Annotated in this window: 49 protein-coding genes and 1 pseudogene (1 of these 50 running past the window's edge); 34 read left to right on the forward strand and 16 right to left on the reverse strand. The window is 44.9% G+C overall.

Annotated features, from left to right (window positions below):
- Positions 1-71: 71 nt before the first annotated feature.
- From L4B77_RS06280 to L4B77_RS06315, 8 genes are all read left to right on the forward strand, one after another.
- Entirely contained in the window at positions 72-812 is a 741-nt protein-coding gene (locus L4B77_RS06280; RefSeq protein ID WP_261839184.1) for a heme ABC transporter permease, read from the forward strand.
- A gap of 19 nt (positions 813-831) precedes the next feature.
- Positions 832-1,038 (forward strand): heme exporter protein CcmD, encoded by a 207-nt coding sequence (gene ccmD / locus L4B77_RS06285; protein ID WP_261839185.1) that lies wholly within the window; start codon positions 832-834, stop codon positions 1,036-1,038.
- Positions 1,035-1,517 carry a cytochrome c maturation protein CcmE gene (ccmE, locus tag L4B77_RS06290; protein WP_261839186.1) on the forward strand — a complete coding sequence of 161 codons (483 nt, stop codon included), beginning with the start codon at positions 1,035-1,037 and terminating at the stop codon, positions 1,515-1,517. Before ccmD ends, ccmE begins: the two co-directional genes overlap by 4 nt.
- Positions 1,514-3,484, forward strand: a complete 1,971-nt coding sequence (locus tag L4B77_RS06295) for a heme lyase CcmF/NrfE family subunit (protein WP_429749218.1) — start codon at positions 1,514-1,516, stop codon at positions 3,482-3,484. Before ccmE ends, L4B77_RS06295 begins: the two co-directional genes overlap by 4 nt.
- 5 nt (positions 3,485-3,489) lie before the next feature.
- Positions 3,490-4,041 (forward strand): DsbE family thiol:disulfide interchange protein, encoded by a 552-nt coding sequence (locus L4B77_RS06300; RefSeq protein ID WP_261839188.1) that lies wholly within the window; start codon positions 3,490-3,492, stop codon positions 4,039-4,041.
- Positions 4,038-4,520: a cytochrome c-type biogenesis protein gene (locus L4B77_RS06305; RefSeq protein WP_372041244.1), complete on the forward strand. Its 483-nt coding sequence runs from the start codon at positions 4,038-4,040 to the stop codon at positions 4,518-4,520. The genes L4B77_RS06300 and L4B77_RS06305 overlap by 4 nt, the downstream gene beginning before the upstream one ends.
- Positions 4,520-5,740, forward strand: a complete 1,221-nt coding sequence (gene ccmI, locus L4B77_RS06310; RefSeq protein ID WP_429749221.1) for a c-type cytochrome biogenesis protein CcmI — start codon at positions 4,520-4,522, stop codon at positions 5,738-5,740. Before L4B77_RS06305 ends, ccmI begins: the two co-directional genes overlap by 1 nt.
- Positions 5,741-5,906: 166 nt before the next feature.
- Positions 5,907-6,692, forward strand: coding sequence for an MlaA family lipoprotein (locus L4B77_RS06315; RefSeq protein ID WP_429749223.1), 786 nt, complete (start codon positions 5,907-5,909; stop codon positions 6,690-6,692).
- 80 nt (positions 6,693-6,772) lie between these two features.
- On the opposite strand, the gene L4B77_RS06320 is transcribed toward L4B77_RS06315, so the two are convergent.
- From L4B77_RS06320 to L4B77_RS06335, 4 genes are all read right to left on the reverse strand, one after another.
- On the reverse strand, positions 6,773-8,047 hold the full coding sequence (locus L4B77_RS06320) for an outer membrane protein transport protein (RefSeq protein ID WP_429749225.1): 1,275 nt from the start codon (positions 8,045-8,047) through the stop codon (positions 6,773-6,775).
- A gap of 296 nt (positions 8,048-8,343) precedes the next feature.
- Positions 8,344-9,594 carry an outer membrane protein transport protein gene (locus L4B77_RS06325; protein WP_429749227.1) on the reverse strand — a complete coding sequence of 417 codons (1,251 nt, stop codon included), beginning with the start codon at positions 9,592-9,594 and terminating at the stop codon, positions 8,344-8,346.
- 296 nt (positions 9,595-9,890) lie between these two features.
- On the reverse strand, positions 9,891-10,619 hold the full coding sequence (locus L4B77_RS06330) for a DUF3379 domain-containing protein (RefSeq protein WP_429749229.1): 729 nt from the start codon (positions 10,617-10,619) through the stop codon (positions 9,891-9,893).
- Positions 10,612-11,160 carry a sigma-70 family RNA polymerase sigma factor gene (locus tag L4B77_RS06335; RefSeq protein ID WP_261839683.1) on the reverse strand — a complete coding sequence of 183 codons (549 nt, stop codon included), beginning with the start codon at positions 11,158-11,160 and terminating at the stop codon, positions 10,612-10,614. The genes L4B77_RS06330 and L4B77_RS06335 overlap by 8 nt, the downstream gene beginning before the upstream one ends.
- Positions 11,161-11,712: 552 nt before the next feature.
- On the opposite strand from L4B77_RS06335, the gene fadI reads away from it, so the two are divergent.
- The gene (fadI, locus tag L4B77_RS06340) at positions 11,713-13,020 is read left to right on the forward strand and encodes an acetyl-CoA C-acyltransferase FadI (protein WP_261839195.1); all 1,308 of its coding nucleotides are present in this window, start codon (positions 11,713-11,715) and stop codon (positions 13,018-13,020) included.
- Entirely contained in the window at positions 13,020-15,236 is a 2,217-nt protein-coding gene (gene fadJ, locus L4B77_RS06345) for a fatty acid oxidation complex subunit alpha FadJ (RefSeq protein WP_429749231.1), read from the forward strand. Before fadI ends, fadJ begins: the two co-directional genes overlap by 1 nt.
- A 74-nt stretch (positions 15,237-15,310) precedes the next feature.
- On the opposite strand, the gene L4B77_RS06350 is transcribed toward fadJ, so the two are convergent.
- Complete coding sequence (locus tag L4B77_RS06350; protein WP_429749233.1) at positions 15,311-18,091, reverse strand: insulinase family protein; 2,781 nt, start codon at positions 18,089-18,091, stop codon at positions 15,311-15,313.
- Positions 18,092-18,394: 303 nt separating this feature from the next.
- Between L4B77_RS06350 and sixA the strand changes: the two genes are divergently transcribed.
- Positions 18,395-18,859, forward strand: a complete 465-nt coding sequence (gene sixA / locus L4B77_RS06355) for a phosphohistidine phosphatase SixA (protein ID WP_372041238.1) — start codon at positions 18,395-18,397, stop codon at positions 18,857-18,859.
- 110 nt (positions 18,860-18,969) lie between these two features.
- Here the strand turns inward: sixA and smrB are convergent, their stop codons facing one another.
- Positions 18,970-19,500 carry an endonuclease SmrB gene (gene smrB / locus L4B77_RS06360; protein ID WP_261839199.1) on the reverse strand — a complete coding sequence of 177 codons (531 nt, stop codon included), beginning with the start codon at positions 19,498-19,500 and terminating at the stop codon, positions 18,970-18,972.
- A gap of 62 nt (positions 19,501-19,562) precedes the next feature.
- On the opposite strand from smrB, the gene prmB reads away from it, so the two are divergent.
- The 7 genes from prmB (at position 19,563) to L4B77_RS06395 (ending at position 28,408) form a co-directional block, all read left to right on the forward strand.
- The gene (gene prmB / locus L4B77_RS06365; RefSeq protein WP_372041237.1) at positions 19,563-20,495 is read left to right on the forward strand and encodes a 50S ribosomal protein L3 N(5)-glutamine methyltransferase; all 933 of its coding nucleotides are present in this window, start codon (positions 19,563-19,565) and stop codon (positions 20,493-20,495) included.
- Between the two features lie 248 nt (positions 20,496-20,743).
- Positions 20,744-21,385 (forward strand): LysE family translocator, encoded by a 642-nt coding sequence (locus tag L4B77_RS06370; RefSeq protein WP_261839201.1) that lies wholly within the window; start codon positions 20,744-20,746, stop codon positions 21,383-21,385.
- Between the two features lie 540 nt (positions 21,386-21,925).
- Positions 21,926-23,383, forward strand: a complete 1,458-nt coding sequence (locus tag L4B77_RS06375; RefSeq protein WP_372066949.1) for a protein adenylyltransferase SelO — start codon at positions 21,926-21,928, stop codon at positions 23,381-23,383.
- Positions 23,384-23,569: 186 nt separating this feature from the next.
- Positions 23,570-24,937: a GTPase HflX gene (hflX, locus tag L4B77_RS06380; RefSeq protein ID WP_261839203.1), complete on the forward strand. Its 1,368-nt coding sequence runs from the start codon at positions 23,570-23,572 to the stop codon at positions 24,935-24,937.
- Positions 24,938-25,228: 291 nt separating this feature from the next.
- Positions 25,229-26,224: a TRAP transporter substrate-binding protein gene (locus L4B77_RS06385; RefSeq protein ID WP_261839204.1), complete on the forward strand. Its 996-nt coding sequence runs from the start codon at positions 25,229-25,231 to the stop codon at positions 26,222-26,224.
- A gap of 64 nt (positions 26,225-26,288) precedes the next feature.
- Positions 26,289-27,044: a TRAP transporter small permease gene (locus tag L4B77_RS06390; RefSeq protein WP_429749237.1), complete on the forward strand. Its 756-nt coding sequence runs from the start codon at positions 26,289-26,291 to the stop codon at positions 27,042-27,044.
- A gap of 2 nt (positions 27,045-27,046) precedes the next feature.
- A complete protein-coding gene (locus L4B77_RS06395; RefSeq protein WP_429749239.1) occupies positions 27,047-28,408 on the forward strand; it encodes a TRAP transporter large permease in 1,362 nt (453 codons plus the stop codon).
- 32 nt (positions 28,409-28,440) lie between these two features.
- On the opposite strand, the gene L4B77_RS06400 is transcribed toward L4B77_RS06395, so the two are convergent.
- The 3 genes from L4B77_RS06400 to L4B77_RS06410 all read right to left on the reverse strand — a co-directional run bounded on the left by L4B77_RS06400 (position 28,441) and on the right by L4B77_RS06410 (position 32,025).
- Positions 28,441-28,614: a hypothetical protein gene (locus tag L4B77_RS06400; protein WP_261839207.1), complete on the reverse strand. Its 174-nt coding sequence runs from the start codon at positions 28,612-28,614 to the stop codon at positions 28,441-28,443.
- A 98-nt stretch (positions 28,615-28,712) separates the two neighbouring features.
- Complete coding sequence (locus L4B77_RS06405; RefSeq protein ID WP_429749241.1) at positions 28,713-30,062, reverse strand: sigma-54-dependent transcriptional regulator; 1,350 nt, start codon at positions 30,060-30,062, stop codon at positions 28,713-28,715.
- 160 nt (positions 30,063-30,222) lie between these two features.
- The gene (locus tag L4B77_RS06410; protein WP_429749243.1) at positions 30,223-32,025 is read right to left on the reverse strand and encodes a sensor histidine kinase; all 1,803 of its coding nucleotides are present in this window, start codon (positions 32,023-32,025) and stop codon (positions 30,223-30,225) included.
- A gap of 159 nt (positions 32,026-32,184) precedes the next feature.
- On the opposite strand from L4B77_RS06410, the pseudogene L4B77_RS06415 reads away from it, so the two are divergent.
- From L4B77_RS06415 to L4B77_RS06450, 8 genes and pseudogenes are all read left to right on the forward strand, one after another.
- Positions 32,185-32,367: pseudogene (locus L4B77_RS06415) on the forward strand (hypothetical protein); the annotation flags it as partial.
- Between the two features lie 319 nt (positions 32,368-32,686).
- Positions 32,687-33,985, forward strand: a complete 1,299-nt coding sequence (gene tig / locus L4B77_RS06420) for a trigger factor (RefSeq protein WP_429749245.1) — start codon at positions 32,687-32,689, stop codon at positions 33,983-33,985.
- A gap of 105 nt (positions 33,986-34,090) precedes the next feature.
- Complete coding sequence (gene clpP / locus L4B77_RS06425; protein ID WP_261839211.1) at positions 34,091-34,717, forward strand: ATP-dependent Clp endopeptidase proteolytic subunit ClpP; 627 nt, start codon at positions 34,091-34,093, stop codon at positions 34,715-34,717.
- Between the two features lie 81 nt (positions 34,718-34,798).
- The gene (gene clpX / locus L4B77_RS06430) at positions 34,799-36,079 is read left to right on the forward strand and encodes an ATP-dependent protease ATP-binding subunit ClpX (RefSeq protein ID WP_261839212.1); all 1,281 of its coding nucleotides are present in this window, start codon (positions 34,799-34,801) and stop codon (positions 36,077-36,079) included.
- A gap of 131 nt (positions 36,080-36,210) precedes the next feature.
- Positions 36,211-38,562 (forward strand): endopeptidase La, encoded by a 2,352-nt coding sequence (lon, locus tag L4B77_RS06435; RefSeq protein ID WP_261839213.1) that lies wholly within the window; start codon positions 36,211-36,213, stop codon positions 38,560-38,562.
- 171 nt (positions 38,563-38,733) lie between these two features.
- On the forward strand, positions 38,734-39,027 hold the full coding sequence (locus L4B77_RS06440; protein WP_261839684.1) for an HU family DNA-binding protein: 294 nt from the start codon (positions 38,734-38,736) through the stop codon (positions 39,025-39,027).
- A 220-nt stretch (positions 39,028-39,247) separates the two neighbouring features.
- Positions 39,248-41,113: a peptidylprolyl isomerase gene (ppiD, locus tag L4B77_RS06445; protein ID WP_429749248.1), complete on the forward strand. Its 1,866-nt coding sequence runs from the start codon at positions 39,248-39,250 to the stop codon at positions 41,111-41,113.
- 243 nt (positions 41,114-41,356) lie between these two features.
- Entirely contained in the window at positions 41,357-41,656 is a 300-nt protein-coding gene (locus L4B77_RS06450; protein ID WP_429749250.1) for a ComEA family DNA-binding protein, read from the forward strand.
- Between the two features lie 18 nt (positions 41,657-41,674).
- Here L4B77_RS06450 and rrtA read toward each other — a convergent pair whose 3' ends face one another.
- Positions 41,675-42,211, reverse strand: coding sequence for a rhombosortase (gene rrtA, locus L4B77_RS06455; RefSeq protein WP_429749252.1), 537 nt, complete (start codon positions 42,209-42,211; stop codon positions 41,675-41,677).
- Positions 42,212-42,220: 9 nt separating this feature from the next.
- Here rrtA and L4B77_RS06460 point away from each other — a divergent pair, with 9 nt between their 5' ends.
- Positions 42,221-42,820, forward strand: a complete 600-nt coding sequence (locus L4B77_RS06460) for a tRNA-uridine aminocarboxypropyltransferase (protein ID WP_429749254.1) — start codon at positions 42,221-42,223, stop codon at positions 42,818-42,820.
- A 78-nt stretch (positions 42,821-42,898) separates the two neighbouring features.
- Here L4B77_RS06460 and L4B77_RS06465 read toward each other — a convergent pair whose 3' ends face one another.
- The 3 genes from L4B77_RS06465 to L4B77_RS06475 all read right to left on the reverse strand — a co-directional run bounded on the left by L4B77_RS06465 (position 42,899) and on the right by L4B77_RS06475 (position 46,237).
- The gene (locus L4B77_RS06465; RefSeq protein WP_429749275.1) at positions 42,899-44,176 is read right to left on the reverse strand and encodes an anti-phage deoxyguanosine triphosphatase; all 1,278 of its coding nucleotides are present in this window, start codon (positions 44,174-44,176) and stop codon (positions 42,899-42,901) included.
- 75 nt (positions 44,177-44,251) lie between these two features.
- Positions 44,252-44,836, reverse strand: a complete 585-nt coding sequence (yfbR, locus tag L4B77_RS06470) for a 5'-deoxynucleotidase (RefSeq protein ID WP_429749256.1) — start codon at positions 44,834-44,836, stop codon at positions 44,252-44,254.
- Positions 44,837-45,004: 168 nt separating this feature from the next.
- Positions 45,005-46,237: a pyridoxal phosphate-dependent aminotransferase gene (locus L4B77_RS06475; protein WP_261839219.1), complete on the reverse strand. Its 1,233-nt coding sequence runs from the start codon at positions 46,235-46,237 to the stop codon at positions 45,005-45,007.
- A 276-nt stretch (positions 46,238-46,513) separates the two neighbouring features.
- Here L4B77_RS06475 and L4B77_RS06480 point away from each other — a divergent pair, with 276 nt between their 5' ends.
- From L4B77_RS06480 to L4B77_RS06510, 7 genes are all read left to right on the forward strand, one after another.
- Positions 46,514-47,821: an isochorismate synthase gene (locus L4B77_RS06480; RefSeq protein ID WP_372041230.1), complete on the forward strand. Its 1,308-nt coding sequence runs from the start codon at positions 46,514-46,516 to the stop codon at positions 47,819-47,821.
- A complete protein-coding gene (gene menD, locus L4B77_RS06485; protein WP_429749259.1) occupies positions 47,818-49,542 on the forward strand; it encodes a 2-succinyl-5-enolpyruvyl-6-hydroxy-3-cyclohexene-1-carboxylic-acid synthase in 1,725 nt (574 codons plus the stop codon). The genes L4B77_RS06480 and menD overlap by 4 nt, the downstream gene beginning before the upstream one ends.
- A 9-nt stretch (positions 49,543-49,551) precedes the next feature.
- On the forward strand, positions 49,552-50,352 hold the full coding sequence (gene menH / locus L4B77_RS06490; protein WP_429749261.1) for a 2-succinyl-6-hydroxy-2,4-cyclohexadiene-1-carboxylate synthase: 801 nt from the start codon (positions 49,552-49,554) through the stop codon (positions 50,350-50,352).
- Between the two features lie 102 nt (positions 50,353-50,454).
- Positions 50,455-51,321 (forward strand): 1,4-dihydroxy-2-naphthoyl-CoA synthase, encoded by an 867-nt coding sequence (gene menB, locus L4B77_RS06495; protein WP_010439547.1) that lies wholly within the window; start codon positions 50,455-50,457, stop codon positions 51,319-51,321.
- Between the two features lie 75 nt (positions 51,322-51,396).
- Positions 51,397-52,404: an o-succinylbenzoate synthase gene (menC, locus tag L4B77_RS06500; RefSeq protein WP_372066968.1), complete on the forward strand. Its 1,008-nt coding sequence runs from the start codon at positions 51,397-51,399 to the stop codon at positions 52,402-52,404.
- Positions 52,405-52,446: 42 nt separating this feature from the next.
- Complete coding sequence (gene menE, locus L4B77_RS06505) at positions 52,447-53,889, forward strand: o-succinylbenzoate--CoA ligase (protein ID WP_429749267.1); 1,443 nt, start codon at positions 52,447-52,449, stop codon at positions 53,887-53,889.
- Between the two features lie 150 nt (positions 53,890-54,039).
- Positions 54,040-54,204: a hypothetical protein gene (locus L4B77_RS06510; protein ID WP_261839225.1), complete on the forward strand. Its 165-nt coding sequence runs from the start codon at positions 54,040-54,042 to the stop codon at positions 54,202-54,204.
- Positions 54,205-54,372: 168 nt separating this feature from the next.
- Here the strand turns inward: L4B77_RS06510 and L4B77_RS06515 are convergent, their stop codons facing one another.
- The 3 genes from L4B77_RS06515 to L4B77_RS06525 form a co-directional block, all read right to left on the reverse strand.
- Complete coding sequence (locus L4B77_RS06515; protein WP_429749269.1) at positions 54,373-55,293, reverse strand: YeiH family protein; 921 nt, start codon at positions 55,291-55,293, stop codon at positions 54,373-54,375.
- 147 nt (positions 55,294-55,440) lie between these two features.
- Positions 55,441-57,315: an MFS transporter gene (locus tag L4B77_RS06520; RefSeq protein WP_261839227.1), complete on the reverse strand. Its 1,875-nt coding sequence runs from the start codon at positions 57,313-57,315 to the stop codon at positions 55,441-55,443.
- Positions 57,316-57,332: 17 nt separating this feature from the next.
- A protein-coding gene (locus L4B77_RS06525) for a TetR/AcrR family transcriptional regulator (protein ID WP_429749271.1) crosses the window boundary here: on the reverse strand, positions 57,333-57,671 show its 3' portion. 252 nt of this gene lie beyond the right edge of the window; 339 of the gene's 591 nt are visible here — the last part of the coding sequence; its start codon lies beyond the right edge, outside the window — the gene reads right to left on this strand; its stop codon occupies positions 57,333-57,335.

The raw sequence follows: 57,671 nt of genomic DNA on the forward strand, positions 1-57,671 counted from the left end.
ATTATAGCTTTGATAGCTGTATTATAGCTTTGATAGCTGTAAGCAATATGAAGTAAGAGTGAGATTACAACATGTGGAAATGGCTCCATCCCTATGCCAAAGCAGAAACTTCTTATCAGCTTGCTGGTAAACTTCTGCCATGGTTTTCGATCCTAGCGCTATTGTGCCTATCCGTTGGTACCGTGTGGGGGCTTGCATTTGCGCCTTCTGATTACCAACAAGGTGATAGTTTTCGAATCATTTACATCCATGTTCCGTCTGCAATCTGGTCGATGGGCGTTTACATGTCGATGGCGATTGCTGCCTTTATCGGCTTGGTATGGCAGGTAAGGCTATCAGATATGGCTGCGTTGGCGATGGCGCCTATTGGTGCTGTATTTACCTTCATTGCGTTACTAACCGGCGCTGTTTGGGGGAAGCCAATGTGGGGGGCTTGGTGGGTTTGGGATGCGCGTTTAACCTCAGAGCTGATTCTTCTATTCCTGTACTTGGGTGTGATTGCACTGCACCACGCTTTTGACGACCAAAAAACAGCAGCCAAAGCGGCAGGCATTTTGGCTATCGTTGGTGTCATCAACCTACCGATTATTCACTTTTCAGTAGAGTGGTGGAACACACTACACCAAGGTGCGACGATCACTAAGTTCGATAAGCCATCCATTTCAAGTGATATGTTATGGCCGCTTCTTCTTAATATCTTTGGCTTCGCCTTTTTCTTTGGTGCTGTGACTATGGTTCGTTTTAGAAACGAAATTATTAACAAAGAAAGTCACCGTCCATGGGTTCGCAAGCTTGCGGCTGAAAAAGCGTAGTAGGGTAGGTAATTATATTATGTATTTTGAATCTTTAAGTGATTTCTTTGCCATGGGAGGCTATGCCTCATATGTATGGAGTGCATTTGGAATCACATTCCTCACGATGATCATTTTAGTGGTCGTAAGCGTTCGTCGTGGTAAGCAATTACTGAATGAAGTACAAGCTAAGATTGATCGTCAAGCTCGTATTGATGCAGCAAAAAATATGGAGAACACGCTATGAACCCGAGGCGCAAAAAGAGGCTAGGTATTGTCTTAGCGATCTTTTTTGGTATCAGTGCGACGGTTGGATTAATGGTTTACGCACTTAATCAGAATATGGATCTGTTCTATACACCTACTGAGCTGGTGAATGGCAAAGACGGTAAAAAGCCTGAAGTCGGTCAACGCTTACGTATTGGTGGTATGGTCGTCGTCGGTTCTGTCAAACGTGACAACGAATCACTGCGTGTCAGCTTCGATTTAGCTGATGTTGGCCCTAAGGTGACCATCTTATACGATGGTATCCTTCCTGATCTTTTCCGTGAAGGCCAAGGTATTGTTGCTCAGGGCGTTCTTAAAGATGCCACAACAATAGAAGCGTTTGAGGTGTTGGCAAAGCACGATGAAGAGTACATGCCAGCTGAAATTGCGGAAGCAATGAAGAAAACCCATGAGCCTTTGCAATACACGACTGAACAAAAAGAAGGAAATGCTCAATGATAGCCGAGTTCGGCCATTTTGCGATGATCCTATCCTTGGGATTAGCATTGCTACTCAGTGTGCTCCCATTGTATGGGGCCGCTCGAAACAACACATTATTGATGAACAGCGCACGTCCATTGTCGTGGGGCATGTTCGGATTCTTAGCCATTTCGTTCTTTATTTTGTGTTACGCGTTTTACACGAATGATTTTACGATTCAATACGTAGCCAGTAATTCGAATAGCCAGCTTCCTTGGTACTATCGCATTACGGCGGTTTGGGGCGCTCATGAAGGTTCATTGCTGCTTTGGGTTCTTATCCAAGCCGGTTGGACGGTCGCGGTCGCGACCTTTAGCCGTGGCATGCCTCAAGAGTCTGTGGCTCGAGTATTGGCAATCATGGGTTTGATTACGGTCGGCTTTTTACTGTTCATTATCATCACGTCTAACCCGTTTCTACGTACATTGCCTTACTTTCCAGTCGATGGCCGTGACTTGAACCCGTTGTTGCAAGATCCGGGTTTGATTATTCACCCGCCTATGCTTTACATGGGTTACGTTGGTTTCTCTGTCGCGTTCTCTTTCGCCATTGCTTCTCTAATGACCGGCCGTTTAGATACGGCGTGGGCTCGTTGGTCTCGTCCTTGGACTATTGCGGCTTGGTTATTTCTAACAGTAGGTATTGCACTGGGTTCATGGTGGGCTTACTACGAACTTGGCTGGGGTGGCTGGTGGTTCTGGGATCCTGTAGAAAACGCTTCTTTCATGCCTTGGTTAGCGGGTACTGCACTGATGCACTCATTAGCAGTAACCGAAAAACGAGGCACGTTTAAAGCTTGGACAGTATTGCTGGCTATTTCGGCATTCTCACTGAGCTTACTCGGTACATTCTTAGTTCGTTCGGGCATCTTAGTATCGGTTCACGCATTTGCATCGGATCCTGCTCGCGGTATGTTTATTCTGGGTTTCTTGGTGTTTGTAATCGGTGGTTCACTGCTGTTGTTTGCAGTGAAAGGTGCATCAGTTCGTGTTCGTGGAAACTTTGATTTGGTTTCTCGTGAAAACGCACTGCTTGGTAACAACATCTTATTGATTGCAGCGCTTGTCGTTGTATTAGTCGGTACGCTACTGCCATTAGTTCACAAACAGTTAGGCTTGGGCTCGGTATCTATCGGTGCACCATTCTTTGATATGTTGTTCTTCTGGCTCATGATCCCGTTCTCTTTCCTACTGGGTATCGGTCCACTGATCCGTTGGAAACGCGACAACTTGTCTAAGTTGATTAAGCCAATGATCATTTCGGGCACTTTCTCGCTAGGTTTAAGCGCGCTAATGGTGACACTGCTGGCAGATCGCTTCAGTGGTACTGCTTTCGCTGGGTGGGTGATGTCATTCTGGATCATCTTCATGCATGGTTTTGAACTGCATGAGCGTGCGACTCACCGTCATACCTTCCTGAAGGGGCTCACTAAGCTGCCTCGTAGTCACTGGGCAATGATGTGTGGTCACATTGGTTTAGCGGTGACTGTGATTGGTATCGCGATGGTGCAAAACTACAGCATCGAACGCGATGTACGTCTGGCGCCAGGTGAAAGCTACCAACTTGAAGAGTACAGTTTCCTATTTACAGGTGTTCGTGACAAAGATGGTCCTAATTACGATGGTTACATTGCTGACTTTGACATTACCAAAGACGGCAAATACATCAACACGCTTCATGCTGAAAAACGTTTCTATACCACCGCTAAGTCTATGATGACTGAAGCGGCGATTGACCGTGGCGTAACTCGTGATCTATACATCGCAATGGGTGAGCGTTTAGACGACAACAAATCTTGGGCAGTACGTGTTTATTACAAACCATTTGTACGATGGATCTGGGCGGGCTCATTGATTATGTCGATTGGTGGTGTTATCGCGATGAGTGATCGTCGTTACCGTTTCCGTAAGCCAACGAAAAAGTCGGCTCAAGAGCAGGAGGCTTAATTCGAATGAACAAAAAGATTTTATTCATTCCTTTGATTGCGTTTATGGTTCTCGCTGGAATCTTTGCAACGCAATTGATGCGCAACCAGTCGGGCGACGACCCGACTAAGCTTGAATCCGTATTGATTGGTAAGCCTGTTCCCAAGTTCGGTCTGGAAGATTTGGAGCAACCTGGTAAGTTTCATGATCAAGCGATCTTTAAAGGTGAGCCATTGCTTCTTAATGTTTGGGCGACTTGGTGCCCGACTTGTTATGCAGAGCATTCCTATTTGAATAAGCTCGCAGATCAAGGCGTTAAAATTATTGGCCTTAACTACAAAGATGATCGCAATAAAGCAATCAATTGGTTAAACGAGTTGGGTAACCCTTATCTTATTAGTTTGTTTGACGGTAACGGCATGCTAGGGCTTGATCTCGGTGTGTATGGCGCACCTGAGACGTTCTTAATTGATGCGAACGGTGTGATTCGTTATCGCCATGTGGGTGACGTGAATCCAACGAATTGGGCAGCAACGCTTGAACCGATGTACCAAAAGTTGTTGGAGGAAGCGAAATGATCAAAAAGGTACTGATTGCTCTGTTCACGACGTTGGCCATTTCTGCATCGGTTTCGGCTACGCCTATCGAATTTCATGAATTTGATAACGTTGATCAAGAACAGCAGTTCAAAGAGTTGAGCCACACACTTCGTTGTCCTAAATGTCAGAACAACACAATCGCAGATTCGAATGCTGAGTTAGCGGTCGATTTGCGCCAAAAAGTGTATGAGATGACAAAAGACGGCAAATCAAAGCAAGACATTATTGATTACATGATTGCTCGTTACGGTAATTTTGTGACCTACAATCCGCCGTTGACATTAGCCACATCAATCCTTTGGCTTGGTCCGTTTGCGGTGGTTGTGTTTGGATTTGGTCTGATCATTTTACGAAGCAGAAAGTCAAAAGCAGTAGAGTCAGACAAAGACTGGGATGCAAACAAAGAAGCACGTTTAAAAGCGTTACTCGACGAAGAGAACGACGGAGATAAACAGTAATGACTCTATTTTGGATTTCTACCATTATCCTTTCGTTAGCGGCGATTTTACTGATTGTTTTGCCTTTCATTAATAAGAAAGCAAACGACGATCAAAGGCTTCGTGACGAGTTGAATAAAGCGTTCTATAAAGATCGTTTAGTTGAGCTGGAAGTTGAAGCTGAAGAAGGCCTTGTTGATAACCAACAAGAGCTGATCGCTGATCTCAAGCAATCTTTACTTGATGATGTCCCGGAGCAGAAAGAGGTCAAGCAAGCCCCCATTTCTACCGTTTCTGTCGTGGTACCTTCCGTTATTCTTGTTCTGGTCGTGACTTATGGAATGTACTTTAAGTTTGGCGCATTGGATAAAGTGCAACACTGGCAAGATGTGACTTCAAACCTTCCTGAGTTGTCTAAAAAGCTTATGTCATCAGAAGGTGGTGCGCTAACGGATGATGAATTGGAAGATTTGACGTTGGCACTGCGCACGCGTCTTCATTACCAACCGCAAGATTCAACCGGTTGGTTGCTGCTTGGACGAATTGCTCTTGCCAATCGCGATGCTGAAACCGCCAAAGATTCGATGGAGCGTGCGTACAAGCTTGAGCCTAATAATCAAGATGTTCAGCTAGGTTTTGCTCAAGCACTGATGCTTTCGCCTGATGAAGCGGATCAAAACCAAGCGCGTTTGATTTTGAGTCGTTTGATTCAAAACGACTACGTCGACTTACGTGTATTTTCACTGCTCGCGTTCGATGCATTCGAACGTCAAGATTACCCAAGTGCTGTTAAATATTGGAGCATCATGCAGCAGATGATTGGTCCACAAGACAGTCGCTATGAGATGTTGTCACGCAGTATAGAAAGTGCGCAGAAGAAAATGGGGGATACCATGGGGGTCGCTCAAGGTAAGAGTGTGGCAGTCACCCTTGAGCTGGCAAGCGACATTAATGTCGATCCTAAGTCGGTACTGGTTGTCTCCGTCCACAGAGCCGATGGTTCGCCAATGCCGGTAGCTGCAGCGCGTTATCCGCTGGGGACTTTCCCTCGGACTGTTGTACTGGATGATGGCAATAGCATGATGGAAGGACAGAAATTGTCTAGCCTTGAAACTTTGATGGTTAGAGCTAGGCTTGATAGTGACGGTAACGTTTCAACCCGAGAGGGTGATTGGTATGGTGAGAGTGACGTGGTTGAACTGGGGTCACCCGTTACCATTGACATCAATAAACAATATTGATCATGACTTTGCATAAGTGTTAACTATTCCGATTTAGCGACAAACGGTATAGACTTATGCAAACAATTGAGGTCAGCGATTGCTGGCCTCTCTTATTATTATACCAAGCGAGGGTGAGCCGTGGCTTACTGCGATTGGTATTGTTATTCCTTATGGAAAAGGTGCTATGTCTATCCGTGTTTTAAGACTTTCGGGGTTACTCGTTATCGCAAGCTTTATGGTGGGCTGTTCTAGCGCACCAGAAGAGAGCCAGAGTGAAGGGAACGTTGCAGCGTCTGAATACGTCAAAGAGTCCCATCCTAGCGATCCTTTTGAAAGTTTCAACCGAGCGATGTGGGACATCAACTATGAGTATTTAGATCCTTATTTGGTTCGCCCTGTGTCTCTTGCTTATGCTGACTATACACCGGTACCTGTTCGTTCTGGTATCTCCAACTTTTTAGCTAACCTAGATGAACCATCGAGCATCGTGAACAACCTAATGATGGGCAATGGCGAAAAAGCACTCGACCATTTTAACCGTTTTTGGTTGAACTCTACGTTTGGTCTTTTAGGGTTAATTGATATTGCTAGCGAAGCGGGTATCACCAAGTATGACGAAAAATCGTTTGCTGATGCGATTGGCCATTACGGAGTTGGGAATGGACCGTACTTCATGGTGCCGGGTTATGGGCCGATTACCACTCGTCAAGTGGCCGAGCAAGTGGATAGCTTGTATGTTCCTTTATCCTTTTTGAATTTTTGGGCGAGTGTAGGTAAGTGGGCGTTTGAAGGTATGGAGAAACGAGCTCGGTACGTACCTCAGGAGTCACTATTGGAAGACTCTCCGGACCCATATGCGTTAACACGAGATGTTTACCTTCAACGTCGTGACTTTAAAGCCGAGATCGCTCCTGAAGACGTTGATCTTGAAGAAGAAGACCTCATTGACGGATACCTAGAAGATTACTAGAAAATCGATAAAAGAAAGGCTCGATGTTGAAAACAACATCGAGCCTTTTTAATGTTTGTTAGTTTGAGTCAGTAAACAGTTTAGAAACGGTAGTTCGCTTGGATACCCACTAGCCAGATGCTCCCTGTTGCCTCGCCTTCGAAGCTGCCACCAAATAAATCAGCGGCTGGAACTTTTTCATGCATCTTAGCGTCTTTCGCTAGGATGTAAGTAAAGCCTGCATCTAGAGTCAGTTGCTCAGACCATTGGTAGCCGGCACCAATACTTAACCAAGTACGATCTGTTTCTGGAATCGTCGCTGTACGATGCTCTTCACTTACTGCTGAAGTATCATATGCGATACCAGAGCGTAGAGCCAGTTTAGGTGTCATTTGGTAAGTGGTACCAATGGCAAAACGGTAGTTGTCTTCCCAGTTTTCTTGTTTGATGTCTACGCTGTTTTCACCCGGGAAATCAGCAACAAGCTCTTTAAAACTGCTCCAGTTTGTCCAGTTGATGCTCGCGTGAACCGCAACTTTGTCAGTGAGTTGGTGGAAGCTAGCAAGTTCTGCGCTCGCAGGAAGTGCAAGATCCATGGAACCAGGTTTGTGCGCATTAGGATTTGCCATATTGAAAGCAAACCCTTTCGCATGACCTTCAAGAGTTAAATCGACTTCAGATTTATAGGTAAAGCCTAGGCGGTTATTCTCGTTGATCTGCCAAGCCGTACCAACTTGCCAACCCCATGCCGTATCATCGCCTTCCATGTATTTTAAAGCAGTGCCTACAGGTAAAGGAGCTAGAGAGTTCGCCGTTGATGCCGCACCGAAGTGACCATCAGCCATTACGTAGCGAAGGCCACCACCAATAGATACGCTGTCTAGAACTTGGTAAGCAGCATTTAGGTTAAGCTCCATTGTGGTCACTTTTGCTTCGTTACCGTGGTTTGCGCCACCGAAGTCTTTACCTAGGTCTGTTTCCATACCGTAGTTCGTACCCGCAGCAAAGCCCAATGCAAACTTGTCGTTGTACTTATGAGAAACATAAAAGTTTGGAATGACTGCACTGTGGGCAAAATCGCTAGAATTTGATGGAGTAGATCCCATCATAGACGTAGAAGTACCGTCGATGTCGATGTTTGGATCAACATAGATAGCACCAACCGAAACCTGAGTACCTTCTAGGTAAGTCAGCATTGCAGGGTTACGCCATTGTGCGTCTGCACCGTCAGCCATTGCCGCTTCACCTGCGTATGCACGTCCTAGGCCTGTTGCTGAGTATTCGGCTAGTTGAAAACCAGCGGCGTAAGTTCCGGAAGATACCGAAAATAGTCCTGCTGCCACTGCAGCACATAGAAGAGTTTTATTCATTTTCATTGTTATGTTCGCTGAATCATAAGTGTTTAGTGGCGTGATTCTACGTTTAGAGTCATTACTTTAAAAATGTAATTCGAGTAAAATGGTGTTTTAGGGATTAAATGAGTAAATTTGGTTAATTACTAGAGAAATCATCTGAATGTTTCGGTTGTGTTGTGAAGTTTGAGCGTACACTTGTAGTCATAATTTACCCTTCGAGGCTACAGCTGTAAGCCAAAATTGATGTTGGTCAGTGATTTAGGCAATAAAAAAGGGTCGCATCAAGCGACCCTTTGGGATTGATAACTTAGCTTATATTAGAAGCTACGGCTGTACTGTAGACCCACTAAAATTGCATCAGCGTGTGTCGTACCAGCAATAGATGAAACTGTTATTGGGCCTAACTCGGTTGATTCGTTCACATCAACATTATCACCCAGTAGGTACGTGAAACCAAAATCTACATTTGACGCTGTGTCGATATGGTACGTGAAACCTGCTGAGAACCACTGACGATCAGAATCTGGCACTGAAATTGAAGTGACTTTATCTTGAGCGCTTGTGTCGTACATGTAACCAGCACGAAGCGTCCAATCTTTATTCATGTAATAGGTTGTACCAAGAGCGTAATGCATACCGTTTTGCCATTCGTAGTCATTTAGTACACCGGCATTTTTAGCTTCTAGTTTATCAAATGAGCTCCAACCTATCCATTGAACTGAATAGTGCACTGCAAACTTGGTGTCTTCAATACGGTGGTAACCAGAAAACTCTAATAGGTCAGGCAGTGGCATTAACAGAGTGTCATTCTTGTATTCTTTGCCCGTGTAGCTAATATCGCCTTTAGCTTCTAGTTCAGGAGAGTAGTGATAAGCTAAACCGAAACGGTTGTTTTTATCTAACTCAAATACAGTACCTACGTTAAAGCCTAGAGCCCATCCATCTGCATCAACATTTAATGCATCTCCTGGCATTCCTAGTGGATTTGGTCGTTGAAGCTTACCTTGACCATAAATTAAATCCAGGCCAGCACCGAAGCTCCACTGCTCATTCAGACGGTATGAGCCAGCAAGACCAAAGTTAACACTTTTTACATCTGTTAGGCCACCAAACTCATTTCCTGCGTAATCAGAAGAAAATTCAGTTTTAGTACCAAAGTTTGAATATGCATTTACACCCAAAGCAAACTTATCGTTAATCGGTACAATTAAGTGAATATTTGGTGCGATAGAAGTATCACCTGCATCATCATAATTAGCTGAAGGTGCATTAGGGTTTGCAGTAACCCCACCTGGGTAATATTTTGCATCTTTAACTTCGATCATAGAAGTGATGCTTTCAAAACCAAGAGAAAGCTCCGTTTTGTCAAACAGTGCCATTGCCGCTGGGTTACGTGCCATTACTGACGCGTTATCTGCGATGACGGCATCACCAGCGAAAGCACGGCCGATGCCCGTTGCTGATTGTGCGTTAAGTTGGAAACCGGCTGCCATCGCTTGCGAAGATGCCAGTGTGATTGTTACTGCTAAAAGAGACTTTTTAAACAGACGCGTGTTGTTGGTAGTCATTCATTTATTCCTTTATATATCCGCCTCTACAGGGCGATTAATTTGAGCAATTGCTCAATGGTGGCTGATCCTATTCGCAAGTATACGATATACAAATCCGACCATTGGAGATTTTGAGTGGAAAATTATGGAAATGACGTCTATCTGGCACGAAAATGGTGATAAATGCTGTTTTTTAGAGTTTTAACTCTAAAGCTATTGGGTTGGTGAATGATTTTCGGTTTATTGATACACAAAGCCCAGCGATATCAAGAATATAATCGCTGGGCCTTTTATGACGGGGTTTTGAGAGCACATTAGCTCATTGGTTTAATCATTTTTGTCAGCTTTTCGGCGATCTTAGTCACGTCTTCGCCCTTTTCTCCGACAAGGATGAGACTGCTGCCATCGATGGGGGTTATTGAACCAGACATGCCTTTTTCATCAAAGTCGAGGGATTTTTCTGTTGGAATCCCGGTTAAAAACAGTGTTACTTTGCCTTTTTCACCTTGGAAAACCATGTGAATTGCGTTGGACTTTCCGAAACCACAATGGTTTAGGTAATAAACGTGATAGGGAAAATCTTCATCAAACTGAAATGAAAATGGGTTCATCTTGGCATTGATTTGCTGTGATGTGACTTGTTCATCCAGTACATTCACAAAGCTATTTTCATCAATAACATGTTTGATTGCTGTATCTGCCAAGCTTGCTTGGGCGGGTGACACGAGTGCACTCTTCCAGTTAATTTGGCCAACCAATAAACCGGCAACGAATGCTACAGACGCGGCCATCGCTATTGCTCGTCGAGCAAAAGTCGGTCTTACGACATTGCTTTCTTCACTGGAGGGTTGATTGAACAGAATACGATCAGCGAGATCGTCTGGTACATCCACATTCATCGCAGAGTGGATCTGTTTATCAAGTGATAGTACGTCGTCTAAGAAGTGACTATTGGTTTGACTGTTTGCTGCCGCATCAATGATATCTGGTGTGCGTTGTTTAGGTTCCGACAATACACGACGACGAAATTCCAAATCATCCATTATGTTGCCCCCTCTCTGCCTCTTCTCTATCCAACTTCTCTTTCAACTGGTTTCGAGCTCTGAATAAACGTGTCATTACCGTGTTTTTGTTGAGATCGAGAATATCGGCGATCTCATCACCACTAAATCCCCCAATCACTTGCAAGAAGAGAGGTTCACGATAATCGACTTCGAGTTTCATGATCTGTACTTGCAACCATTGGTGCTGATGGTGTGGGTCATCACTGACACTAGCATCGTTACTGTGATCGTCGATATCGACCAGATCAAATTGTTTGCGTTCAAAGCGTCGAGCATTCTCGCGTCTCAAGATGGTAATTAGCCAAGACTTAGCGGCTTTTTCATCTTGTAGGCTATCGAGTGACTTCCATGCGCGAAGGCAAGTCTCCTGTACTAAATCTTCGGCGATGCTTTTGTCTTTGCACAACCAATAGGCGTAGCGAAAGAGGTCACGATGATAAGCTCGTACGAGCGCTTCGTATTTTCTTTGTTTGTCCATATCAGAGTTGACCGGACGCCTGCTTGTTTTCTTTCCAAACATTTTTATTATTGACACACGAGCCTCCATAATTGCTCTGCGCATAGTTACCCTCTATACGTTGTGCTTCGTTTTTATATTTTTTAGAGTTAACGCCCGGCAGGAAATCGTAAAATCACATTAAAATTGATCTACTTCAAAATTTAAGGCCTCGAACAAGTTATAGTACATCTTGTCGTCTAGTTAGTCATTCGTGACTAGCATGTTGAGCAAGACGACACTTCCTTTTGAAGGCTGACTTTACTTTCTCCTAATCAGGAAACTGATTATTTCAATTGGCGTTAAGTTAATTGCTTTATATACATTCCGACCACACAACTTCGTGTGGTTTTTTTTTGCCTCAAGAAACCATTCCCTATATTGCGATAACAGTTTTGGCTTACAATAGTTTAGTCTCTTACGACAACCTTTCCCCAAAAAAGGTTCGCCTGAATGTGCAGTTATATTTTTAAACAGTGAGATACTCGTATCACGTTTATTTAAACGCTTGTTTGATTTAATTAACAACTTCTTTACAATACCTCAGGTCAGACCTCTTAACTCAAAGGAGAAACCATGGGCAAACAGGAAGTCAAAACACGTTCCGGAGAACGTGTCGCCGTTGTCGCTGGATTACGAACCCCATTCGCTCGTCAGAGCACAGAATTTAGTCAAGTGCCCGCTGTTGACCTCGGCAAAATGGTTGTGAGCGAGATGCTTGCCCGAACGGATGTTGATCCTGCACTCATTGAACAAGTTGTGTTCGGTCAAGTGGTGCAGATGCCGGAGGCACCGAATATTGCACGTGAAATTGTGCTTGGTACCGGCATGGATATTAATACCGATGCTTACAGTGTGACGCGTGCTTGTGCAACGAGTTTTCAAGCTGCTGTTAACGTGACCGAAAGTATAATGGCAGGCACGATTGATGTCGGTATTGCGGGTGGTGCGGATTCTTCTTCTGTATTGCCAATTGGTGTTTCGAAGAAGCTCGCGGCAAACCTATTGGCGTTAAGCAAAACGAAAACGCTAGGTCAAAAGCTGAAGATTCTTAAAACACTTTCAGTTAAAGATCTGATGCCAGTACCACCGGCGGTAGCCGAATACTCGACAGGCCTATCCATGGGACAAACGGCCGAGCAGATGGCTAAGACCCATGGTATTACTCGCGAAGCTCAAGATGCACTGGCTCACCGTTCTCACTCGTTGGCTTCTCAAGCATGGAAAGAAGGCAAGATTCAAGACGAAGTGATGACGGCATTCCCTGCGCCTTATAAAAACTACCTCGCGGAAGACAACAATATTCGCCATGACTCAACGGTTGAAGGCTACGCTAAGCTGCGTCCTGCTTTTGATAGAAAGTACGGCAGTGTAACCGCTGCCAATGCTACGCCGCTGACTGATGGTGGTGCGGCGGTGATGTTGATGCGCGAAGGTAAAGCGAAGGAGCTAGGCTTAGAAGTGCTTGGCTATATTCGTGGTTATGCGTTCTCAGCAATTGGTGTTGAAACGGATATGTTGATGGGGCCAACGTACGCGACCGCTCAAGTGCTAAAGAACACCGGTCTAGAGTTATCTGATCTAACCTTGATTGAGATGCACGAAGCATTTGCAGCACAAGTGTTGGCTAACGTTAAAATGTTCGCCAGCGATGAGTTTGCTCAGAAGAATCTTGGCCGCGACAAAGCGATTGGTGAGATTGATATGGAGAAGTTCAACGTGCTGGGTAGTTCCATTGCTTATGGACACCCGTTTGCAGCGACAGGGGCGCGAATGATGACTCAAACACTGCGTGAACTGAAACGTCGCGGTGGCGGCTTGGCACTGAACACGGCGTGTGCGGCTGGTGGTTTAGGTGCAGCAATGATCTTGGAGGTGGAATAATGTCTACGACTCTTGATGCAACAACAGAAAAAGAAATCGTCGCTCAACCCGATTCAACGTCTGCGACTGAATCAACCAAAAATAAAGCGACAGCGTTCTCTCTTAATATCGATGAACAAGACATTGCATGGCTTGCGATCGATGTGCCAAACGAGAAAATGAACACGCTGCAAGCGGCTTTTGCTGAAGAAATGAAAGCCATCTTCGAGCAACTCAAAGAAAAGCAGAGCCGAATTAAGGGTTTAATCGTTCATTCTCTCAAGCCAGATAACTTTATCGCGGGTGCGGATGTACGAATGCTGGATGCGTGTAAAACGGCTGATGAAGCACAGTCTTTAGCTCGCCAAGGGCAGGAGATGTTTCAAACACTTTCAGATCTTCCGTACCCTGTCGTCGCAGCAATACATGGTCCATGTTTAGGCGGCGGGTTAGAACTGGCTCTTGCGTGCGATTACCGGGTATGTACCGATTCAGACCAAACCCGTCTTGGCCTGCCAGAAGTTCAGTTAGGTTTATTGCCTGGCTCTGGTGGCACACAGCGCCTTCCTCGTCTAATTGGTTTGCTGCCATCACTCGATCTTATTTTAACGGGTAAACAACTGCGTGCTAAGAAAGCAAAATCACTTGGGGTTGTGGATGCTTGTGTACCTGAAACCATCTTGCTTGAAGTCGCTAAAAGCTATGTTGAAAAGAATTCAGGTGGCAAAAAAGGTAAGCGTCTTGCGTCTAAAAAACGGGCTTCAGCCAAAGAAAAACTGATTTCACGTACTGGGTTGGGGCGCAAAGTGATTTTTGAACAAGCTTCTAAGAAGACGAATCAGAAAACTCGCGGCAATTACCCAGCAGCAGATGCGATCCTTGATGTGATTCGTTATGGCCTGGAGAATGGCTTTGATAAAGGCCTTCACTATGAAGCGAAGCGTTTCTCGGAACTGGTGATGACTGCTGAATCCAAAGCCCTGCGTTCGATTTTCTTTGCAACCACGGAAATGAAAAAAGAACACGGTGCAGACGCAGAACCGAAAGCGGTGAAACGTATTGGTGTGCTAGGCGGCGGTCTAATGGGTGCAGGTATTAGTCATGTGAGTGTGGCAAAAGCGAAAGTGCCAGTGCGCATTAAAGATGTATCAAATGAAGGTGTGCTTAATGCGCTTAACTACAACTATCAGTTGTTCGATAAGCAGCGTAAACGTCGAATTTTGAGTAGAGCGGGTCTTGAAAGTAAGATGCTTCAGTTGGCTGGTGGTATCGACTTTACCAGCTTTAACCACACCGACGTGGTGATTGAAGCCGTGTTTGAAGATCTTGAGCTTAAGCAATCAATGGTTGCGGACATTGAAGCCAATGCCAAGCCAGAGACAATCTTTGCGACTAATACGTCTTCTTTGCCAATCCATAAGATTGCAGAGAAGGCGCTGCGACCAGAAAATGTGGTTGGCCTGCATTACTTCAGCCCTGCCGAAAAAATGCCGCTGGTTGAAGTTATTCCTCATGAAACAACGTCAGAAGAGACGATTTCGACAGTGGTTGCATTAGCGAAGAAGCAAGGTAAAACCCCAATTGTTGTTAAAGATACGGCTGGCTTCTATGTGAACCGTATTCTTGCGCCGTACATGAACGAAGCGGCGCATCTGTTATTGGCGAATGAGCCGATTGAAAAACTTGATAGCGCATTATTGGACTTCGGTTTTCCAGTCGGCCCGATCACCTTGCTCGATGAAGTGGGGGTTGATATTGGTGCGAAGATCATTCCGATTTTAGTCAATGAGCTTGGCAACCGTTTCCAAGGCCCAGATGTGTTCGACGTTCTTTTGAATGACAACCGTAAAGGCCGTAAGAGTGGTAAAGGTTTCTATACTTACAAGGGTAAAAAGAAGGAAGTCGATAAGTCAGTTTACAAGCTGCTTAAGCTGCAACCGGAACCTAAGTTGAGCGATAACGACATTGCTCTGCGTTGTGTGTTACCCATGCTGAATGAAGCGGTCCGTTGTCTTGATGACGGTATTATTCGCAGCCCTCGTGATGGTGATATCGGTGCGATTTTCGGTATTGGTTTCCCGCCATTTTTAGGTGGCCCGTTCCGCTATATGGATCAAATTGGTATTAAGTCTCTGGTTGAGATGATGAACGACTTCGCGAAGAAATACGGTGATCGTTTTGCGCCATGTGATGGTCTGTTAACGCGTGCTGGTTTGGATGACTCTTTCTACAAGTAACTTTCTAGTGCGCTGATGATGAAGCCCGCATCAAACGATTGATGCGGGCTTTTTATTGAGTGTCGATTTATCATTTATCCGTGAAGATCGTAGTCTTTAGGGCGTAATTGAAATTCATCAATAGAGCCAATTTCCACCCCGACGGATAATTTTTCTTCAGTGTCGTGAGCGTTACCTTGTGCGTGCATAATTAGACGATTCGCCGTACGTGGTTTGAGCTGGTTGACCACAAAACGGATCATATCAGAGCGAGTTAGCCCTTTTAGCTCTTCAAGCACATGTTCTCTTTGGTTGAATTCGACGTCTTTATTGCCAATCGCCACCCATAAGCGCTGAGCACGTCCTCGCAATGTGGTATCTGGGGTTGAAATCTGATTCCATAAGCCCCGTTTACTGCTGTGCCATTGATAATCATTAAGTTCCAACAACACCATGTAAAAGGCATTGAGGAATTCATCTATCGAAGCGAGTAGGTCGACCGGGGCCGCATTGGGTGACTGCACGTACAATACAATACCGGGATGGCGATTGAGTGGCATATTCCCAGTCCCAACCATATAACCTAGCTGTTGTTTGGTACGTATTTCATGGAAGAAAGTCGCCGACATGAGGTGATTGGCTAATGAATATAGTGCAATGCTGTTAGGTAAGGTATCGGGACATTGATAATAGACCACAATCGCAGAATCATCTTGATTGCAGGCGACTTCACGTTGAAAGCTGCCGTTTTCGCCAAGCATGATTAATGGGCGTAGTGACTCTTCGTAGGCTTGGCCTTGAACACGCAGCGCATCTTTTAGGTTTTCAGCCATCTTGTGGGCATCGGTTTTTTGCCAGTCACCATAGACAAACATTTCTATGTGCAGTTCGGCCAAAATCGCTTGCACAAAAGAAGACAGTTCATCCACCTCTATCGTTTCTAATGCTTCAATTAAAACGGAATAGGGCGGATTATTGGGCTGAAGTATTCCAGTCATCGTATTAAACAGCTGCGAAATAGGCCGATCTTGTGATGTGTTATTCCAGTTTCTGAGCAGCTGATTTTTAATTGTTTTGAAGCGTGCCGGACTAAAGTCGCGAGCTTGGAAATGTTCAATAATCATGTTGAGCAGTTGTGGCTGCTTCTCGCTGAACCCTGAAAGCGTGAGCGTAACACCGCCCTGATGGGTATACATGTTGTAACCCATGCCGGCAATCTCAGCTTGATACGTATCTTTTTCAAGCGAGTCTAAGAACATTTCGACGCAGAGGCGTGTCTTAACGATGTTTCTTGGGCTTGATACCGAATGTGGGCTGTCGATGGCAATATACACGACACCTTTGGGTACTCGAAACTGGTGGTCTTGCAGGTGCCACAATTTAAAGCCGTCGAGCTGTTCCAACAATTGTGGGTATTGAGTGTCATCTTCGAGCTCTTTTGGGTCTAAATCATAGCAAATAAACGGGTTTTTACTTGGCAGTTCAAACTTCCAGCCGGGGTTGATACTCGTAAAACATTGGGTTTGTTCTGGGCTAAAAGGCGTGACAGAGTAGGGGGTAAAGTACCATTTTGCTTTTATATCATATTCGAAGCCTTGGGCAATGATGGTTGCACGCATATTGTCGACGGATAAGTAGGGAAGTAAAGAGCGTTGTAACTCTTCGTCAAAGTGCGACATCTTATAATCGCCATACACCACATCTTGTTCTTGGTAGTGCTGCATGTTGATCACAAGATGACTGACGATATCAAGCGGCCTTGCTGGCTCTTGAAAGCGGAATGCGGATTCTAAAACAGCACGTTTTTCTAAGTAGCGCCACTCTTCAATCCCTTGCTGTTCAATGAGCTTGATGTATTGGAAGACGGCTTGGATGATGCTGTCGGTTTTTGTTAAACCCTTCATCGTCAATGAACAATTGACGGTGAAGTCACGGTAGTTACTGCTGCTTGCTCCGCCTCCCGCAGATAGGGAGGTAATCCAACCTTTCTCTTTGAGTTGCATCATTAAGCTGCCTTCACCTTCATAACCTAAAAGATGGGCAAAGAACGACAAGGGTTTAATGCCGTAGTGTGCATCCATATTCGGCATCGGGAAGGTTAAGATAAGTTTTCGTACTTCTTTTATTGGCTCAACACGGACTTGAATACCCGTGCTTAGCTCGCCAACAATCGGCACTTCAACCTTTTTGCCTTGTAAGTGGTGATTGGGAATTGAGCTAAAACGTTTTACCACCCAGCTTTGCATCTCATCTAATGACTGATTGCCAGACAGTGTTAGCGTCATCAAGTCAGCAGAGTACTGTTGCTGGTGGAAAGCTAAGATCTCTTGTCGAATCGTCTCACCGTTTCTGTCACCCAAGGTATCGATATTACCGACAGAAAATTTTGAGAATGGGTGATTGTGGTTCACTAACTCTTTGGTCACCTGATACAAGCGGCGAGAATCGTCATTGAGTTTCATTTTATATTCTGAATCAACGGCTTGACGCTCTTTATCTAACGCTTCCTCATTGAACAAGGGAGCAGTAAAAAACTGGCTAAAGCGATCGAGTGCGCTTTTAAATGCATTTAATTCAACATCAAAAAAGAAGCAAGTATGTTCTGTTCCCGTCCAAGCATTGTTACTGCCACCATGTTGGCTGATAAAGCTTTGGAATTCCCCGATCTTTGGATACTTTTCTGTTCCCAAAAAGAGCATATGCTCTAAATAATGAGCTAAGCCCTCTCTATCTGAAGGGTCATCAAAGTGCCCGACATTCACTGCGAGTGCGGCAGCCGCTTTTTGAGCGTTTTGATCGTGAACTAGCAGTACTCGTAATCCGTTATTTAGTGTTAGGTAACGGTATTGATGTTCATCGTTGGGGCTTAAATGCACAGGAGCATCTCCAGATAAGGTAGTTTTTAAATTATGTACTCGATGATTCGGCGTGCAAACCTAGAAATCATATTTTGGGATATGAAAGGCTTTTTGGCGACTTCAACAGACTTTTATCGATTTTTATCAGTGATTTATTTTCTTTTACCAAGATTGTTAAGAAAGTCGAACTCTTTAGCAAGTGACTTGATATAATTATTTATATAGACTTTGCTTTCTCTGGATGGAGAGACCAACGCTAAGTAGCGTATCGCTGATATGGGATATATCGACTTTCGACATGTTACGAAGACAGGACTGAACATGAAAATATTCATAATGCGCCACGGAGAAGCAGAACATTTTGCTAACTCTGACGCTGAACGAGCGTTAACAAAGCGCGGTAAAATCGCGTCTCTTGCTGTGGCTCAAGCAGCCGCTGAGCAAGGGTTTAATCAGTTCGATAAAGTGCTTGTCAGCCCATATTTAAGGGCACAAGAAACGTGGTTAGAGATCTCTCAGGTGTTTTCCGGAAAGAAAGTCGAAACCAGTGATGATATTACCCCTTATGGTATATCCAGTGATGTGTTCGATTTGACTCTAGCGCTGGCCGACGTAGAAAAGCTTGAGACCATTTTATTTGTTTCTCATTTACCTCTTGTGGGCTATTTAACGGCAGAGTTTGTGACTGGTATGGCTCCACCTATGTTCCCAACTTCAGGGCTAGCTTGTATTGAATTCGACCTTGAAAAACAAACCGGTGAGTTACTTTTTAACATCAATCGATAGTTCAGGTTGATACGATTTTTAAAAGTGAAAGATCAGCGTGAAAAGGGCATCTCAATGGTTTGAGATGCCCTTTTTGTTTTTTGATATGAGGATGAATTCGTAAACCTGAATTACTTATCAGGAACGGCAAGCAGTACCAACAGCGCACCATGACCACCGAACTCTAACGGTGCTTGGTGAAAAGCCATAACATCAGGGTGCTGTGCTAACCACAACGGTACTTTTTGTTTAAGAATATGCTTACCAATACCGTGTTGCACACAAGCACAGGCGACACTCTCCTTAACGCAGTGAGCGATCATGGCTCCCAGCTCGCGCTTTGCTTCTTGCTGTGTCATACCATGCATATCGAGATAGACGTCAGGCACGTAAACCCCACGGCGTAGTCGCTTGACTTCATATTTAGAGACATCATCACGCGAATAACGCGTTGGACCCTCTTCGCTAAGGTGCGGAATGAACTCGTCCGAGAAATAAAACTCGCTATCACTGGCTTGTCTTGTTGTTCGAGTCATTTCTTTTTGCTTTGCATCTCTTTTTGGCTGCTGGATTATGGTATCCTGTTGCAACTTTTTAACGCCCTTTACTGCCTCGCTGAACAGGGCGAAATCGTCATCAAAGTTGGTGTCTTTTTTGCTCATCAGGTTATGAATTCTAATTAGAAACGTAATTAGCAGTATTGTAGCGCTTTTCGGAGACAATTTTGGATAAGATTTTTGTAGAAGAAGCGGTATCAGAACTACACACGCTTCAAGATGTGATTCGTTGGACCGTTAGCCGCTTTAACGCAGCGGGCTTATTTTATGGTCACGGTACGGATAACGCGTGGGATGAGGCGGTACAACTTATTTTGCCTACTCTTTATCTACCGATTGATGTTCCAGCGCATGTGATGAACTCTCGTTTAACGAGTAGTGAACGTTTACGCATCGTTGAGCGCGTGATTAAGCGTATCAATGATCGCACTCCAACCGCTTATCTAACCAATAAAGCTTGGTTCTGTGGTCTTGAGTTTTTTGTTGATGAACGCGTGCTTGTGCCTCGTTCGCCAATTGGTGAGTTGATCGAAGCTCAGTTTCAACCATGGTTAACTGAAGAGCCAATCCGCATCATGGATATGTGTACGGGCAGTGGTTGTATTGCTATTGCTTGTGCTCACGCATTTCCTGACGCTGAAGTCGATGCGATTGATATTTCTACTGATGCATTGCAAGTGGCTGAGCAGAACATCCAAGATCACGGTATGGAGCAACAAGTGTTTCCAATCCGTTCCGATCTTTTCCGCGATTTGCCAAAAGAAAAATATAACCTGATCGTATCAAATCCACCTTACGTGGACGAAGAAGATATGAACAGCTTGCCTGATGAGTTTACTCATGAGCCGGAGCTTGGCCTAGCAGCAGGGACTGACGGACTTAAATTGGTTCGCCGTATCTTGGCTGACGCACCAGATTACCTAACAGAGAATGGTATTCTGATCTGTGAAGTGGGCAACTCAATGGTTCACATGATGGAGCAGTATCCAGAGCTTCCATTTACTTGGATCGAATTCTCAAACGGTGGTCACGGTGTCTTCATGATCACTCGCGAGCAGCTCGTCGCTCATGCAGACGAGTTTTCTATCTACAAAGGCTAGGTTGCTGCTCGTTTTTAGCTTAAAGATAAAGCTTGAAACTTCAGGTTAGAACTTTGTAAGGCGTTCTATTTTAGTCGTTTAAATTTAAACGCTGTGCAGCGGTGCATGGCGTTTTTTATTGCCGAAATTTAGCAGGGAAGGTATCTACAAAAGCAGAACTCGCTCAATATTCAGTTGCTTAATATAAATAGCTATTGCATATTAATGCTCAATGTTTAGCCTGTTTAGTGAGTTAAGGAGAATTCGCGATGAGCTTTGATACATGGATTTATTATTTGTTGGCAGTGTTGATTTTAACCGCCTCACCGGGGCCAAGCTCTTTGTTGTGTATGACTAAGGGGGTGCAATCGGGCTTCACGTTATCGATATTCACGGCCTTGGGGAGCTTAACAGCCATTACCGGGATCCTAACCTTATCATTTACCGGTTTAGGGGTAATCATTGCCTCGTCGGAAGTGGTATTTAACGTAATTAAATGGACCGGTGCAGCTTATCTTATTTATCTCGGTTGGAAGTCGCTACGCTCTAGCCAACAAGATTACGAGCAGCAACCTAATCAAACCAGCGTTTCTCAATCCGTTAAAGAAAGCGCTGCGCAGCATTATTTAAGTGGTTTTATTGTTGGTGCAAGTAATCCCAAAGCTATCCTGTTTTTTACCGCACTTTTCCCTCAGTTTATCGATCCATCGATCGCACTATTCCCTCAGTTTATCGTGTTTGCTTTGACCTTCGCTGTGATGGAATTGTCTTGGTTGTTGGTGTATGCCTATTTAGGGGCCAAATCGTCAAATTGGTTATTCGCTAAAGGTCGAGCTAAGGTTTTTAATCGCGTTACTGGAGGCGTGTTTATTGGGGCCGGAGCATTGCTTTCGACGACAAGTCGAGCATAGCGTATTGATTTATCAAATGACTAAATAGTGACCGAAGTTTCTTGGTACTGTCATAAAAGGTTAACATTAATATGCTTGCTGATATCGGCATAAAGTCGATATATTGGTGTTACACCATCACGTTCTCGAGGAGAGATATATGCAGCATCAAGAAATGATTCAACACAGTAACTTTGGCGTTATCAGTCGCATTTGGATTTTCTCTACCCTTTCTCTTGTGGGTATTCTTACTCTAATGTAGTCAGCTTCATGGCTCTATATTTTCAGTTTTTATTATGAACTCACTTGTTAAAAAGTCTTCAAAGTCAGAACTCTTTCTCTTATAAATGTGGCTTTTCTCATCAGGTTAGCCACTTAACTTTCCCTAAGTCATTTTCTTCTAGTCGTCACTCCCTTCAGTCAGGTTCTTCTCTTAAGTCACTACTTTCTTGCAGTGGATTAGTTTGTCACCTTCTCGCGATAAAGAGCGCCATCACACTTCTGAAGTTGTTATCAAATTGTGATAATCTTAAATTATCTTTCATCTACAGTGTGCCTCTCATGTCTGTTTGGGATTCTATTTCATTTAACAATCGATTTACGGCATTACCTCGACGGTTCTATACCCCAGTTCAACCGACACCGCTATGCAATGTCCAATGGCTTGCTTGGAATCACACTCTGGCGAGTGAACTCGGTTTTCCGTTGTTTGAGGCTGTCTCTGAGGAGCTATTGGAGACGTTGTCTGGCAATGTTGAATCTGAGCCATTTTCTCCGCTAGCCATGAAATACGCAGGCCATCAGTTTGGCTCTTATAATCCCGATTTAGGTGATGGAAGAGGGCTGCTATTAGCGCAAGTTGTTGCTAAAAGTGGTGAAACGTTCGATTTACACCTCAAAGGTGCAGGTAAAACACCCTATTCGCGTATGGGCGATGGCCGTGCGGTTATTCGTTCAACGGTGCGTGAGTATCTGTGTAGCGAAGCGATGGCGGGGCTACATATCCCAACCACTCGCGCATTAGCTATGATGACCAGTGACACGCCGGTTTACCGTGAGAAGCAAGAGAGAGGCGCATTACTGGTGCGTGTTGCCGAATCACACATCCGCTTTGGCCACTTTGAGCACCTGTTTTATACCAATCAGTTGGCTGAGCATAAGTTGCTTGCTGATAAAGTGATTGAATGGCATTTCCCGGAGTGTATTGATCAAGAAAAACCCTACGCTGCAATGTTTAATGAGATTGTTGATCGCACTGCGGAAATGATCGCGTTGTGGCAAGCAAATGGCTTCGCTCACGGGGTGATGAACACTGATAATATGTCGATCATCGGACAAACCTTCGATTATGGCCCGTTCGCCTTCCTTGATGAATATGTCCCTCGTTTGATCTGTAATCACTCAGATTACCAAGGCCGCTATGCCTTTAATCAGCAACCAAGAATCGGGCTTTGGAATCTGTCGGCATTGGCTCACTCACTTTCTCCACTGATCGATAAGGCCGATTTAGAGGCCGCTTTAGAGCAGTATGAGCCGCAAATGAATGGTTATTTCAGCCAGATGATGCGTCGTAAGTTGGGCTTGCTTTCGAAACAGCACGGTGACAGTCGCTTGTTTGCATCTATGTTCGAGCTGATGTCGCAAAACAAAGTCGATTACCCGAGGTTCTTTAGAACGTTGTCGAACCTAGATACTTTGCCGCCACAAGATGCGATTGATTTGGTTATTGATCGAGAGGCCGCAAAGCGATGGTTGGATCATTACTTGCAGCGTTGTGAGTTGGAAGAACGTTCAGTGACAGAACGCTGTGAAAAGATGAGGCAGGTAAATCCGAAATATATCCTCAGAAACTACTTAGCTCAACTTGCGATAGATAAAGCGGAGCGCGGTGATAGCAGTGACATTGAGGCATTAATGGTGGTGCTGGCAGACCCTTATGCCGAACACCCTGACTATGAACACCTCGCCGCGTTACCACCTGAGTGGGGCAAAGCGATGGAAATTAGCTGTTCATCTTAACTTTTTGCTTGTCACCATTTTTTATTACGGACGAAAAGGGATCAATAAACGAGATAAATGCGTTAACAGCAAGAATATCGCGATTTAGTCTCCGTTAGCTCTATAAAGCTGACGGAGAACAGCGTAGGATCGAACGACTTTAGATCAAAAACTAGCTTGCACTTCGGTGCATAAACAGAAGAATACATGAAACTAACAGCAAAACCCTCCGCGAGTAACGCTTTACTTATTTCTATTACGACACCGGATTTCAAAGGTGACGAAGCAAAAGAGTCTCTTGCCGAACTTGCTCGCTTAGTGTCAACCTTAGGGTTTAAAGTCGTCGGCACGCAAGCGCAACACCACAGTTCATCGCAAAGACAAAATGTGTTGGGGGCCGGTAAGCTTGCTGAAATCGCACACCTGACAGGATACAAAGGCTCAATTGAAGAGGCAGAAGATGAAGACTTCCTTGATGAGTCAGGTCTGTTTGATTCTGAACTCGATGAGTTAGATTTTGACGATCTTCCAACGGGTGATTTTCAATACGGTACTGCTGATGTTGTGGTCTTTGACTGTGATTTGAGCCCGTCTCAACTTCGTAATGTTGAGGCTCACTTAGGTGTCGAAGTGTTTGACCGCACAGGAATCATCATTGAGATTTTCAGCCGCCACGCTCGTACTCGTACCGCACGCCTGCAAGTGGAAATTGCTCGTCTAAATTACCTAGTCCCTCGACTGCGTGAAGTGGGTGAGGGCGACAAAGAGCGCCAAATGGGTCAGGGCGCGGGTGAAACTTCATTAGAGCTAGACCGTCGTAAAGTTCGTGACCAAATTGCTGCACTTAAACGTGAGTTAGTGAGCGTACAAGATGAAATGAAGAACCGACGCACTAAGCGTGCGGAGCTTTTCACTGTCGCTTTAGTGGGTTACACCAATGCCGGTAAATCTTCGATGATGCGCGCAATGACGGCAACCGAAGTGGTGGGTGAAGATAAACTGTTCGCAACGCTCGACACCACGGTTCGTGCGCTTCAGCCAATCACTCAACCGCGTATCTTGGTTTCAGACACGGTGGGGTTCATCAAGAAACTGCCTCATGATCTTGTTGCTTCATTCCACTCAACGTTAGCTGAAGCGCATGATGCTTCACTGCTTCTGTATGTGGTTGATGCTTCTGACGTTTCTTTTCGTGCTCAGCTTGATGTCGTACACGACGTGTTGGCACAAGTGGGCGTTGAAGGCAGTGAAAAGCTATTAGTACTGAATAAGTGCGATAGATTAAGTGAAGAGCAACAGCGAGCACTGATTGAAGAGTTCCCGGAGGCGATGTTAACGTCGACTCGTGATCCGTTAGATATCGCCAAACTGCACAAGTATATCGTTGGTATTGCAGAAGAAGGGATGATCGAAGAAGAGATCACGATTCCTTATTCGGGACAAAGTATCATCGGTGAGATTCGCTCCAACATGAGTGTGATTAAAGAAGAGTACGACTACGAACACATCAAACTTACCGTTCGTTCAAGTGCCATAGATTTAGCACGACTGAAAAAGCGTATGCAGAACACTTAATCCTCAATCAAGTTGACATACCAACGGCCCTTCATTTGGGCCGTTATTGTACCTAGCCCTCATTCACCATTGATGCAGTGTTGGTCAAATCCTACCCATTTACAAATCTTTCATGTGTCATTTCCCACCCATAAATTTTATTCGCGAGTTGACGACCAAAGCCGGTAGATCTTATGAAGCCTTGTGGTTAAAGGCTTGTTAATGTTTTGTGTTGATGTGGCGCGTTAATTGCCTTAGTGAAAGCACGCAGTTCCCATTGAAGGGCTGCTTTGTTTACTAAGGAGAATAATAATGTTTAAGCCGCTTACCCTGCTGTCTGTCTCTGCTCTGGCGCTCACAAGTTTTCATGCTGCTGCAAACTGTGATCCTGGTGAAATCGTAATTAAATTCAGTCATGTAACTAATACCGATAAGCACCCGAAAGGCATCGCCGCTTCTTTACTGGAAGAGCGAGTAAACACAGAAATGAATGGCAAAGCTTGTATGCAAGTTTTCCCTAACTCAACGCTTTACGATGATAACAAGGTACTGGAAGCCCTGTTAAATGGTGATGTTCAAATGGCGGCACCATCGCTGTCTAAATTTGAAAAGTTCACTAAGAAATACCGCATTTTTGACCTTCCGTTCTTGTTTGAAGATGTCGCCGCCGTTGACCGCTTTCAAAACTCAGAATCTGGTGAAAAACTGAAGAACGCGATGAAGCGCCGTGGCTTGCAAGGTCTCGCGTTTTGGCACAATGGTATGAAACAGATGTCGGCGAACAAACCTCTTATCAGCCCTGAAGATGCCAAAGGGTTGAAATTCCGTGTGCAAGCATCAGACGTATTGGTGGCTCAGTTTGAACAACTAGGCGCTAACCCACAGAAGATGTCTTTCAAAGAAGTGTACGGTGGCCTACAAACGAAAGTTATCGATGGCCAGGAGAACACATGGTCAAACATCTACGGTAAGAAGTTCTTTGAAGTACAAGACGGTGTGACGGAAACCAATCACGGCATATTGGATTACCTAGTGGTAACGTCCAACGACTTCTGGAAAGGCCTACCTGAAGATGTACGCACACAGCTTGGTACTATCGTGAAAGAAGTGTCTGAGGCTCGTAACGCTGAATCTTCAAAAGTTAACCTAGCGAACAAAAACAACATCATCGAAGCGGGTGGTGAGGTTCGTACACTGACGCCTGAACAGCGTGAAGCATGGGTAGTTGCACTTCAACCAGTATGGAAGAAGTTTGAAAAAGACATCGGTTCAGACCTTATCGATGCCGCGTTAGCCTCAAACCAATAACACCGCTAAGGGAGTGGCGCGTATTCGTCACTCCTTATTAAAACAATGATAAGCGGAGTCAATTATGGAAAAGCCTCAAATGGAACAACCCAATTCTAGCGAATCAGCACGGGAAACCTCTCTTTTTTCTAAAGTCGGAACAGTTACGGATGTGATTGAAGAGTCATTAATCGCATTTTTTCTTGGTGCCATGACGTTACTCACTTTTGCCAATGTGGTATTTCGATACGCATTCAATGACAACATCTTATGGGCACTGGAACTGACCGTGTTCATGTTTGCTTGGATGGTGTTAGTGGGGGCATCTTATGGCGTTAAAAAACACTTCCACATTGGTGTTGATGTGATCATCAACCTCGCCCCAGAAAAGCTACGCAAAGTGTATGCGCTCATCGCCGTGACCAGCTGCCTAGCGTTTTCGATCTTACTTCTTATCGGTTCTTGGAATTATTGGTACCCATTCGCGACCGATCGCGCATGGTATGAGACCGACGATATTCCAATGCCAGAAATGCTGCAGTTTCTCGCTGACTGGCTGAATGAAGGCGAGCAATACGAGAAATTGCCCCGTTTTATTCCTTATATGGCGCTGCCGATTGGTATGGCAATGTTGACGTTCCGTTTTGCTCAAGTTGCTTACCAAGTCGTCACTGGCAAGCTTGATCGGATGATTGCTGGCCACGAAGCCGAAGAAGAGTTGGATGCGTTGAAAGCGGACGTGCTAGCGGGCTCTGACGAAGATGCGACAGCGGTATTGAATTCGACTTCGCAGAACAAAGTGAATGAGTCGTGTACAAAATCTAACGGTAAGGAAGACTAATCATGGCAATGTTATTTCTATTTTTAATGGTCATTGCGTTCATGTTGGTCGGCGTACCAATTGCAATTTCCCTCGGTTTATCGAGCATACTATTTTTGTTGATGCATTCAGATGCGTCATTGGCTTCTGTCGCACAAACGCTGTTTAATGCCTTTGCTGGCCACTACACACTGTTAGCGATTCCTTTCTTTATTTTGGCCTCTAGCTTCATGTCTACGGGTGGCGTGGCGAAACGTATTATCCGTTTTGCTATCGCGATGGTCGGTTGGTTCCGCGGCGGCTTGGCGATGGCGTCGGTGGTGGCATGTATGATGTTCGCAGCCCTTTCTGGTTCATCTCCGGCAACGGTAGTGGCGATCGGTAGTATCGTTATCGCGGGTATGATCAAAAACGGTTACTCAAAAGAGTTTGCGGCAGGGGTTATCTGTAACGCGGGTACGTTAGGTATCTTGATTCCGCCGTCCATCGTGATGGTGGTTTACGCAGCGGCGACCGATGTATCGGTCGGGCGTATGTTCCTCGGTGGTGTGATTCCTGGTCTGTTGGCGGGTGTGATGTTGATGATCGCTATCTACATCGCAGCACGTATTAAGAAAATTCCGGCCCAGCCATTTGTGGGTTGGGGTGAGATGTTCGCAGCTGCGAAAGATGCGAGTTGGGGCTTGCTACTGATTGTTATTATTTTAGGTGGTATCTACGGCGGTATCTTTACTCCGACAGAAGCGGCGGCAGTGGCCGCGGTGTATGCCTTCTTTATTGCCAACTTTATCTACAAAGATATGGGGCCTTTCGCGGACAAGAAAAACACAAAACCAGCGTTGGTGAAAGTGTTGCAAACCTTCTTCCATAAAGATACCAAAGACACGCTCTATGATGCGGGTAAGCTAACGATCATGCTGCTGTTTATCATTGCCAATGCTCTGATCCTTAAGCATGTTCTGACAGAGGAACGCATCCCTCAAATGATCACAGAATCTATGCTCTCTGCAGGCTTAGGGCCGATCACCTTCTTGATTGTAGTGAACGTTTTACTCTTGATTGGTGGTCAGTTCATGGAGCCATCAGGCTTGTTGATCATCGTAGCACCATTGGTCTTCCCAATTGCAATTGCGCTCGGTATCGACCCAATTCACTTAGGTATTATGATGGTAGTGAACATGGAGATAGGGATGATAACGCCGCCTGTCGGGCTCAATTTGTTTGTGACCGCAGGGGTCGCCAAGATGTCGATGATGAACGTGGTAAAAGCGGCACTGCCTTGGGTCGGCGTGATGTTCTTATTCCTGATTATCGTCACTTACGTGCCGTGGGTATCAACATGGTTACCGACCACATTGATGGGGCCTGAGATCATCACTAAGTAGAGAGTTAAGTCATAACAAAAAGTGAGGAGGTATCATACCTCCTCATCGACATTCTTACCGAAGTATGAATGAGGGTCCTTCTGTTGATAGAGGGCTCTTTTGGCTTCTAATTCGGGTGTATTTAAATCAACATGTTGATCGACGTAATACACCCCATCGATCTCAAACGTATCGGCTATTGAGGGAACTCTTGTTTTCTCACCCATAACCACTCCTTAATAATATTGAAAATGCCTTTAGGTATTTGTAACCAAATGCATCAGTACTCATATTAATTGTAGGAGATCTTACTTATATATCGAATTTAATTTTCATTTTGTCGGTATGATTCTTTCGTTAGTTGGTGTTTTTGCATTTTGTCATAAAGGGTTTTACGTGGGAGTTTTAGCCGCTTCATGGTGTTCTTTATGCTGCCGTTACATTCAATAAGCGCTTGCTTTAACGTGTTTTTCTCAAAATCAGAGACCAGCTTTGCGAGCGACAAGTCTTGGGTTGATTCCGTTGTACTGTCTGATAAATGAGAGAGCTTGCCCAAAAGAACAAAACGCTCGGCTGTATTTCTTAGTTCGCGGACGTTTCCCGGCCAGTCATGAGCTAAAAGCGCGTGCAGTTCCTTTTGTGGAAGGGCTGGGGCTGTTTTGCCGTAACGCGCGGCAGCGACCAATAAAAAGTGGTGGAAGAGTGCAGGAATATCTTCTTGACGAGCTCTTAATGGTGGCAGATCGAGAGTAACGACATTGAGTCGATAATAGAGATCTTGGCGGAAAGTGCCTTCTTCAGCGGCTTTCTTTAGGTCGACTTTAGTGGCCGCAATTACTCGAATGTCTAGAGGGACTAAACCGTTTGAGCCAACCCTTTCGATAACGCGTTCTTGCAATACACGTAATAGTCGAATTTGTGCTTGCATCGGCATGGACTCAATTTCATCTAAGAAGAGAGTTCCGCCTTGAGCAAACTCGAATTTACCCACTCGCTTGCTTTCTGCGCCAGTGAATGCCCCTTTCTCATGACCATAAAGTTCACTCTCAATCAGATTTTCAGGAACTGCGCCACAATTGACCGCGACAAAGTTTTGTTCTCGTCGGCTGCTTTGCTCGTGCAGAGAGCGTGCGACCAACTCTTTGCCGGTGCCTGTTTCACCAAATAACAAAATATCGGCGTTGGTGTCGGCAACGTGAGTGATGATAGACCGTAACTCAGTCATTGATTGCGTGTCACCAATGATCCTTGGCCCCAGTGCTTGGCTAGCTTTGAGTGAACGCTTTAATTCAAGGTTCTCAAGGGTAAGTTGGCGTTTTTCTATCGCTCGTTTGGTGGTTTCTATTAGGCGTTCATTGGCGAAGGGTTTTTCAATGAAGTCGTAGGCGCCGTATTGGATTGCTTGAACCGCCATCGAAATATCGCCGTGACCCGTAATCATAATCACCGGGATCTCTTTGTCTTTGTGCATCACTGTATTGAGCAGATCATGACCGGAAAGCCCGGGTAAACAGATATCAGTGATGATGACGTGAGGTAAGCCGTTTTCTTGAATCGCGAGCAGAGCAGACTCCGCATCGGTAAAGAATGCCGCATCAATGCCAGCGAGCTCAAAGCTCTGTTCAATGGCCATTCTTAGGTCGGATTCATCATCAATGAAATAGACGTAACACATAGTGATTCCTTTACTTCTTTGTTTTCTGATTATCGCTGAGTTTTTTGTTTGTTGGTTTACTTGCTTGTTAAATCGCTAGCTTAATCTCAGTCTGTTGTTTGTTGTTTGTTGTTTGTTGTTTGTTGTTTGTTGTTTGTTGTTTGTGTGGTGGCGCTTTTTCTTACTGTTCTTGTTCAACAAGGGGCAACTCTATGCTGAATCGAGCACCACCTTGAGGGCTGATACCTGTCACGAGTTTGCCGTTGATCCCGCTGATTATTTGTTGAGAAATCGAGAGGCCCAGTCCAAGGCCGTTTTTCTTGGTGGTATGGAAAGGTTCAAAAAAGTGTCCGCTTGAAGGGGAAGTAAAGCCAGGCCCGTTATCATCGATATGAATCAGTAAGGTATTGGCTTGTTGTTGATCAGATTCCCGAATCTCTAACAGAATCGCTAATTGTTTGTCGTCTTGTTGTTCCATTGCCTGAATTGCGTTGGTTAGCAGATTAATGACCACTTGCTCCAGCTGAATGGCATTGGCAAGTACGCAAGCATTAAAGGTTTCAGGGAGTGCGTTGATCTTAACTCGTTCACTCTTAAGTTGTGGTTTCATCAGCTCTTTCGAGGAGAGTAAAATAGGGAGTATTTGCAACGTATGGAGCTCTTCTGCGGTGGATTTTTTGGCAAAGGAGCGAAGCTGATGGCTTATCTTAGCCATGCGATCAGTGAGCGATGATATCCGTGATAGGTTGTCATCCACACGGTCGATTTTGTTTTTCGCAAGAAACACTCGACCATTGTCTGCGTAGCTGCGAATCGCGGCGAGTGGGTTATTCAGCTCGTGGCTGATACCCGCAGACATTTGACCTAAGACCGCCAATTTAGCCGCTTGAATCAGTTCATCTTGCGTTTGTCTGAGTACACGCTCGGTTTCGATACGTTGTTTGATCTCTATATGAAGTTCAGAGGTTCGTTCGAGTACTTGAAACTCAAGTTTTTGCTTGGCTTCAGATTGCAGCCTATCGATTTGAGCGCGTCTTTGTTGTCGATGGTGATTGAGTAGTATCGTCAGATAAATGATTGCAAAGATAAGGCTTAAAATCACAAGGTAAGCAACCAAGTCCCACCAAACTAAGTGGGTTGGAGAAAATACCCGTATGGTGAGTTTCGGTGCGGCTAGCAAGCGTGAAGAGCTAAAAAACTGCTCTTGGACAAGTTGGTGTGGTGACTCAATACGACTGGTGGCACTGTCTAAGTCGCCGGAAAAATGCAGGCTGTCTATTTTTGTATCGAGATACTGCTTGCTTTCTTGAATTCGAGAGTGTTGTTGTTCGCTTAGTGGTTGAAGGCTTTTGAACAGCCACTCAGGCTTGCTCGACATAAAGACAATTTGGTCTTTATCGTCAGCAACAAAAATACTCTGTTTACCTTGCCAACTGGCCTCTATCTGCGATAAATCCATCTTGACAACAATGACGCCAATAATCTCAGCAGCATAGGAGACGGGGTAAGAATAATAGTAGCCTCGCTTTCCTGAGGTTGAGCCCAGTGCAAAGTATTGGTTTTCATTGCCAATAATCGCTTCTTGAAAGTAGGGGCGGAACGCAAAATTACGACCAACAAAAGAACGTGATCGCTTCCAGTTACTGGCAGCAATGGTGGTGCCGAGGCTGTCTAATAGATAGGTGTCGGAGGCTTGAATCACCGAGTTTACGTGTTCTAGGTAACGATTTGTGAGTTCGATTTGCGCAGAGTTACTGGGAGCGTGCAGGGCATCAACCAGCTCTTTGTCTTTTGAAAGCAGCTCTGGAATGTGCGCGAACTTGTCCAATTGATTGGAAATATGGACTGAAAATCGGTCCAGTTGAGATTGGTGATCATGTAATAAACGTTGATGGCTTGTGCTCCAGACCCAGTGACCTCCCACAACCACCAGCAAGCAGTAGGCAATGAGTAGCATTAAAGGGGGGCTCAATACTCGAAACATGAAAGCTCTCCGCTAATTCTCAGTAAAGAATACATCTGTATTTTCTCATTTATGAAAGCAATCTGCGGCCGTTTTTGCTTCATATCGAGAGGCTCAGATTTTGCTAGGTTAAGGCTTTGTAACGGAGATTGTTGAAAAAGTTATCGACTCTGAGGGGTAAAACAAGAGCAAGATCTCTTTTTAAGGTTTTTAGTAAAAAAAGGGCTCGATTCCCTTGAAAAAGTCGCTATTGTCCCCATTTCTGTTGTGCTAAGTGATGTTTTTATCGTTTTTTTATCATTTAGTTGTACGAATTTAGAGTATTCATCATCAAGCAGAGGTGAACGGCTCGACAGAGATTAAACAGATCGCTAGAATGTCGCGTCTAAAATTTCTGTCCTGAGGCTAATCGGAGATACCTTTCTTGTTTTTGAAAACAAGCTTTACAGCTTTTTATCCGTGCGTGAGAACGCCACTTTTAATAAACATGTGAAGAGCGAAGATATCGCTGATTAGTCTGGTGTTTAGTTGAATAATCAATTCAAACATCAATGCTCGATTTTAAATTAGGTGTTCGGATAGAGCACTACACAAGGATGCAGCCAACAACATCGGCTTTTTAATTAAAGCTAAGTTACGGCTCATATGCTCAGATTACTGAGCCAGTTTTGAGGTTTATATAATGCAAGTTACTGTTGAAACGCTAGAAGGCCTAGAGCGCCGTCTTAATATTACTGTTCCTGCTGCTAACATCGAAGATGCTGTTACAGCTGAACTACGCAACATCGCGAAAAACCGTCGTTTCGATGGTTTCCGTAAAGGCAAAGTGCCAATGAAGATGGTTGCTAAAATGTACGGCAAAGCAGTACGTCAAGACGTGATGGGCGAAGTAATGCAACGTCACTTCATCGAAGCGATCGTTAAAGAGAAAATTAACCCAGCTGGCGCACCAACTTTCGCACCAGTTGAAAACAACGAAGGCGCTGACCTAGTATTCAACGCAACTTTTGAAGTTTACCCAGAAGTTGAGCTGAAAGGTCTAGAAAACATCACTGTTGAGAAGCCAGCAGTAGAAGTTAAAGACGCTGACGTTGAAGAGATGATCGAAACGCTACGTAAGCAACAAGCAACTTGGACTGAAGTGGACGCTGCTGCTGAAGCTGGTTCTCGTGCAACTATCGACTTCGTTGGTTCTATCGACGGTGAAGAGTTCGAAGGCGGCAAAGCTGAGAACTTCCCACTAGAGATGGGCGCTGGTCGCATGATCCCTGGCTTCGAAGACGGTATCGTTGGTAAAACAGCAGGTATGGAATTCGAAATCGACGTAAACTTCCCAGAAGATTACCACGCTGAAAACCTAAAAGGTAAAGCGGCTAAGTTCTCTATCAAGCTGAACAAAGTTGAAGCTCGTGAACTTCCTGAACTGAACGAAGAATTCGTTGCTAAGTTCGGTGCAGCTAACGGTGTTGAAGGTCTTAAAGCTGAAGTTCGTAAGAACATGGAGCGTGAGCTTAAGCAAGCTGTTAAGAACCGCATCAAAGAGCAAGCTATCGACGGTCTAGTTAACGAAAACAACATCGACGTACCTTCTGCTCTTATCGATCAAGAAATCGGTGTTCTACGTCAACAAGCGGCTCAACGTTTCGGTGGCAACACTGAAGCTGCTGACCAACTTCCACGTGAGTTGTTCGAAGAGCAAGCTAAACGTCGCGTCGTTGTCGGTCTTCTTCTTGGTGAAGTGATCAAGACTGAAGAGCTAAAAGCTGACGACGAGAAAGTGAAAGCTATCATCGAAGAGATGGCGACAGCATACGAAGATCCAACAGAAGTTATTGCTTACTACGAGCAAAACGAGCAAATGATGAACAACATGCGCAATGTTGCTCTAGAAGAGCAAGCTATTGATGCAATCATCGCTAAAGCTCAAGTTTCTGATAAAGAAGTTAGCTTCAACGAGCTAATGAATCAGCAACCTGCTTAATATAGTAATATCTGACGTAGAAGGTTGACGTACGGTCAACAATTCTGCTAACAATGGTCCGTATGATTTAATCATTCGGGCCATTTATTTTAGGGACATAAGAATATGAGCTACCAAGAAAAAAATACAATGCCATCGATTATGGACGCACTCGTTCCTATGGTGGTTGAACAGAGTTCCCGTGGTGAACGTTCTTACGATATTTATTCTCGTCTATTAAAAGAACGTATCATTTTCTTAACCGGTCAAGTGGAAGACCACATGGCAAATCTTGTCGTGGCTCAACTGCTTTTCTTGGAATCAGAAAACCCAGACAAAGATATCTATCTTTACATCAACTCACCTGGCGGTAGCGTAACAGCAGGCATGTCTATCTATGACACCATGCAGTTCATCAAGCCAAACGTGAGCACAGTATGTATGGGCCAAGCTTGCTCTATGGGTGCATTCTTACTTGCGGGTGGTACTCCAGGTAAGCGTCACGTGCTTCCAAACTCACGCGTCATGATTCACCAGCCACTTGGCGGTTTCCAAGGGCAAGCGTCTGATATTCAAATTCATGCGCAAGAGATCCTAACGATCAAACAAAAGCTAAACAAACTATTGGCAGAGCATACCGGTCAGCCTCTAGAAGTTGTTGAGCGTGATACGGATCGTGATAATTTTATGTCTGCTGATCAAGCAGTAGAATACGGTTTGGTGGATTCAGTTCTTAATCACCGCGGTCAATAATTGCCGGGCAATTGTTTGACGCAAAGTGATTCAAATTGATATACACTCAAACATAAAGAGTAAAGGCTAAGAGGTTAGCGAATGACAGATAAAAGCAAAGAGGGTAGTAGCGGTAAACTGCTTTACTGCTCTTTCTGTGGCAAAAGCCAACACGAAGTTCGCAAGTTAATCGCAGGTCCTTCTGTTTACATTTGTGATGAATGTGTCGATCTTTGTAACGACATTATTCGTGAAGAAATTAAAGATGTTCTTCCTAAGAAAGAATCAGAATCGTTGCCAACGCCGCGTGAGATTCGAGAGCATCTTGACGACTATGTAATCGGTCAAGAATACGCGAAGAAAGTGCTAGCAGTTGCAGTATATAATCACTACAAGCGTTTGCGTAACGGTGATACGACAGCTGAAGGCGTAGAGCTAGGTAAGAGTAACATTCTTCTTATTGGTCCTACGGGTAGTGGTAAAACACTGCTGGCTGAAACATTGGCTCGTTTCCTAGACGTCCCTTTCACAATGGCAGATGCAACGACACTAACCGAAGCGGGTTATGTGGGTGAAGATGTTGAAAACATCATCCAGAAGTTGCTTCAAAAATGTGATTATGACGTAGCAAAAGCGGAACGCGGCATTGTTTACATCGATGAAATTGATAAAATTTCTCGTAAAGCTGAAAACCCATCAATCACACGTGACGTGTCTGGTGAAGGTGTACAGCAAGCGCTGTTAAAACTTGTTGAAGGTACTGTGGCTTCAGTTCCACCTCAAGGTGGTCGTAAGCATCCACAGCAAGAGTTCTTGCAAGTGGACACATCTAAGATCCTATTCATCTGTGGCGGTGCGTTTGCCGGCCTAGATAAAGTGATTGAGCAACGTGTAGAAACAGGTTCAGGTATCGGATTTGGCGCTGAAGTGCGTTCTAAAGATGAAACGAAGACTATCGGTGAATTGTTCACTCAAGTAGAACCTGAAGATCTCGTGAAGTATGGTCTTATCCCTGAGTTCATCGGTCGTCTACCTGTTACAACAACACTGACGGAGCTTGATGAAGAAGCGCTAATCCAAATCCTGTGTGAGCCAAAGAATGCACTGACAAAACAGTATGCAGCACTATTTGAGCTTGAGGATACAGAGTTAGAATTCCGCGAAGATGCACTACGTGCCATTGCTAAGAAAGCGATGAACCGTAAAACAGGTGCTCGTGGTCTACGCTCTATTTTGGAGGGTGTTCTACTAGAAACCATGTACGAACTGCCATCTTCAACAGATGTGAGCAAGGTTGTGATTGATGAGGCAGTAATTAATGGTGAGTCAGAACCACTATTGATTTACAGCAACTCAGACAATCAAATGGCTGTTGCTGAGTAGGTCTTTTTTAGACGACACACTCAAATCGAAAAAGGAGGTAAGCAATTACCTCCTTTTTTTATTCTTCCATTGAATCCAGTCGTTTAAGCCCCATATACTGCTTTATAAGTTAAAGCGGAAGAGAGAAATATATGAACTTGGAACGTTCCGAGCGTATCGAAATCCCCGTGCTACCTCTACGTGATGTAGTGGTTTACCCACACATGGTTATTCCATTATTTGTCGGTCGTGAAAAATCGATTACTTGCCTTGAATCGGCAATGGAAGCGAACAAACAAGTACTACTTGTCGCGCAGAAAGAAGCGGACACTGATGAGCCTTCAATCGACGACCTATTTAATGTAGGTACAGTTGCTACTATTCTTCAGCTACTCAAGCTCCCGGATGGTACGGTAAAAGTACTTGTCGAAGGTCAGCAGCGTGCAAAAATTCACCAATTCAAAGAGAGTGAGTTTTTCTTAGCCGATGCCGAATACGTTGTTACTTCAGAACTTGACGAAAAAGAACAAGAAGTGGTGGTTCGCAGTGCGATCAATCAATTCGAAGGCTTTATTAAGCTAAACAAAAAGATTCCGCCAGAGGTTCTAACGTCTCTGAACGGTATTGATGAGGCGGCTCGCCTTGCTGATACCATTGCCGCGCACATGCCACTTAAATTGGTCGACAAGCAGCACGTTCTAGAAATTTTAGATGTCACTGAACGTTTGGAATTTTTAATGGGCCAAATGGAGTCAGAAATTGACATCCTGCAAGTTGAAAAACGCATCCGTGGCCGCGTTAAGAAGCAAATGGAAAAGTCTCAGCGCGAGTACTACCTGAATGAGCAAATGAAAGCGATTCAGAAAGAACTGGGCGAGATGGATGACGCACCCGATGAGTTCGAGACTCTCAAGAAGAAGATCGAAGATTCGAAGATGCCTCAAGAAGCTCGTGAGAAAACTGAGCAAGAACTGCAAAAACTGAAAATGATGTCGCCAATGTCTGCTGAAGCAACAGTAGTACGTAGCTACATTGATTGGATGGTTGGCGTTCCTTGGGCTAAGCGTTCAAAGGTTAAAAAGAATTTAGCGAAAGCGGAAGAGATCTTAAACGAAGATCACTACGGCTTGGAGCGTGTTAAAGAACGTATTCTTGAGTACTTGGCAGTACAAAACCGTATCAACAAGCTAAAAGGTCCAATCCTTTGTCTTGTCGGTCCTCCTGGTGTCGGTAAAACCTCGCTAGGTCGTTCGATTGCAGCGGCAACGGGCCGTAAATACACTCGTATGGCACTGGGTGGTGTACGTGACGAAGCGGAAATCCGCGGTCACCGTCGTACGTATATCGGTTCACTTCCGGGTAAATTAATCCAGAAAATGTCGAAAGTTGGCGTTAAGAACCCACTGTTCCTATTAGATGAAATCGATAAGATGTCTTCTGATATGCGTGGCGACCCATCTTCAGCGCTGCTAGAAGTACTCGATCCTGAGCAAAACAACGCATTCAACGATCACTATCTAGAAGTCGATTACGATCTGTCTGATGTGATGTTTGTTGCAACATCGAATTCGATGGACATACCGGGTCCACTGTTGGACCGTATGGAAGTGATTCGCCTGTCGGGCTACACCGAAGATGAAAAGCTGAACATTGCTAAGAGCCACTTATTGGACAAGCAAGTTCAACGCAACGGTCTTAAGCCTCATGAGATTGAAATTGAAGACTCGGCAATTATCGGCATCATTCGCTATTACACACGTGAAGCGGGTGTACGTAATCTAGAACGAGAGATCTCTAAGATCTGTCGTAAAGCCGTGAAAAATATCTTACTAGACAGTAGCCTCAAGTCTGTGACGGTTAACATGGATAACTTGAAAGAGTATCTGGGCGTTCAACGTCATGACTTTGGCAAGGCCGATGAGAGCAACCGTATTGGTCAAGTAACGGGTTTAGCGTGGACTCAAGTGGGTGGTGACCTGCTGACTATCGAAACGGAATCAATGCCAGGTAAAGGTAAGTTAACGCAAACCGGTTCTCTTGGCGATGTGATGAAAGAGTCGATTCAAGCGGCCATGACCGTAGTTCGTTCTCGCGCTGAAAACCTGGGTATTAACTCCGACTTTTACGAGAAGCGTGATATCCATGTTCATGTTCCGGAAGGGGCAACACCAAAAGATGGTCCTAGCGCGGGTATCGCCATGTGTACGGCACTGGTGTCTAGCTTAACGGGCAATCCTGTGAAAGCTGAAGTCGGAATGACGGGTGAAATAACCTTACGTGGTGAAGTGTTGCCTATTGGTGGCTTGAAAGAAAAACTGCTTGCAGCGCACCGTGGCGGCATCAAAACCGTCTTGATTCCAAAAGATAACGAGCGTGATTTGGAAGAAATTCCTGACAATGTCATTGCTGACTTACAAGTGATCCCAGTCCAATGGATTGATGAAGTGCTTAAGGTCGCGCTAGAACGAGATCCGTCTGGGGTCGAGTTTGACGTGAAAAAATAGTGATGCATAGCAAAAATAAGTAAAGAATTACGCTGATAGCCTCAAAAAGGCTTGTCAGCGTTTTTTTTGGACGCTAAGTTATTCCACTAAGGCGGCAACCCCTTTTTTAATAAGGCTTGCGGCTAAATTAAAACCAAAATGGAACGTACAGTCATCAATAAATCTTCACAGATGACACATAGGGGAAAAACAGTGAATAAAACACAACTAGTAGAATCAATCGCAGAAAACGCAGATCTTTCTAAAGCTTCAGCGGGTCGCGCTCTTGACGCTTTCATCGAAGCCGTTGGCACAACACTACAATCAGGCGACCAAGTAGCACTTGTTGGCTTTGGTACTTTCAGTGTTCGTACTCGTGCTGCTCGCACTGGCCGTAACCCAAAAACAGGTGATGAGATCCAAATCGCAGAAGCGAAAGTACCTGGCTTTAAAGCGGGTAAAGCACTAAAAGATGCATGTAACTAATTTTACTGCCAAACCTTGAACTTGATGAGAGGAAGGCGCAGTAACATGCGTTTACTGTTTGAAAAATGATGTTTCATTCTTAAACAGTATATGTGCAAAGCACATTGAACTTATTTAAATTATGCGCATCCTACTGATGCGCATTTCTTTTTCTGATAATATCGCGTGAATAGACTTTTATTTTGAAGCCAATGCTTCATATCCGGAGAGCACTTAAATTATGATGGATCGATTACGCGAAGGCGTGAATGGCATCGCGGTAAAAATTATCCTTGGGTTGATTATCCTGTCATTCGTATTTGCCGGTATAGGCAGTTACATCACCGGTGGCAGTAACAACGCAGCAGCTAAAGTTGGCAACACAGAAATTGCTCGTGGTGAGTTTGAGCAAGCGTATCAAAATGAACGCAATCGCATGCAATCTCAATTGGGCGATTACTTTGCTCAAATGCTTGCCGACCCAGCATACGTAGAGTCTTTTCGTAAATCCGTTCTTGATCGTATGGTCAATGATGCTCTACTACAACAGCAAGCTGAGGCTCTAGGCTTAAGAATCAGTGATGCTCAAATCCGCACAACGATTTTAGAAATGCCTCAATTCCAAACCGCGGGTCAATTTGACCAAGACGTGTACCAAGCGGCATTACGTCGTGCAGGTTTCAGTGCAGAAAGCTTCGCTGAATACATGCGTCGCGACCTCATGCGCAATCAACTTGTGACGGCCCTACAAGGCAGTGAATTCGCTCTTCAAGGTGAGATCGATGCTCAGAGCAAGCTTATTGCCCAAACTCGTGATATTCGCACGGTGAGCCTTTCGGTTGCTGATCTAGCAAAAGGTATCAAGCTGACTGACGAACAGATCGAACAGTATTACAATGAAAACCCTCAGGCATACACTCGCCCAGAGCAAGCTAAGGTGTCTTACATTGAACTGTCATCTGAAGCGCTAAAATCACAGATTAAAATTAGCGATGAAGAAGCTCAAAAATATTACCAAGAGCATCTAGACAAGTACTCAACGGCAGAGCAGCGCAAAGTTAGTCACATCCTTGTTCAAGGTGATGATAAAGCGAAAGCTCAAGCGATCCTTGATGAGTTAAATGGTGGGGCTGACTTTGCTAAGTTAGCAAAAGAGAAATCTGACGACTTCGGCAGTGCAGATGCAGGTGGTGACCTAGGTTGGATTGAACGTGATGTTATGGACCCAGCCTTCGAAAAAGCGGCTTTTACGCTAAAGAATGTTGGTGACACGACGGGTTTAGTTAAATCTGAATTTGGTTATCACATCATCAAATTAGATGCATTAAAAGCACCTAAGATTAAGCCTTACAAAGACGTTGCTGCAGAGATCAAACAAGAAATGCTTGATCAGCATGCTGTAGATGAATTCTACGAAAAGCAAACTCAACTCGAAAAAGTCGCGTTTGAATTCCCAGACTCTTTAGATGATTCGGCTAAAGCTATCAACGCGAAAATCGTAACAACGGATTTCATTTCTCAAGCTGATGCACCGGAACTGTTGAAAACACCTGCGGTAATGCAAGCTATCTTGACTCCTGAAGTGAAAGAAGATGGTCTAAACTCAGAAGTTATCGAAGTGGCTCCTGAGCACGTGATTGTTGTTCGCGTAGAAGATACTCGTGACGAGGTGGTTCTACCTTTAGAAGAAGTTAAAGCCCAGGTTGTGGCGGCATTGTCTGCTGAAAAAGCGGAGCAACAAGCGGTTGAGCTCGGTGATTCTCTTGTGAAGGAACTTAAGCAAGGTAATAAAGCACCATTAGCGGCTAATCATCTAGAGTTTTCTGAAGTTAAAACGATAGATCGTAATTCTCCATTAGCGGCCTCTGTCTTCGCTCTACCTAAGCCAGAGAAAGGACAAGTTGTGTTCGGTCAATCTAAAGATCAGGACGGTAATATCATTGTGGTTGAGCTTTCTAAAGTAACAGCTCAAATCAACCCGGCTTACAGCACTCAAATTGGTGCTCAATTAGAGCGAGTTGGGAATCAACAAGATCTGACCAATATATTAAACGTACTGCGTAAAAACACGGACATTGAATACTACGTTGTGGGTCAAGGTCAGTAATGGTTTGATGACTCAGTAGCAGGAATGATGTGATAGCTTGTTACTGAGAGTCAAAGCAAGACCTTTGCTTTATAAATTAGGTTTATTCGATAAATCAAATTTGTGAACTAGCAAACACCCAGATGAAAACAAGATGTCTAACAAAGCGGGTCACTCAAGTGACCCGCTTTATTTTTGTCTAGTCATTGTGTTATCTGCCGCGATAAATGCATACGTTACCTTTTTTAAACAAAGGAGCGGTTTATGCGCACAATATATTCAACATTACTTCTTTCATTCCTGATGACCATCAATTTTGCCGTATTAGCTGAGAGCCCAACCAAGGCCGAGCTTTATGATGGCATTGAGGTCACCGTTAATATCAATACCGCGACAGCAGAGGAGCTCTCTGCACTGTTGGTTGGTGTGGGTGACAAGAAAGCTCAAGAGATCGTTGATTATCGAGAGCAGCATGGTGCATTTATAGCCGCGAGTGATTTGGCGAATGTGAAAGGAATTGGCGAAGCTACGGTCGAAAAAAATCGTGATCGAATTCAACTCTAATTTAAGAGCATGAAAAGGTTACTTTCTACCCGGCAACCATAACCACACAGCCATGAAGCCTCCTGTAATCGCGCCAGCTAGGTGGGCTTCAATGGCCACTCGAGCACCAATCAGTGCGGCAGTGGTACTCGAAGGGCCAACAAAGTGTTCCCAAGCGATCTTAGCGACTAATCCCAACACGAGTAGCCAACTGGATTTCCTACCGTTTAAAGCCTCTCTGAGCGCGAATAAGCCAAACAGTCCATGTAAGGTGCCAGATAGCCCCACATAGATTTGAATGCTTGAAAATAACAGCGCTAACCCAGTGGTGAAACTAATGACGAGTAAACCAAGCGTGAGTTGTTTTTTACTCGGTTGAAACAGATAGCTGATGATCCACAAGCCGGCTAGGTTTATCAGAAGGTGTGAGTAGTTGGTATGTGAAAAGTTTCCTGTTAGGATCCGCCACCATTGCCCATCGGCAATTGCATGGTTATCCCAAACGACCCAAGTTTGTATTGGCTCAAGTTGGAATAAGACGCATAAAAGTGAAGTGAACATTAAAACAGGGTACACATTAAATCCATGTCTCGTTATTGCCCCCAATGCAGCAAAGCGTTGAAAGCTTGTATTTGTCAGTGGGTGACACCACTCGAATCGAATGTTGAGCTTATCATTCTTCAGCATCCATCAGAAGAGCATCGTCCGATGGGAACGGCGCGTATCCTCTCTTTATCTTTAAATAACAGCGTGACGATTGTCGGGGAAGACTTTTCTCACAATGAACAGTTGAATGCGTTGCTGGATGATCAACATTACCAACATGTGATTTTATACCCAAGTGAACACTCTGTGTCGGTTGAATCTATGACACACCCAAGTAAGCCACTGCGAGTGATTTTATTGGATGGGACATGGAAGAAGGCATTCAAGATGTGGCAGGTGTCGCGTAACTTGCACTCGTTGAGTACGGTTCACTTACCCAAAGCTCTCAAGGGTAACTATCGAATTCGCAAAGCTCCTAGTGAAAACAGCCTTTCAACTGTCGAAGCTGGCTATCATTTATTGAGCTTGTTGGAAAGTGATGGCGATTTTAGCTCGCTGTTAACGGCATTCGATCAAATGATTCAGTTTCAAATCAATCAAATGCCGCCAGGTGTTTTCGAGAAAAATTACTTAGATTAAGGCGCTTTAGTCGAGCGAGCCAGCAATCAAAACTCGCTATGAGCCGAAAACAGTTGTTGATGCATTTTTTGTGCAAGGTCATCGGTCATCGGTCATCGAGGAGACGTAATCGGCAATTACGCGCATTTTTCTTGAATCGTCTTGGTGTTGTAACCATTGCCTCTTGATAGGGAGCGGTAATAAACGTTCTGGATCGGCGCTGAATGCTTCAAACATGTCCATAATGATCTGTTGGCCTTTGTACTCAATAATTTGAACTTGAGGAACTTGGATAACAAACTCGCTAACAAAGTGTTTTAGCCTATCAAGTGTGCCGTCCATGCTCGGTTCAAGCTCAGCATTGTATGCCAATAGCACATTCTCAAAGTTGGCATCCACTCGCTTAATCGAGATACTGGTTAACAGTGCGTTGACTATCCCGCCAATCGCATCCTTTCGACGATACTGTTCACCAGAGAACAGCATCTCAGTAATCGAATCTAGGTGTTCACAAATCCAAGGAGCGGCCATCTCTTTCAGTTGAGGATAAGCTGATTCGACCCATTGAGTTTTGGTGACAGAACCAAGCACAATCGCATCTTCTAAATCGTGCACGCCATACGCGATGTCATCAGCCAACTCCATGATCGAACAATCAAGTGATTTGTATTTGGTTTTGTTGTGTTCAAGTGGCTCGGTGTGTAATTTTCTTTTCTGTTTTAGAAGTTGCTGGTCGTTGCTTGAAAGCGGCTTAAGTACCCAATTAAACAGCGCTTGATCATGATCGTAGATGCCTTTGGCTGGCATCCAATCTTTGGCTCGGAGCTGTCGTTGATGCTTTACCGGTTCAGATTGAGACTTAGCTTGAACTTCGCTCAACAGAGAAGGGTACTTAATGAGACCGAGCAGAGTGCGTCGAGACAGATTCATCCCGTGATGTTCGGTATAAGGTTCGAGCTGCGTGACAATACGAAACGTTTGGGCATTGCCCTCAAAACCGCCGTGGTCACGCATCATGTAATTCAGTGCGACCTCCCCGCCATGCCCATAAGGAGGGTGACCAATGTCGTGCGCTAAACACAATGAATCAATCAAACTGTCTGAGGGTAATAAGTCTCGAAACTCGGGTTGTTTTTTTTTCAACTGAGCGACAATGCCAGTCCCAAGTTGTGCAGCTTCCAGCGAATGGGTCAGCCGAGTGCGGTGGAAATCATTGATCGTGGTGCCATGGATTTGGGTTTTTGCTTGTAGGCGACGAAAGGCTGCTGAGTGAAGTATGCGTGCACGATCGCGTTGGTACGGGCTACGGTGGTCATCACGTCTTATTTTATGCTCATCGTCGTTTCGATGTTGCCATTCTTGTTCGAGTTCAAATATGGGGTCGAGTTGGACTGTCAAAATAGCACCTATCAATCTGATTTAATTCGCCAATGACACTCAAGTTATACCCAGCTAGCTAATTTCGTCTAGTGATAATTCAAAACTTGGTGCAAAAGTGGTAAGGAAATAATCCATTTCTGGGCTTTTACGCTGTTCGAGTGTTTCTTCCAATCGTCGTTTAGCTTGTTCGTATTCGTGATTGCCCGCACTGAGTTCTTCCAAGCATTTTAAGTAAGCACAGATGGTATCGGCCTGCTTAACGATGCTTTGCTCTTCTTTACTCGCGGTTCCAGATATTAAGAATGGAGCGAAGTCGTCTTGGAACTCTTTTGGCAACATTGACAGCAGCCTTTGTTCTGCGGCAGCTTCTATCTTCTTATACTCTTGCGCGATGTCGGGATTGTAGTATTTAACTGGCGTCGGTAAATCCCCCGTTAGCACTTCGCTGGTGTCGTGGTACATGCCAAGCAGTGCAATGTGCTCGGGGTTAAGCTGACCATCGAACTTCTTGTTTTTGATGAGCGCCAAAGCGTGTGCCACGAAAGCAACCTGTAGGCTATGTTCTGAAATGTTCTCGCTTGAGATTGATCGCATCAAAGGCCAACGTTGAATCAGCTTCATACGTGCGAGATGGGCAAAGAAATGGCTTTGTTGCATAAGAGTCCTTTCGAAAAATTTTCCACTCGTATTTTGTGTTTACACAGGCATACGAGACAGCGGATACAAAAAAGGCTCCCAAACAGGAGCCTTTTAAGCATAGAAGTGATTGATTACAAGTTAAAGTCTTTTAAAACAGCAAATTGTAGCCATCTTTCTTTGTGCTCATTAACCTTCGATGAGGTCGTCTTGGCTGTAAGTCTGTAAGAAGCGCTCTAGACGACCAATCGCGATTTCCAGATCTTCAATGTGTGGCAGAGTCACAATGCGGAAGTGGTCCGGTTTCGGCCAATTGAAGCCGGTACCTTGAACCAGTAGCACCTTCTCTTGCTTAAGGAGGTCGAGCACAAACTTCTGATCGTCTTTGATGTTGTACATGTTAGTGTCAATCTTAGGGAACAGGTACATCGCGCCTTTCGGTTTCACACAAGAAACACCAGGGATTTTATTGATCAGCTCCCATGCGCGATCGCGTTGTTCAAGCAGTCGACCACCTGGAAGAATCAGCTCATTGATACTCTGGTAACCACCGAGTGCGGTTTGGATAGCGTGTTGCATTGGCACATTGGCACATAAACGCATCGAGGCCAGCATTTCTAGCCCTTCTATATAGCCTTTTGCTAGGTGTTTAGGACCGGTTAAGAACATCCAACCGCCACGGAAACCACACACACGGTAAGCTTTAGACAGGCCATTGAACGTGACCATTAGCACATCTTCAGCAAGCGTAGCGACGGAAGTATGCACGGCACCATCGTAAAGTACTTTGTCGTAGATCTCATCCGCGAAGATGATCAAACCATGTTCACGAGCAATTTCGACAACTTGCAGTAGGAAATCACGGCTGTATACCGCACCCGTTGGGTTATTCGGGTTGATCAGTACGATGCCGCGCGTCTTTGGTGAAATCTTCGCGCGCATGTCGTCTAGGTCTGGATACCAATCGGCATCTTCATCACACATATAGTGAACCGGTGTACCACCAGAAAGCGCAACAGACGCTGTCCATAGGGGGTAATCCGGAGCGGGAACTAAGATTTCATCGCCATTATCAAGTAGCGCCTGCATCGACATAACGATAAGCTCTGATGCCCCGTTGCCAATGTAAACGTCTTCTACATCAAGGTTACGTAGACCTTTTTTCTGATAGTGCTGCACAACCGCTTTACGAGCGGAATAGATGCCTTTTGAGTCACAGTAACCTTGCGATGTTGGAAGGTTACGGATTACGTCAACAAGGATTTCATCAGGGGCGTCAAAACCAAATGGGGCGGGATTCCCAATGTTAAGCTTTAGTATTTTATGTCCTTCTTCCTCCATGCGTTTAGCATGTTTGAGTACAGGCCCTCTTATTTCATAGCATACGCTGTTGAGTTTTGACGACATCCCGATATTTTGCATTGCCGATTTCCTGAAATTAATTTAAATACTTTATTAAAGTACCGCAAAATAGGGTTTGATAGAATAAAAATCTGATAAATACCGTATTTTAGTAATCACTGTTTTCTGAATTTTAAAGAATCACTTTCTTTGTTGTTGGCTAAGATGAATAAAGGGTCAGGATCGGTTAAAATCAGAGGAATGTTGAAAAGACAAAGTACAATCTTGATCTAAGTGGGTGCAGCCCATAAAGTATCAAATTGATATAATAATAATTTAGATGTGAACGAGGTCGATTTGTCACATTTCCAGCAAACTATCTCCGCTTTGATTGAGCGAGTAAAAAATGCCCAAGCAAGCGAAGTGCGTTGTGTTGAAGTTCTAACGCAAAAACCATCGTTTGCATGTATTGAATGGCTTCATGCTCAACCGCTCTTTCCGAAGTTTTACTGGCAGTCACGCGACACTCGTGAAGAGATTGTCGCACTCGGACAGTTGCATACCTTTTCTGATCCAGCTCCAGCCTATGCTATTCTTGGTGAAGATCAACGGATCTGGGGGGGGCGCTCGTTTGACGGGCATACTGCAAAAAACCGCCGTTGTATGGAGTCGTTTTTCTTTCTTCCTCAGGTTGAATTGATTCGCTTTGACAACACTTGGTCACTCGCGGTTAACTTATCTCCCGATCGTGTAGCTTCGATCAATGCATTAAATAAGCTTTCTGTTGAAGCCGCGATATTGGCGCCACTGACGGCTCATATCAAGCAGATTAATCATGTTCCAGAACGAGAACAGTGGGGGGGCTTAGTCGATAAAGTGCTGAAAGGCATCAGCGATGAAGAGTACAAAAAAGTGGTTTTGGCTCGTAAAACCACGCTACAGCTTGATGCTCCTATTTGCGCCGCTCAACTGCTTAAAGCCAGCTATCTGCAAAACCATCATAGCTTCCACTTTATGTTGGTATTGGATTCCAAACACAGCTTTATTGGCTCAACGCCAGAGCGTCTATACAGTAGACATGGTACTGAACTCGATACTGAAGCGCTTGCTGGGACCATTGGTCGTGGTGTCAACGCAACCGAAGATATGGAGTTAGCCAGCTGGCTTTCTCAAGACAGCAAAAACCTCAATGAAAACCAGTATGTGGTCGACGATATCATTGAGCGTCTTACGCCTTACTCCCAATCGGTGAATGTTGAAAAAGAGGCTCGTCTGGTTCGTTTGCGCAAGGTCCAACATTTAAAACGCAATATTCACGCGCTGCTTCATTCGGGAGTTAATGGTGTCCAGTTGTTGAGTTCATTACAGCCGACGGCTGCAGTAGCAGGCTTACCTCGTAAAGAAGCGATGGACTTCATACTTGAACATGAACCCTTTGCAAGGGGATGGTATGCAGGCTCCGTGGGTTATATCAGTCATCAGCGAGCGGAATTCTGTGTCGCGATTCGCAGTGCCTTGGTTGTAAACGATCAAGTACAACTGTTCGCGGGTGCTGGGATTGTGCCAGGGTCGATCGCTGAACATGAGTGGCAAGAGTTGAACAAGAAGACGTCGACTTTGCTCAGTTTAATTTCCGACCACCCACCATTAGGTGTGGCGTCATGAATCACGACCAAGCCGTATTAAATAGAGTTTGGTGCCACACGTTACTTGAAGAACTTGTACGCAATGGTGTTGAGCATGTATGTGTTGCGCCAGGCTCTCGTTCCACCCCGTTAACGCTTGAAGCCGAAGCCAACCCCAAGTTAACCTTACACACACACTTTGATGAGCGTGGTCTCGGATTCTTAGCTTTAGGCATAGCAAAAGCCAGCAACAGCCCCGTGGTCGTGATTGTGACATCGGGTACTGCGGTTGCGAATTTATTGCCTGCGACGGCTGAATCTGGGCTGACACGAGAGAAGCTGATCTTGCTGACCTCTGATAGACCGATCGACTTGGTTGATTGTGGTGCCAATCAAGCGATTCAACAGCATGGTATCTTCTCCAACCATGTTGAAACAGCGTTAAACCTACCAAGCCCAACCACACAAGTTTCTTTGAACTGGCTCCTGACATCGGTTGATAACGCACTCGCCAAGCAACGCAGTGTCGGTGGTGCCATTCACATCAATTGCCCGTTTCCAGAACCGCTCTATTCAAACAATAGCGTTGAGATGTATGGCGAATACACAGCCAGTATTGCAAGATGGAAAGCATCGGCAAGTCCATACTCTAATCGGTGTCTGCCTAATAATTTGCATACTCAACCTGTCGTCGCGGGTGATTATGTTGCGCGAAAAGGTGTCATAATTATTGGTTCTATCGACAATGCAGCGGCGAGAAAAGCGAAACAGTTCGCTTGTGCATTGGGCTGGCCTATTTTTTGTGACCCGCAATCCGGCGTGAGCAGTGATTGGAAGCATTATGATCTTTGGTTGCAGAGTGACTCAGTTAAAGATCAACTTAACTCGTGTGATTTCATTCTTCAATTCGGTGAGCGTATCGTTTCTAAGCGATTGAACCAATGGATTAAGTCACAAGCCGCTTCATTTGATTGCACGCAATATGTTGTGGTTTCACCTGATGCGCACCGTATAAACCAAGATCATCTCCCGCAAACTCATATTGTTGCCAATATTGAGTCATGGATAACCGAACAACACCTACCAACCTTATTAGGCCAACATGCGGGTTGGGGGGCGTCTTTAATCGAGGTGGCAAATTCTGTTCAGCAACTGGCACTCGCGCAAATATCCAATAATGACCAGTTGACGGAACTGAGTGTGGCAGTCGACTTGTCGTCTAGACTAAAAGACAGAGAGCTGTTTGTGGGAAACAGCTTGATGGTAAGGCTGGTGGATATGCTGTCGTCTATATCTGCGAATCAAGTTTACAGTAATCGTGGCGCATCGGGCATTGATGGGTTGGTGGCAACGGCTGCGGGTGTGGTGAAAGCCAACCAGAACCCGTTATTGATGTTGATTGGCGATACCTCTTTGCTCTACGATCTCAACTCACTGGCTCTGCTGACTCATCATTTAACGCCAGTGGTTATTGTGGTGACCAACAATGACGGCGGTGCGATTTTTGATTTATTGCCGGTACCAGAGCAACAGAAGCAGTCACTTTATCAAATGCCTCATGGTTTTAGCTTTGAACATGCCGCAGCGCAATTCCAACTTGGTTACGCAGCCCCAGAAACCTTGAACGGCTATCAAAACATCATTGAACAACACTTCGAAAAGGGTCAGGGGACCTTGCTCGTGGAAGTTAAAACGCCTCCCGAACAAGCGTCTACTTTGCTGAAACAATTCAGTTTAATGCTCACCGAGGCATTAGCCTAAGGACTTTACATGCTCTACTCCAATTATTACCCAGCGGTACAAGAATCTTCTGGCAAACCTTTACTTGTTTTTTTACATGGTTTACTTGGAAGCGCGGATGATTGGAGTGCATGTCGTCCATTCCTTGCAGACTTTCCTCTGCTTTGCATCGATTTACCTGGGCACGGACAAAGTCGTTTTACCGATCCGGTCGGGTTTGAGCATTGCTGTAAGAAAATTGTCCAATGTATAACCTCTCAACTGGCACTCAACAATCTTCCTGCCGATTATCCAATCGTGGTGATTGGGTATTCGATGGGTGGAAGGCTTGCCATGTATGGGGTGACAAGCCCTTGCTTCGAGACGCTCAACCTAAAGAAAGTCATTATTGAAGGCGGCAACTTTGGCTTGGAATGCGAAGAAGAAAGAGCACAAAGGTTAGTACATGATACGCAGTGGGCTGTTCGCTTTGCGCAGCAGTCGATCGAAGATGTTTTAGACGATTGGTATCAACAAAGCGTCTTTTCTTCACTAAATCATGAGCAAAGACAAACTTTGGTTATAAAGCGTAGTGGTAACCTTGGAGTATCCGTCGCAAATATGTTGTTATCTACTTCATTGGCTAAGCAACCGGATTTACGTGCCACATTGAAATCTCATGAGCATTTATTGCATTATGTATGTGGGGAAAAAGATCGTAAATTCATGGAGCTAGCAGAGAATAGTGGCTTTGAATATAGCCAGGTAAATCACGCTGGGCATAATGTACATTTTGAACAACCCGAGCTGTTTTCAAACCTGATCATTCAATGTATTACCAGTCATCACTGAACTGATTGAACGATTATTTCGTACTAAACGCGATTAAAATATGAGCAACACCGTCACGACTATTCGTTAGTCGTGCCCTCTAATAGAACAATGGAAATCACCATGGCTAAAACAGTAGGCATCACAGAAGAAGAACTTTACGCAGCCGTTAACTGGCGCGATGAGAGCAGTCAATTTGAAGATATTCAGTACCACAAATCAGATGATGGTATTGCCAAAATCACGATTGCTCGCCCTCAAGTGCACAATGCGTTCCGTCCACAAACCGTTAAAGAGATGATCAATGCTCTGGCTGATGCGCGTTATGACGAGAAGGTTGGTGTTATCATTTTAACGGGCCTTGGTGAGAAGGCGTTCTGTTCTGGTGGTGACCAAAGTATTCGTGGTGACTACGGCGGCTACCAAGATGATTCAGGTACACACCACCTGAACGTACTTGATTTCCAACGTCAAATTCGTACTTGTCCAAAGCCTGTAATTGCTGCGGTATCGGGTTGGGCAGTCGGTGGCGGTCATGTACTTCACATGATGGCAGACCTGACTATTGCGGCTGAAAACGCACAGTTTGGTCAAACGGGTCCAAAAGTGGGGTCATTCGATGGCGGTTGGGGCGCGTCTTACATGGCTCGTATCGTTGGTCAAAAGAAAGCGCGTGAAATCTGGTTCTTGTGTCGCTTTTACGATGCTCAAGAAGCACTGGACATGGGCCTTGTAAACACCGTTGTTCCTGTTGCTGACCTAGAAAAAGAGACCGTTCGTTGGTGTCGTGAAGTTCTACAACACAGCCCAATGGCACTGCGTTGCTTGAAAGCGGCACTGAACGCGGACTGTGATGGTCAAGCCGGTCTGCAAGAGTTGGCAGGTAATGCAACCATGATGTTCTACATGACAGAGGAAGGCCAAGAAGGCCGCAACGCATTCAATGAGAAACGTCGACCTGACTTCGACAAATTCCCGCGTAACCCATAGTCTTGCTCCTGTTCAAAATGAGTCGCTAATAGCGGCTCGTTTTATTTTGATGCTCCCTCGCTTTTAGGACATTTTATGAACTCAATGAATTCTCAGCGTCACGCTAAACTTTACCGTTATCAATTGCCTATGGATAGTGGCGTGATTCTTCGTGACAATAAGTTGAACGAACGCGTTGGTTATATCATCCAACTTGAGTGTGATGGTAAAACGGGTTTTGGTGAAGTCGCACCTTTACCGGGGTTTAGCCAAGAAGATGCAGAGCAAGCCGGTATTCAGCTTCAACATCAATTAGAGCTTTGGATTAACCATAACCCTCAAACACCACTTGATGAATTATATCCTTCTGTTGCCTTCGGTTTTTCGATGGCGATGATGGAATTACGAGGCGATCTTAACGTTGAAGGTAATTACCAAGCCGCACCTTTGTGTACTGGTGACCCTGATGAGTTGATCCCTGTACTCAATGAGATGCAAGGCGAGAAAGTGGCTAAGGTCAAAGTTGGGCTTTATGAAGCGATTCGTGATGGTATGCTGGTCAGCTTATTTCTTGAGTCGATCCCTGATTTGACCCTAAGGCTTGACGCCAACCGTGCGTGGAAACCAGAAAAGGCCAAACAATTCATTAAGTACGTTTCGCCGTCGCTGCGTCAGCGTATCAGTTTTATTGAAGAGCCATGCCAAAAACCAGAAGACAGCTTAGCGTTTGCTATTGACCATGGTGTCGCGATCGCGTGGGATGAAACATTGCAAGAAGCCGTGCGCAGTCCAGAGTTTGATCTTAGCGACCTGACAGGGGCTAAAGCAGTCGTGATCAAGCCAACGCTCATTGGTTCTGTTGAGCGTTGTGTGGCACTTATTGAGCGTGCACAGCAGCTTGGAATGAAACCGGTATTGAGTTCAAGCATTGAGTCGAGTCTAGGTCTGACTCAGATTGCTCGTCTGGCGCAGCAGCATCTGCCAAATGAAGTGCCAGGACTGGATACCATTGGTTTGTTCAAGCAGCAGTTAGAGATTGCTTGGCCCGGTTGTCAGTTGCCGGTCTCCACGCTTGAACAGCAGGCGTTGATTTGGTCTTCTTAGACCGAGTTCTTTCATTACTTCAGTCTATTATTTGGTTATTCTATGATGCGCTCACAAACTAATCATCACCCGCTCTGGTTACAGTGGGCGAAACAGAACCCGCGTCAAACCGCGTTAGTGACCCCTAACCGCGAATACACTTGGCAACAAGTCTCTGTGTTAGTGAGTGAGTACCAACAACGGTTATCTGAGCAAGGTTTATCGGTAGGTGATGTACTGACGATTGTCGGTAAGAATCAAGCGGAAGTGCTTCCTGTTTATCTTGCTTCATTACACCTAGGTGTGGTTTGTGCCTTTACCATGCCTCAACCGAAAGCGCGTTTAACGCAAAAGCTCGATTCCTTATATCAAGCAGATCAACAGAGCTACCTTTGGCTCTTGGACAGTAGCGGGATAGAGCAATCAGAGACTGTTGATTTGAATAGTCAGTTGGTGACCTTGCCTTACTTACATGAAGTGAAGGGCGATGCTGCTGATGGTCATCGGATAACAACACCTCAAGAGTCTAACTTCAATCCGCAAAACTTAGCGAGCCTCGTATTCACTTCAGGTTCTACCGGAAACCCGAAAGCGGTAGCGCATACGTTGCAGCAGCACCTATGTTCAGCTCAGGGACTGCTCGACGTTTTTCAGTTTGCACAAAATGACATATGGCTGCTGAGTTTGCCTATGTACCATGTCTCGGGATTAGCGATAGTCCACCGTTGGCTGGCCGCTGGTGGTTGCATCAAAATAGGCAATGGGGAACTTGAAAAAGACATCGAAGGTTGCAGTCATGCATCATTGGTTGCTACTCAGCTACATCGATTATTAAAGAGTAAGCAACCACTTACGTTAACTCATGTACTGTTGGGTGGCAGCGATATACCAGAAGCACTTGGGCTTGAAGCTCAACAGAGGGGTATCCAAACTTGGCTTGGATATGGCATGACAGAAGCGGCTTCGACAGTAACCGCAAAGCCAGTTGATGCTCACCACAATGCGGGTTGTGTGCTTAACCATCGTCAGTTAAAAATTGAAGGTCAACGTATTTATATTGGCGGCAACACGCTTGCTTCCGGTTATTACTATCAAGGTGCGTTAACACCATTGGTGGATGACCAAGGGTGGTTTGACACTAAAGATCTCGGCGAATGGGATGGCGAACAAGTGTCGATTATTGGCCGTGCAGACAATCAATTTATTTCCGGTGGTGAGAATATCCACTGTGAAGAAATAGAACGAGCCCTCATCCGATTACCTGAAGTGACACAGGCTTTTGTGGTTCCTGTTGAAGACAGTGAATTTGGATTTCGGCCCGTCGCCATAGTTGACTGTGACGAACTACCGGATAAAAAGTGGTTTGCAGATCAACTACAAAGTAGCCTAGAACGATTTAAGTTTCCGATTGAGTACTATCAAATACCTAAGCAAGAACAGCAGGGCATTAAGGTATCGAGAGCGGGATTGGCGCTTTGGCTATCACAGAACAGGGAATCAAGATAAGTGTGCTCGGTAAGGCCAAATGAAGATGCGGTAAGTGGCCTACGGTTAGTTAATTTAGCAATTAGATAGTTCAAAACAGAATTTATTATCTTTATAACCATCCATCATAATAAGCCCCATAAATAACGGATTATAGAATAAGGTCTTATTATGAAAATTACCCTCATCATCGCGGTTCTGTTGCAAATCGGCCAAGCAGTGATGTCGTCGGGGTTGACGAGATCCTTAGCTGAATTCACGGCATTTGTTTTAGTTATCACACTTGTTTTGATGAAAAAAGAGAGTAAGAAAAGTGATAAGCCGTTATTTGATTAATGTTCGTGACAACCAATGTTCGTTAAAACCAATATTCGTTACAGAAAGTATTGGTTACAACAATGATTGGATACAAAAAGGCAAAGTGTAAATACGCTTTGCCTTTTTTGTCGTTTGTAAATTCATAGGTTCGAATAGCTTGTTAACTTAGCTACGTTTTTCAGCGGATTAGGCAAGCGTTAACCACGCTAATGAACCCGTAGAAATCATCACCCACAAGGTAATGCCAAACATCAATGGCTTTGGCCCTGCAGCTTTGAGCTTCTCAACAGAAATACCACAACCAATCAAAAATAGGCACACCACAAGTACGTGTTTCGATACATTAAAGATCCCTTGATAAATTACGTCAAACTGCGGCATGACATCGCTGATGAAGATCGCAGCACAATAGAACAAAATGAAATAAGGGATGGTGATTTTTTTCTGATCGTTTCTAAAAATAATCGAACTGATGAAAGCAACGGGGACTATCCAAAGTGCGCGAGCTAACTTCAGCGTTGTTGCTGTTGCCAGTGCTTCTTCGCCATAAGCAGATGCCGCGCCGACAACTGAAGAGGTGTCATGAATGGCAATAGCAGCCCATGTACCGAACGTTTGTTGGCTTAGCTCAAGGGCATGACCAATCATTGGGAATAAGAATAAAGCGACTGAGTTGAGCACAAACACCGTAGCGAGCGCTAATCCAATCTGTTCATCGTCAGCTTTGATTGCGGGTGCGACTGCTGCAATGGCACTGCCACCGCAAATCGCGGTACCAGAAGCAATAAGGTAACCTGTGATGCGATCCAACCCCATTTTTTTTGCTAAGACCCAACCAATGACTAACGTACCGACGATGGTTGTAACAATCAAACCAATACCATCACCCGTTACCGCTAGCGCCTTTTCAAATTGAATGCCAAAACCTAAACCGACAATCGAGTAGGCTAATAGCTTTTTTGTGAGTTTTCCGACTTCTAGGTGTTGAGGCACTAAACCGAGGCTCGCAAGAAGAAAGCCGATAACAAGTGCGGTCGGCGAGCTTACCCAAGGGGTTAAACAAAAGAGAGCAGCAAGATAAAACGGAACAGATTTTGTGAGTGTCATTATGGTTGGATTGTCTTTTCTAATGGTGGCAGCGTAGTAGGGCACTATACGCTTAAGCCAATGGTAAGTAAGTCTAAATGAATTGAACAAACGTTAAGATAAACTAAACGTTTGTTCATGACCTGAATTTTAGTGGATATCGAACACTTATTGCCATCGCCCACGCAGTTTAGCAACCGCCTGGCGTAGAAGCTCGCAAGACGCTTCATTTGGTGAAATCGGTTTGCCTGCTTCTATCTCTAGCTTAGTCCAAAAACGAGTGGGTAATCCTTTACACGCACGCCCTTTATAGCGGCTAAAGTAACTGCCCCATAACCCTTTCAGTGCCATTGGGATCACCGGAACGGGAGAGCGTTTGATGATCAGCTCCATACCACGCATGAACTCGGCCACTTCTCCATCACTCGTGAGTTGACCTTCTGGGAAGATACATACGATGTGCCCCTCGTGCAGCGCTTGCTCGACCTCTTTGAAAGCGTGACGAATCGAGCGTCGATTCGTTGATGAGATAGGAATAACCCCCGCTCGTCTCAAGAAGCGCCTTAAGGGAGGAAGATTGGCATAGTCCTCTTCCATAACAAAGCGAATCAAGCGTGGGCATACCGCACTCAGAAGCAGTGCATCCATATAACTCACATGGTTACAGACGATTAATGCCCCGCCTTTTTCGGGTAGGTGATCCAAGTTCTTATGCTTTACTCGATACATGCTGTGAGTGACTACCCACATCAAGAATCGGAACGCATAAATAGGCACCTGATAAAACAGGTAAAGCATCACTAAGGTGTTCAATAATGCTAAAAACACAAACAGTTGAGGAATGGAAAGCTCAAGCACACTCAGGCAAAGAATACCCAGAATGGCACTCCCTACCATAAACAGCGAGTTGTAGATGTTGAGACCCGCGATAACTTGTGCTCGCTCATTTGGTTTCGCTCGTAACTGCATTAAGGAATACAACGGAACAATAAAGATACCGCCGGAAACACCAAGCAGTAGCAGGTAACTGAAGAGCGGCCATAGCTCGGAATACGTTACAAATTGGTAGAATGAGTGAAAATGAGGTAGAGATTCAGGAATCGATAGTGCCATCAATAGACCGAATATAGAGATCCCCATGCAGCCTATAGGCACTATGCCAATTTCAATTCTGTGGTTGGACAGTTTGTCACACGTTAACGAACCAATGGCAATGCCAACAGAGAATAGTGCTAACAGAAAGGCGACCGAACTTTCTGTCCCATTCAGATAAAGGCGAGTGAAATTTGGAAACTGAGTCAAGTAAGCTGCACCAAGGAACCAGAACCAACTGATTGACATGAGCGCTTGAAAAGTCGAACGATCTTTTTTGGCAATTGCGAGTGTGCTGCGGGTTAACTTGATGGGTTGCCACTTCACTTTTAATGCTGGTGCATTGCTGGGGGCTTCAGGAATGAAACAGCTTGATATATAACCAAAAATTGCAAATAAAACAATGCACACAGCGGCAATAAGCTTAGCGTTTTCTTCGGATGCAATTATCCCCGCGCTTAAGGTGCCAATTAGGATCGCTAAAAATGTACCAGTCTCGACGAGGGCATTACCGGACACCAGTTCTTTGGTCTTTAACTGTTGTGGGAGTAGTGCGTACTTAACCGGGCCAAAAAAGGCGCTTTGCGTTCCCATCAGAAAAAGCAAGAGAAGTAATATTCCGTAGCTTTCGTAGATAAGTCCGACAGCACCCAGTGACATAATCACGACTTCGAGCATCTTCACCTTACGAATAAACCAAGACTTTTCGTACTTATCTGCTAGTACGCCTGCTAAAGCAGAAAATAGAAAGAAGGGAAGAATGAATAGGCCAGCGGCTAAATTAATGAACAAATTTTTAGAAATAGGTAGCGTATCAGCGCTTGCGAAAGCAACAAATAATAACAGAATATTTTTAAAGACGTTGTCATTAAACGCACCCAGAAACTGGGTGATAAAGTAGGGTAGAAACCTTTTTTGCGTTAACAGCGAAGATGGGCTGCTGTTGTTCATTCTCGTTCCTTGGATGATTACCAGCGGGTTAAGTAGTTTGAAATAAGGTTATTAATCAATTCCTTACCATCAATAGGCTCTGAGGCGAAAAACTTATCATCAACGCTGAGTAGAGTGATTCCATGCACGCCAGCCCATAATACCCGGCTGGCTTTGATCACTTCGCTTTCAGTATGCTCCGGTGCGATTGCCACAAGCAACTGTTCTAGCATGCTGGTCATCATATCGATTCGGTTTGACTGCCACTCTGGGAGGTTCTCGCCATTCATGTTGTGCTCGAAGATAAGTTGCCAGCGGTTCGGGTGCTTTTGCGCGTAGTCGTGGTAGCAATAAGCGAGATTGAATAACGCTTGTTG

The organism is Vibrio minamisatsumaniensis (genome assembly GCF_050337445.1).
Classification (GTDB): domain Bacteria; phylum Pseudomonadota; class Gammaproteobacteria; order Enterobacterales; family Vibrionaceae; genus Vibrio; species Vibrio artabrorum.

Coding starts and splice junctions, on each gene's coding strand:
- ccmI (WP_429749221.1), top strand. CDS start 4,520: ATGACTCTATTTTGGATTTCTACCATTATCCTTTCGTTAGCGGCGATT.
- L4B77_RS06440 (WP_261839684.1), top strand. CDS start 38,734: ATGACACATAGGGGAAAAACAGTGAATAAAACACAACTAGTAGAATCA.
- menH (WP_429749261.1), top strand. CDS start 49,552: ATGCTCTACTCCAATTATTACCCAGCGGTACAAGAATCTTCTGGCAAA.
- L4B77_RS06515 (WP_429749269.1), bottom strand. CDS start 55,293: ATGACACTCACAAAATCTGTTCCGTTTTATCTTGCTGCTCTCTTTTGT.
- L4B77_RS06375 (WP_372066949.1), top strand. CDS start 21,926: ATGTCTGTTTGGGATTCTATTTCATTTAACAATCGATTTACGGCATTA.
- ccmD (WP_261839185.1), top strand. CDS start 832: ATGTATTTTGAATCTTTAAGTGATTTCTTTGCCATGGGAGGCTATGCC.
- L4B77_RS06410 (WP_429749243.1), bottom strand. CDS start 32,025: ATGTTTCGAGTATTGAGCCCCCCTTTAATGCTACTCATTGCCTACTGC.
- L4B77_RS06305 (WP_372041244.1), top strand. CDS start 4,038: ATGATCAAAAAGGTACTGATTGCTCTGTTCACGACGTTGGCCATTTCT.
- L4B77_RS06400 (WP_261839207.1), bottom strand. CDS start 28,614: ATGGGTGAGAAAACAAGAGTTCCCTCAATAGCCGATACGTTTGAGATC.
- L4B77_RS06370 (WP_261839201.1), top strand. CDS start 20,744: ATGAGCTTTGATACATGGATTTATTATTTGTTGGCAGTGTTGATTTTA.
- L4B77_RS06390 (WP_429749237.1), top strand. CDS start 26,289: ATGGAAAAGCCTCAAATGGAACAACCCAATTCTAGCGAATCAGCACGG.
- L4B77_RS06300 (WP_261839188.1), top strand. CDS start 3,490: ATGAACAAAAAGATTTTATTCATTCCTTTGATTGCGTTTATGGTTCTC.
- L4B77_RS06520 (WP_261839227.1), bottom strand. CDS start 57,315: ATGAACAACAGCAGCCCATCTTCGCTGTTAACGCAAAAAAGGTTTCTA.
- L4B77_RS06405 (WP_429749241.1), bottom strand. CDS start 30,062: ATGTGTTACGTCTATTTCATTGATGATGAATCCGACCTAAGAATGGCC.
- menE (WP_429749267.1), top strand. CDS start 52,447: ATGATGCGCTCACAAACTAATCATCACCCGCTCTGGTTACAGTGGGCG.
- L4B77_RS06475 (WP_261839219.1), bottom strand. CDS start 46,237: ATGCAAAATATCGGGATGTCGTCAAAACTCAACAGCGTATGCTATGAA.
- menB (WP_010439547.1), top strand. CDS start 50,455: ATGGCTAAAACAGTAGGCATCACAGAAGAAGAACTTTACGCAGCCGTT.
- L4B77_RS06510 (WP_261839225.1), top strand. CDS start 54,040: ATGAAAATTACCCTCATCATCGCGGTTCTGTTGCAAATCGGCCAAGCA.
- clpX (WP_261839212.1), top strand. CDS start 34,799: ATGACAGATAAAAGCAAAGAGGGTAGTAGCGGTAAACTGCTTTACTGC.
- lon (WP_261839213.1), top strand. CDS start 36,211: ATGAACTTGGAACGTTCCGAGCGTATCGAAATCCCCGTGCTACCTCTA.
- ccmE (WP_261839186.1), top strand. CDS start 1,035: ATGAACCCGAGGCGCAAAAAGAGGCTAGGTATTGTCTTAGCGATCTTT.
- fadI (WP_261839195.1), top strand. CDS start 11,713: ATGGGCAAACAGGAAGTCAAAACACGTTCCGGAGAACGTGTCGCCGTT.
- fadJ (WP_429749231.1), top strand. CDS start 13,020: ATGTCTACGACTCTTGATGCAACAACAGAAAAAGAAATCGTCGCTCAA.
- L4B77_RS06460 (WP_429749254.1), top strand. CDS start 42,221: ATGTCTCGTTATTGCCCCCAATGCAGCAAAGCGTTGAAAGCTTGTATT.
- smrB (WP_261839199.1), bottom strand. CDS start 19,500: ATGAGCAAAAAAGACACCAACTTTGATGACGATTTCGCCCTGTTCAGC.
- L4B77_RS06295 (WP_429749218.1), top strand. CDS start 1,514: ATGATAGCCGAGTTCGGCCATTTTGCGATGATCCTATCCTTGGGATTA.
- tig (WP_429749245.1), top strand. CDS start 32,687: ATGCAAGTTACTGTTGAAACGCTAGAAGGCCTAGAGCGCCGTCTTAAT.
- L4B77_RS06335 (WP_261839683.1), bottom strand. CDS start 11,160: ATGTTTGGAAAGAAAACAAGCAGGCGTCCGGTCAACTCTGATATGGAC.
- L4B77_RS06315 (WP_429749223.1), top strand. CDS start 5,907: ATGTCTATCCGTGTTTTAAGACTTTCGGGGTTACTCGTTATCGCAAGC.
- L4B77_RS06450 (WP_429749250.1), top strand. CDS start 41,357: ATGCGCACAATATATTCAACATTACTTCTTTCATTCCTGATGACCATC.
- menC (WP_372066968.1), top strand. CDS start 51,397: ATGAACTCAATGAATTCTCAGCGTCACGCTAAACTTTACCGTTATCAA.
- clpP (WP_261839211.1), top strand. CDS start 34,091: ATGAGCTACCAAGAAAAAAATACAATGCCATCGATTATGGACGCACTC.
- L4B77_RS06325 (WP_429749227.1), bottom strand. CDS start 9,594: ATGACTACCAACAACACGCGTCTGTTTAAAAAGTCTCTTTTAGCAGTA.
- yfbR (WP_429749256.1), bottom strand. CDS start 44,836: ATGCAACAAAGCCATTTCTTTGCCCATCTCGCACGTATGAAGCTGATT.
- hflX (WP_261839203.1), top strand. CDS start 23,570: ATGAAACTAACAGCAAAACCCTCCGCGAGTAACGCTTTACTTATTTCT.
- sixA (WP_372041238.1), top strand. CDS start 18,395: ATGAAAATATTCATAATGCGCCACGGAGAAGCAGAACATTTTGCTAAC.
- L4B77_RS06280 (WP_261839184.1), top strand. CDS start 72: ATGTGGAAATGGCTCCATCCCTATGCCAAAGCAGAAACTTCTTATCAG.
- menD (WP_429749259.1), top strand. CDS start 47,818: ATGAATCACGACCAAGCCGTATTAAATAGAGTTTGGTGCCACACGTTA.
- L4B77_RS06385 (WP_261839204.1), top strand. CDS start 25,229: ATGTTTAAGCCGCTTACCCTGCTGTCTGTCTCTGCTCTGGCGCTCACA.
- L4B77_RS06330 (WP_429749229.1), bottom strand. CDS start 10,619: ATGGATGATTTGGAATTTCGTCGTCGTGTATTGTCGGAACCTAAACAA.
- ppiD (WP_429749248.1), top strand. CDS start 39,248: ATGATGGATCGATTACGCGAAGGCGTGAATGGCATCGCGGTAAAAATT.
- L4B77_RS06320 (WP_429749225.1), bottom strand. CDS start 8,047: ATGAAAATGAATAAAACTCTTCTATGTGCTGCAGTGGCAGCAGGACTA.
- L4B77_RS06395 (WP_429749239.1), top strand. CDS start 27,047: ATGGCAATGTTATTTCTATTTTTAATGGTCATTGCGTTCATGTTGGTC.